Origin of the sequence: Rothia sp. HMSC061D12, assembly GCF_001836735.1 — a bacterium.
GTDB lineage: Bacteria > Actinomycetota > Actinomycetes > Actinomycetales > Micrococcaceae > Rothia.
This window is the reverse complement of sequence record NZ_KV830311.1, coordinates 138,004-195,674: the sequence shown is the minus strand read 5'-3', so window position 1 is coordinate 195,674 and position 57,671 is coordinate 138,004. Positions and strand designations below refer to the sequence as shown.

The following is a 57,671-nucleotide window of genomic DNA, read 5'->3' as shown; positions in this document are numbered from 1 at the left end:
GCTGCTGCACTTCGGTCTTTCTGAGAGCGCCGCGAAGCCTGTCTACTACGCCCTGGCGCTGGTCACGATCGTGCTGACCGCCGCACTGCTGTACCAGCTGGAACGCCGCGGTGCCGCGCTGGCGCAGGTGGCGGTGACCGCCTCCTTGATGGTGGCGCTGTCGCCGATTAGCTGGTCGCACCACAACGTGCTGCTGCCCCTGCTGGCTGCCGTGTTCATCATGGACGCGTTCCCGACCTATTTTGCGGTTCAGCCGGCGTGGCTGCGGGTGACAGCGACCGTGTTCGCGGTGGTTGCGGTGTTGGGCCTGTATATTTCGCCGATTAGGATTGCGTCCTGGTTCCACGGTAGCGCTGATGGTTTGGAACAGCTGGACCCGGGCGCGTTGGCGGTTTCGGCTATTCCCGCGTTCTGCCTGTGGGTGACGATGACGCTCTGGTCGGTTGCCGCCCTGAGCGCGCCGGTGCGTGGCGCGAAGGTTGAGCCCGTGCAGTACGGTTCCGTGCGTAGCGATGCGCCTCTGGGCTGGTGGGGCGCTCGCGCCCTGGTGACCGAGAGCGCCGAGTCTGTGCGCGCTGAGTCTGTGCGTGCCGCCGCTTCCCGTGAGGCAACCGCGTGAGCCGCGATAAGGAACTAGAAAAGACCCCCGTGAAGAATACTGACACGAACTCCGCTACGACCGCGGAGAATACCGAGGCGGCTGCACCGAGGATTCCCTGGGCTTCGGCTAGCTCTACTACTGCACCGGTTGCGGAACCGGCTGCTGAAAGCACTGTAGAAAGCGCGGAGCCTGCCGCATCCTCTGCAGCCACCGCGGAAAAAGCGGCAAAGGAAGAAGTCGCCGAAGAAACCGCCAAGGAGCTTGCCAAGCCTGCGCGTCGCAGCTTCTTTGACCGCATCCCCGGCATGCGTAGCGGCGCTCTCTGGGCGCACCTGCTGTTCATCCTGGTTGCCCTCTACGCCTTCGACTACGTGACGCACGCGGCGGCTGACGATATTTACGTGTACCGCCTGGGCGCTGTCTCCCTGGCGGACGGCCCGGACGGCTACCAGCTGTACACCTTCCGCACGCGCGGCCTGCCGTTCACCTACCCACCGTTTGCGGCGTTGCTCTTCTACCCGCTCGCGTTCCTCACCGAGCCGCAGAGCATGCTGCTGATTACCGCCATTATTTGCGCGCTCTGCTACTGGTGCGCGTACCTGTTGTACTCCTACGCGCGTAGCCGCTCGTGGCGTCTGCCGTTGCAGAAGCACCTGGGTCATTGGGGTATGGTGTCGCTGATTGCGGCGCTGATTTGGATGTGCGGCCCGTGGCGTTTGACCACGCATTTCGGGCAGATTAACGCCATTATTCTGATGCTGATTCTTGCCGATTTTATGCGCCCGGCAACCCGCGTTCCGCGCGGTGTGCTGCTGGGTATTGCGGCGGGTATTAAGCTGACCCCGCTCGCGTTCGGTCTGCTGCTACTCATGCGTAAGGACTGGAAGGGCATTGCGACCCTGGGTGCGAGCTTCGCCGCGACCGTGGCTATCGGCTTCCTGGTGATTCGCGAGGAGTCGTTCACGTTCTGGTTCCACGCGGTGCGTGACACCTCGCGTGTGGGCTGGTTCAGCTACTTCGATAACGTGTCGATTATGGGCACGCTGACCCACGCGGGCCTGCAGCATCACCTGACGGCGACCGCGCTGTCGGTGGTGCAGGTGGCGTTGACCCTGCTGATTGTGCTGGTCACGGCGGTTCTGCTGGTTCCGCTGATTCGTGCCCGCGCGCTCATGGCGCAGCTGGCGCTGACCGCGTTCATGATGCTGCAGATTTCGCCGATTAGCTGGTCGCACCACAACACCTGGTACCCGCTGATGCTCGCCGCCGTGGTCATGGAAATCTTCCCGCTCATGTACCAGCGGGTCAGTTCCTTCGTGTTCACGCTGGCTGTTATTTTGGCGACTGCGGCGCTGGTGGGCATGTACATTTCGCCGTTCTGGATTGTGCTGGCGTTCTCCCCGCACTTCAACTCGGATCAGATTCTGATGGTGCCGGAAGGCTCCCTGGGCCTGATGGCGGGCACCATGCCGTACCAGCTGATGTACCTGTTTATCCTGGTGACGTTCTTCGTGTACCTGGCGAATCGTCAGCTGGTGGAGCGTGCGGCACGCGCCGCAGGTGACGAGCTGGCGGAGGCGAAGTACTCCCGTTAAGGCGGCGGGCGCCTCCAGCAGGGTATAAAACCTCACCGGGCATAAAAGTATCCCCCGCACCCATCACGGATGCGGGGGATAACTTTATGCACAACCTGCTGACCTAGTCAGCCAAGCTACTAGTTAGTGCCGATGCTCCAGGTAATAGCGGAGTCGGTACGAACCTGCAGGTAGCTCTTGTTGCTCTGAACCCACTGTATGTTGCTCTTCACGGTCGGGATGGTCGAGGAGAAGAACGGGTCGTTCTTGGTCGCGTTCAGAACGGTGAAGCCGCGGGTGGTCGGGCCGCTGGTCTGGAACTCCATGGTTGCCTCGGTGCCTTCGTAGGTGAAAGCGTAGTAGTTCATGGTGCTCTGGAACTTCTCACCCTTCTTGTAGTGGGGTGCGGAGTCTGCATCGTAGACGCGGATGGTCCACTCGCCCTTACCGGTCAGATCCAGCTTGCGGGTGGGGGTGGAGTGGCTGCTCGCGTCAATCCACGCGGTGCCCTTGATCTCCTTGCCGTCGCGGCTGGAGTCGAGAACGCTCACACCCGAGGTGAGGTTGCCCTTGTCGTCACGGCTGGTGATGAAGGCGTTGACCACGCCCTCTGCGGGCTTGAACTCGTAGTAGATCAGGCCTGCGGACACATCGCCCTTGATCTTCTCAATGTCGATGGTGTCCTTGTTGTCGGCGACGGTCTTCTTGTATTCCTTGAACTCGCCCTCGGGCATCTTCGCTTCAGCAGCAGCAACGGGTGCTGCGGAAGAAGCGGAAGTACCTGCCGCCGCGCTCTCAGATGCGGGAGCGGAAGAAGCCTCAGAGGATGCTGCCGCGGAGGACGCCTCAGCGGAAGTAGCCGCCGCGCTCGATGCCGCCGCAGAATTGGAGGCGGGGTTCGAGTTACCGCGCGGAATCAGCATGACAATCGCCAGGATGATGACAATCAGCAGAGCCAACGCACCACCGATAACACCCCACAGCTTGGTGCCGGAGAGCAGGCCCTTCTTCTCGGAGCCGTCCTCGCCATTGCCCTGGTTGCCGGGCTCGGTCATGTAGGGGTTGCTGAGCGCCACGGTTGCCTGGTCCTGATCAGACACCTGACCCTGGTAGGGCTGCTGAGCGTTGTACGGCTGACCCTGGTAGGGGTTGCCCTGGTACTGACCGCCCTGCGCGTTCTGACCCTGGAAACCCTGACCCTGGTACTGGCCACCCTGGAAGTTCTGGCCCTGGAAGCCCTCACCCTGGAAGCCTTCAGCCTGGTTCGGCTGGAAGCCGTTCGGTGCCTGACCCGCCGGGATGAACTGTGCGTTCTGGTCACCCTGCACGTTCTGGCCGGGCTGTTCCGAGAGGTTCACGGTGCGCTCGGACAGGTTGACGGTGCGCTCAGTCTCGGGGGTGTGGAACTCAACGAGCGGGGAGTTCTCGATGGTGTGGGGAGCCTCTTCGGTGGAGGCGGGAGCCTCAGCGACCGGCTCGACTGCCGGCTCAGCGGCAGCGGGTGCCTCGGGGGCAACCTCGGCGACCGGCTCAACAACGGGCTCTGCAACAGGCTCGGAAACGACCGGCTCGGATGCAACGGGCTCAGAGAGCACGGGCTCAGCAACCGGTGCCTCAACAACGTGCGCCTCAACGGGCTGCTCGGAAGCAGCCTGCTCAGCAACGGGAGCCTCAACAGCGGGCTCTTCAGCCACAGCCTCTTCAGCAGAAGCCTGCGGGGTCAGAACCTGCTCGGGCAGAGCGGTACCGGTCAGCGGAACCTGAGTCAGGTGACGCATCGGCTTGGGCTCAGACTCCTCAGCGGACTCAGCCGCGGGTGCCTCTACCTGCTGTGCCTCAACGTGGGGTGCCTCAGTCTGGGCCGCCTCAGCCTGGGGTGCTGCCACCTCCGGAACCTCGACAATCTGCTCACCTTCGAGCTCAGCGGCGAGCTGCTCCAGGTCAACGTCCTCAACGGTCAGCGGTGCCGCAACCTCGGCGGGCTGCTCAGCCTCAACAGCGGGCTCAGCAACCTGCTCAGCGGGAGCCGCCTCAGCAGCGGGCTCCTCGGGAATCAGCGGCTCAATAGTAGCCTCTTCAACCTGAATGGGTTCGGGCTCGGGCTCTTCGACCCACAGCTGCCAGCCTTCAGGAACGGGACCCCACGCGGGGTCGGGGCGCCACGTAGGAGTGGGGGCCCATCCGGCAGGAGGAGCGGGCCAGTTGGGCGGCGGATTGAAGACGAGTGCCATAAGAAAGCAGCCTTTCTGGTGCTGAAAAAACACCCCGGAAGAGCGGTCATCAGCGACTATGTATATGAGCGTATTATCGCTACAAATTATGGCATAGGTTCAGAAAATGAACCCCGTGAATGGTGGGTTTTTAGCCTTATTCACGGCTTTTTCAATGGTTTTGGAACATTCCGTATCAATCAGTACTTGAAGGTTGCCGCATGCCCGGTCACCATCGACCCCGCGGAGGCTAGGATTAAAGAATGAACACGACACCGCCTCCCGCACCCCCGCAGGTAGCCACCGGAACCCCCGCTGCTCCTGCGCCTGTTGCAGGTCTTGCCTACCACCGCCTCTCCCACGCCGACCCGAAATCCCGCTGGTTCTCACCCCTGCTGGAAGGTCTGCTCGGCGTCACCGTATTTATTGGCCTCAACCTGATCATTTCAGTTGCCCTGGCTGCGACGATTATGGGTTCGGGACTTTCCCTCCATGATGTAGCTACGAACCGCTCCGTCATTATGGAGCACCCGGCGCTGTTCGCGCTGACCTTCCTCTCCCTGATCGCGATTGTGCCTTCGCTCTTTCTGGCGCGCCTGGTCGTGGGCCCGAAGCCCTGGGGTCTGATTCATTCGGTGGCGGGCCGTCTGCGCCGCTCGCTACTGCTTCCGTACCTGGGTTTGAGCTTCGCTGTCTATGGCATCTACTACGCCGTGATGCTGGCGTTGAGCGGTGAGAGCCTGCCCGAATACCGCTATTTTCAACCTCCACAGGTTGAATTTTGGGTTTATGTGGCGATGATGCTGCTCCTGGTGCCCGTGCAGTGCTACGCCGAAGAGCTCGCCTACCGTGGCTTCATGATGCAGATGCTGGGCCGCTGGCTCCGCACCCCCTGGCTGCCGATTGTGCTGCCCGCAGTGCTGTTCATGCTCTCCCACGCCTACGACCCCTGGGGTCAGAGCACGATTCTCGCGATGGGTATTTACGCGGGTTTCCTCTGCTGGTACACCGGCGGCCTGGAAGCCTCCATCAGCCTGCACGTGGCAAATAACGTGATCCTGATGCTGCTGTCCATGGTGGCTGGTCTGGATCCGTTCGCCTCCGAAGGCGTGACCCCCGTGGATGCACTGCAGGGCATCGCGCTGGAAGGCGTGTACGTGGTGCTCGCCTGCCTGATCTTCAACGCACGTGCTCGCCGCGGCGAGGTTTCACGTGAAACACAACCGCTTAAGGTTGATAAATAGGCTATTTGGCGGGTTGCTCTAGCTCAGCTACCCCAACCCGCCCGCCCCGCTCCATTCGAGCCTCACCAGGGCTATTACTCCACACCGAGTGGACTATCAGCCCCGGTCACCCCGTCAACACCCAAGAAAAGGTAGGGTTAAACCATGACTGTTGATGCTGTAAAAAATATTGAAGACCTCGCCGCATTCGTGGCGGAGTCGCCGGTCTCTTACCTCGCCGCGCGCACGGTAGCGCGCCGCCTGCAAGCAGCAGGCTTCACCGAGCTCGTAGAGACCGAAGCATGGGACCCGCAGGTCGCAACCGGCCGCCACTTCGTCGTCCGTGACGGCGCGATTATCGCCTGGGCTGGCGGCGCGAAGGCGCAGAAGGCAAGCGGCTACCGCGTGCTGGGTGCGCACACCGACTCGCCCTCCCTGAAGGTCAAGCCTTCCTCCTCCATCACCACGAAGGGCTGGCACCAGATTGCCGTCGAGAATTACGGCGGCGCACTGCTGAACTCCTTCCTCGACCGTGAGCTGTGCGTGGCGGGTCGCCTCACCGTCTTGGAGGACGGCGAGCTGAAGGACCGCCTGGTGCGTACCGGCCCGATTGCACGCATCCCGCAGCTGGCACCGCACCTGGACCATAAGCGCAACGAACTGGTGCTGGACAAGCAGTTCAACATGTACCCCGTGTGGGGTGTGGACCCGGCGGAGAACGACGTGCTCGGCTACATGGCAAAGCATGTGATTGACGGCGAGCCGGTCGACCCGCAGAGCATTGTGGGTTACGACCTGCTGTTCGCTGATTCGCAGCCGCCGCGCCGCTTCGGTGCGGATCAGGAGCTGTTCGCCTCGGGTCGCCTGGATAACCTGTCTTCGGTGCACGCGGGTCTGACCGCCCTGGAGCGTTACGTTGCCGATAACGCGGACGAGCACGCCACCGAGACCGTGATGCTCGCGGCGTTCGACCACGAGGAGCTCGGTTCGGAGTCGCGTAGTGGTGCGGCTGGCCCGTTCCTGGAGGATATTCTGGTGCGCCTCTCGGCTGCGCGCGGTGAGAGCACGGAGGAGTACCGCCGTTCGGTGGCGGCGTCGTTCTGCCTGTCGGCTGATGCCGGTCACCTGGTGCACCCGAACTATCAGGGTCACCACGACCCGACCGTGCAGCCGTTGCCCGGTGGTGGCCCGCTGCTGAAGATTAACGCAAACCAGCGTTACGCGACGGATTCGGTGGGTGCCGGCGTGTTTGCCGCGGCGTGTGCGAAGGCCGGTGTGCCGTATCAGGAGTTCGTGTCGAATAACAATATGCCGTGCGGCTCGACGATTGGCCCGATTACGGCAACCCGCCTGGGTATGCGCACCGTGGATGTGGGTATTGGTTTGCTGTCGATGCATTCGATGCGCGAGATGTGCCATGTGGACGACATGGCGTACATGACGCGCGCGGTGGAAGGCTTCTTCCGCCTCTAAAATGAACCCCGCTGAGGTATGAACAGCTGGGGAGCGGGCGCCGGGAACGTATGGTTCCCGGCGCCCATATTTTTAAGAATCTTTTCGGAGGTGTTTACCTCTTGAACAGGGTCTAGTTGTGCTGTAAAGTAACCCACAATACGTTATACATATGTTGTAAACTACTTGTTTTTGAGAAGTTTTCACCAATGATGGTGCACCATCAGCTCGTCACCGGCGTAGCGAGCGAACCCCAACGTGAAAGGCGGTTCCCATGTTCTTCGATATTTCTCTGATCCCGCTGGCGGTTTTGATTATTGTGGGTCAGCTGAAAAAAGCACCACCAAGGTTGCTAAACAACCCCAGCTATCAGAAGGAGAGGGGGCAGGTGCGAAAGCACCTGCGCATCCTGGATGTGCTCGGCGTGGGTTTTGCTCTTGCCCTGATGATTATTCAGTGGGGTAACCCCGCGTTATCGCTTGCCTTTCAGGCGTTCGTTATTTGGGTGGTTCCCCGGCAGTTGTACGAGCTCTGGCAGAAGTTCAACGTGTCGCGTGGGCTACTCTTCGCGTGTGCTGTCGCGCTAATCGTTATTGAGTTTGGGTTGGCGCTCCTACCCTAACCTGCACCCTATAACAGTTGTGGCGGTGACCGAACAACGGTCACCGCCACAACTCTTTTTGGGATTAGGTAGGGGTTCGATTAGACAGGGTTGTCGGGGCTGGGCAGGGTTACCACCTCAGACCAGCGAGTATCTTTAGCGGCCGCACGGTTCGCGTCGCTCTTCTGCTTCACATCGGCGGGTGCCTGCTGCGCAACAGCGTAGGCGTGATCAGCCTAAGCCTTCTCGTATAGCGCCAGGCACTCGGCTTCTGCTGATTCAGCCTCGGTATGCGTGTGGGGTGTTTTGCAAATACCCACACGGAATGGCAAAAATTTCAGCGAATTATCTGGAGTATTTAATCACTGTTAGTAGATTACGGCTTGTCAGAAGTATTTAAAGGGGGAGGAAAAGGCAATATTGGTTTTACTGAAAAAGACACATATTTTCATTGACCATATATCAAATCTGCAGGTATAGTGGGGCGCAATACATTACTGCACCCACGTTATGAGGTGGCCCCATGGCTCTCACCCCGAAGACCTTCTCCGACCGTCGCAGCATTGTACGATGCGGTACCATCGCGGCTGTCCTGCCCCTGTTCCTCGCCGCCTGCGGTGGTGCGAACACCGCGGCAAGCAGCACCTCCTCACCCTCCACGGCGAGCGCCTCAGCAACGGCAAGTACCACGCCCACCGTCAGCTGCTCCTCATACTCCGCCGAAGCTATCGCCTCAGCAGAAGCCACCAAGCCCGTCCCGCGCACCGATGAACAATACCCCGCGTACATCCAGTACCGGCACATCCTCGCAGACGGCGCCCACATCATTGAGCCCAGCGAAATCGACAGCAAGTGCCACGCCGCACTCAAAGCAGGGCGGAGCGCCCTCCCCGAATACGTTCAAAACATCGATGCCTACAACGCCCACCCCAGCGTCGGACTCACCGACCCCTTCGCCGGTAGCGAGTACCGAGACATCAAGAACCGCAACGAATTCATCCCCCACCGCGCAGACCTGGAAGAAGCCGCATACCCCGAGATGATTATTCGTCTCTACGAAAAGTGGTACGAGGCAGCCCCCGCAGACATCAAGACGCTCAGCGACGCGAACCGTGCACGATTCCTCGCCACGAGCACCTACCAGCAGTGGAAGGCCCAGCCCCAAACCCCCAGCAGCTCCCGCGCATAAATCCACTCACGCATAAACCCGCGCAAAAACAGCTGTGGCGGTGACCGAACAACGGTCACCGCCACAACTCTTTAAGCGGTCATTACCGGGCTTATTTTTTTTGGGGGGGGGGAGGGGCTAGTTGCCCTTCACCTCGCGTGCCAGAGCCAGCAGCTCCTCATGCACCGTCGTATCGCCCGTAACCTCCGGGTGGAAAGAAATACCAATCAGGTTGCCCGAACGCACACCCACAATCTTCCCCTCATGACGAGCCGTCACCTGCACACCCTCACCAGTGCCAGTCACAATCGGCGCACGAATAAACGCCGTATCAATAACCACCTCATCACCGGCAGGGGTCAGCCACGGCAGGCGCACCTCCGCAGAATCAACCTGCGAACCAAACGCGTTACGACCCACCGAAACATCCAAAACACCCAGCGACTGCTGACCCGGCGCCGGATCATCAATACGCTCCGACAACATAATCAGGCCAGCACAGGTACCCAGAGTCGGCAGACCCGAAGAAATCGCCTCAATCAGCGGCTCACGCACACCAAAAATACGGGTCAAACGGTCAATCGTCGACGACTCACCACCCGGCAAAACCAGCGCATCCAGACCCTCAAGCTGCTCACCAGTACGCACCCAACGCACCTGCGCACCCAGAGACTCCAGCATCTCCGCATGCTCACTCACGCCGCCCTGCAACGCCAAAACACCAACCGTAAAACCCTCACCCGGCAAAACACCGGTAGGCTGAACCTTCTCAACCATCACCGCTCCCTTCACAAAACAACAAACACAACAAACACAAGGAGGGTGGGACCCGCCTCAGCGAACCCCACCCCCTCATCAAACACTCACCCCGAATACGGGGTGCGCGCACGAATTACCAGCCGCGCTCCGCCAGGCGGTGCGGTGCCGGGATGTCAGCAACGTTAATGCCGACCATAGCCTCACCCAGGCCGCGAGAAGCCTCAGCAACCTTCTCCGGGTCGTTGTAGAAAGCAGTAGCCTTCACGATAGCCTTCGCGCGAGCAACCGGGTCGCCCGACTTGAAAATACCGGAACCAACGAACACGCCGTCAGCACCCAGCTGCATCATCATTGCAGCGTCAGCGGGGGTAGCCACGCCACCAGCGGTGAACATCACCACGGGCAGCTTACCGGTCTGAGCAACCTCACGAACCAGCTCGTACGGTGCAGCCAGTTCCTTAGCCTTCACGTACAGCTCGTCGGGCATGGTGTTGTACAGGCCCTGCAGCTCAGCAATCTGACGCTTAATGGTGCGGATGTGCTTAGTCGCCTCAGAGACGTCACCGGTGCCAGCCTCGCCCTTCGAACGAATCATAGCGGCACCCTCGGTGATACGGCGCAGAGCCTCACCCAGGTTGGTAGCACCGCACACGAAAGGCACCTTGAACTGGTGCTTATCAATGTGGTTCACGTAGTCAGCGGGAGAAAGAACCTCAGACTCGTCAATGTAGTCGACCTTCAGGGTCTCCAGAATCTGAGCCTCAACGAAGTGGCCGATGCGTGCCTTCGCCATGACCGGAATCGAAACAGCATCAATGATGCCCTCAATCATGTCCGGGTCAGACATACGAGCCACGCCGCCCTGCGCACGAATATCCGCGGGAACGCGCTCGAGAGCCATGACGGCAACAGCGCCAGCATCTTCAGCGATCTTAGCCTGTTCGGGGGTGACGACGTCCATGATGACGCCGCCCTTGAGCATGTCGGCCAGGCCGCGCTTAACAAGCGGGCTGCCGGTTACGGTGTTGTTATCAGTCATGACCTTATCTTCTCACGTTCTGAGTGTTCGCGCGCACTCACAGGGGCGGATTTTCTGTTCTCTGACACAGTACGACCCCAAGTTCACGTCAGAACGACACAAAACGTCATGAAAAGCGGTTAGAGTAGGGCGGTTCATGGGCTGAGCAGGCCCGGCTGAGCAGACCCGCCGGATGCACGCAGGTCGCCTCCCATAAACTCACATCCCGAGCGGCCATAAGGCAAGGTTTTGCTCAGGGTAAACATCCACCCACCCGCACTGAACAACGGTAAAATACAGAAGCTACGCCCGCACTCGTCCCCACGCGGAAGCCTCACGGCCCAGGGAACGAGCAAAACATTTTGGGCACCCTGGCACCCGCACACTCGCGGACATCAGCCGTCTATCAGACGCACACCATGAACCAGCCGCCACATCCAAAAGGAACACACCAAATTGCTTGAAGTCATCATTGCCCTATCGCTGGCAATTCTTCTGGGTAATATCCTCGCCCATAAAATACGGATAACCCCCGCCATTCTGCTCATTTTCCTGGGGCTTGTGCTGGCGCTCATCCCCGTTCACGCCATGCACGAGGTGCGCGAGGTCGGGCTGCCACCGCACGTGATTCTCGAAATCTTCCTGCCCGTGATGCTGTTCTGGGAGACCCGAAACACCTCCTGGCGTGAGGCGCGCGCTCGTCTGCGCGGCATTCTGCTCTCGGGCACGGTGCTCGTAATTTTCACGGCGTTCGTTATCGCCTGGGTGCTTCACACATTTATGGGCGTCTTCATCTGGCCTGTGGCGCTGATTATCGGTGTGGCGCTCGCCCCCACCGATGCTGTGGCCGTGGCAACGCTCAACGGCAAACTCCCCAAATCTTCCATCACCACCCTTAAAGCGGAAGCACTCATTAACGACGGCACCACCCTAGTTCTTTTCGCACTCGCCCTGCAGCTTGCGGGTGGTCATGAACTTACCCTGGGGACTGCATCCGGAATGTTCTTCTTCTCGTTCCTGATTGGAACTCTCGTTGGCCTGGCCGTCGGATGGGGTGTAGATAAGCTGCGTGCGCACATCGGCAACCCCATGAACTTCAGCGTGTTCATGTTTACCGTGCCGTTTATTGCTTTCTTCCTGGCTGAAGAGATCGAGCCTTTTGAGGGCATGAAAGGTTCCGGAGTGGTGGCTGTGGTGGTCGCCGCTTTCTACCTGACCTATCGCGGACCGGATACCATCAAACCCCAAAACCGTTTCTACGGTCTGCCCATCTGGTCGTTTGTCTCCTATGTCATGAACGGTGCGCTCTTCGTGCTCGTGGGTGTTCAGCTGCCCAGCGCCACAGCGCCTGTGGATGATGTTCTTCGTGAATACAACTATGCGTGGGCTTTGACGTTCGCCGTGATTGTGGTGGCATGGCTTGTTTCCATTGCGGCGCGTTTTATTTTCCTGCACGTCTCGATCGGTATTATTCGTGCCCTTGACCGTTCAGAAAAGCAGAAGCAGCTGCGCACAACTTTCCGTGGCCGTGTAGTGAGTACCTTTGCGGGACTGCGCGGCGGTGTTTCCCTCGCGGTGGCTCTCTCCGTGCCGACTGATGTTCCCGCGCGTGACTTTATTATCTTTGTTGTTGCGGGCGTGGTTCTGCTGTCGATGGTGGTTCAGGGGATGCTCCTGCCGCTCGTTATTAGGTGGGCGAAAATTCCGGTTGATACCACCGAAGAAGATGAGATTAATGAAGCAATCCGCACGATCATTGCCGAGTCCTTCGACTCTGTGGCTGAGATCGGCCAGGAAATTGGTGCACCACAGTGGATTATCGACCGCATTGCCGACGAACAGATGTACAACGCGAGTATACACCGCAACCTGCACGCCGTTCGTAAAGACGGTGCGAATGCGCCGGAAGAAGCCCGCCGCATTATTGAAGCGGGCGACCTTGAGAAAGAGCTGCGCCTGCGGCATTTGGAGAAGCAACGCAGCGTGCTCAAGCGCCTGCGTAATGAGCGCATAATCGACACGAATGTGCTCCACGCGATTCAGGAAATCCTGGATATTGAGGAGGTTCGCGTGCTTGGTCCGGTTGAGCTCGAATAGCTCACACTCCTACATGCGATACGTATGAGGCGAGGCGCCCCACCCCTAAACGGGGAGGGGCGCCTCGTTGCTTTTTATGGCTAAACCTCTAGACCCACCACTACGTGGAGACGGTACAATACACTAGCCCGTTTTTTCGCGCGGACCACGCTTCTTGCCGCGCACCGGACACAACACAGACTAGAACCACAGGAACCTATGACGTCCCACCAGACTGAAAATAACGCGCCCAAAAACGGCGCACCCAACAACACCGCACCCGCCGCAGGACACGGCCCGCACGGCGCAAGCGAAGACCCGCAGAACATCTACCTGCTCAAAGAAGCACCCATCCTCAAGGCGCTCCTCTCCCTCGGCGTGCCCATGGCACTCGGCCTCGCCATCACCAGCATCTACAACGTGGTGAACTCCTACTTCGTCGGCCACTACGGCGGCACCGAAGACCTCGCCGCCACCAGCTACGGCGTGCCCGTCTTCGGCGTCATCATGGCGATCGCAGGACTGTTCGGCCTGGGCTCCTCAACCCTCGCCTCCCGCAAGCTCGGTGAAGGCCAGCCCGCCCACGAAATTCACCGCGTCACCTCCTTCGCCCTCTACTCGGCGCTCGGTGCCGGTATCGTCGCGGCGGCTATCGGCTTCATCCTCGCCGACCCGATCACCAGCATCATGGGTGCATCCGGCGGCTCCTACGAACCGACCCGCATCTACGTGCACCTCATGTTCCTCGGCGCGCCCCTCGCTATCGGCATGTTCACCCTCGAACAGCTCGTCCGATCCGAAGGCTACGCCAAGCAGTCCATGTACGGCATCATCGTCGGCACCGTCGTCACCTGCATCTTCGACGTGCTGTTCATCGCCATCATGGGCATGGGCGTCGCCGGTGCCGGTTGGGCGATGCTGCTGGCGAACGGCGCATCCATGCTGTACTACCTGCTGTTCCTGATGCGTCAGAGCGAGAACTTCTCCGCGAACATCCGCGACTTCTCCCTCGACCCCGCTATCATCAAGCCCGTGGTCGCGGTCGGTGCTGCTGAGCTCATTCAGAGCCTCAACCTGATCTTCGCCGCCCTGCTGCTGAACAACCTCGCCGCCTCCTACGGTGACGACACCGTCGCGGCGTTCGGCCTGGCAATGCGCCTGAACATGGTGCCCGAAATGCTGTGCATGGGCCTGTGTATGGGCGGTATCCCGCTGTACGCCTACGCTTACGGTGCCCGCAACGGCGCCCGCGTGAAGGAGGCGCTGCGCACCGCAACGATCCTGTCCGTGGCGACCTCCGCGATCATCACCATTCCGGTGCTGATTTTCCGCCGTGAACTGCTCGCCGTGGTTGGCGATGCAAGCCTCATCGACACCGGCGAGGAGATTATGGTTGCGCTGATGCTCGCCGCCGTGTTCAACGCGGTCAGCATCGTGTTTGTGTCTTGGTTCCAGGCGGCCGGTAAGGGCGGCCCGGCAATGCTGATGACCCTCGGTATTGCTCTGCTGTTCTTCCCCGCCGTGTACTTCGGCAACATGTGGTTCGGCTTTAAGGGTCTGACCTGGGCGTTCCCCTTCACCCAGGTGCTCGCCTGCGCGTTGGGCCTGGTGCTGTTCCTCGCCACGGGTGGCGCGAAGGTACCGCCCGCTGAAGCTGAGGTTGAGGCTGAAGGTTCTGAGGATTCGGACGTTCAGGCTGCCCAGGTTTCTGGCGCACAGCCCGAACAGAAGGCATAGTCCTCGGTCTGCAAAAGCATAGTAAAAGCCCCGAACTCCCACCAAGGGAGTTTGGGGCTTTTACGTTAGGTCATTTGCCGGTTGAGGCGCTAGTTCTTCCACCAGGAATCAAAAATCGTCACCGGAGTAGTGCGCTTATGGCGGCTACGCAGGTAAATCTGCTCCAGCTTCGCAGCTGCCGCCTCATCGATTTCCTTACCCTCCAGGTAGTCATCAATCTGCGGGTAGGTCAGACCCAGCTCATCCTCATCGGTACGGCCGGGCACGCCGTCCAGCAGGTCAGCCGTCGGCGGCTTAGCCCACAGACGCTCAGACGCACCCAGCACCCGCAGCAGCAGCTGGTTCTGGCGCTTGTTCAGGCCGTACAGCGGTAGCAGGTCCGCGCCGCCGTCACCGAACTTCGTGAAGAAACCCGTAATGGACTCCGCCGCATGGTCGGTACCCACCACCAGGTAGCCGGGGCCGCCAGCCACCGCGTACTGGGCAATCATGCGGGCGCGCGCCTTCACATTACCCTTGTTGAAGTCGCTGATCTGCTCGCCGGTCGCGGCAGTGTAGGCGGTGTCGAAGCCGTCGACAGCCTCCGCAATGTTGAAGGTCAGGGAGCGGGTGGGCTGGATGAAACGCAGCGCCTCCTGCGCGTCCTCTTCGTCGTGCTGCACACGGTAGGGCAGGCGCACCGCCACGAACTCGGTGGTGCGGCCACGCTCGTTGAGGCGGTCCACCGCCAGCTGGCAGAGGCGACCCGCCAGGGTGGAGTCGATACCGCCGCTGATGCCCAGTACCAGGCCGCGGCTTCCGGTGGCTTCCAGGTAGTCGCAGATGAACTGGATGCGGCGCTCCACTTCTTCGCGTGCCTGCTCTTCGGTCATGTTGGGCTTGACGCCCATTTCACGGATGATCTGTGCCTGTAATTCACGCATGACTTAAGTGTACGCTCCACCTTATAGCCCGTGCGGTGAACCGCCGAGGGAGGCGAGGTAGTGTTCCACACGGTGCGTTCAGACCCGCCCGCGCTAACTAGCCCACCTCGGGCAGGGTGAGGCAAGCAAATACCCCCGGCAGACGCGTACAGCATCCGCCGGGGGTATTTAGCTAGAATGAGAATGGCGTCAAAAAATAAATTACATCCCTAATAGTATTAAATCATTTTAGGTGTATTAATTTTTTCGACGATCTTCCTTGCGGGAGATTTTTTCGATTGACGCCTCTATATTATTTTTTTTATAGTTAAGCCACCAAAGGCTAAACATCCCGCTAATAGTATTTTTGCCAATATCGACAATACTTGGAAGTCCTTGGTCTTTGAGGGATTTTTCAATCTCTTCATGTGAATAACCCTGTTCTTTCATGATTTCAACAAGGCTACTAGCTTCGGCGTGAGGCCCAGAAATCATTGGGTGGTGATCAATCTTGTTCTGTATGTCAACAAGCTCGTCGTAGAGGGCTTCTTTATTTTTTGCCATGAGTATCAACGCCCCAACGAAGATTGGAAAAAATATTAGACATAATTTCCTCCTAATAATAAATCGAAAAATTAACGGTGTGTTGTGTTTCATATATTAGCAGATTTGGAGTGGATTAATCCAGGAAAAATACTGTTGAAAATATCACATATTGCACTACATTGAAATATGTTTGATTTTGTGCTTTTCTATGGTTTTCATAAAATATTTTCATAAAAATTTCTTGGGTTTATGTGGGTTTAAGGGCTTGTGGTGTTTACCGGGGGTATTTCTTTCGAAGGAATAATCAGTGGCTTAGATTTTCAAAGGCGCTCTCATAGCGGTCAATGAAGTCAGCCGCCGCGTTCAGAAGCTCCTCCTGGTCAAGGGAATCCTGGGTAGCTGACAGCGTCTCATCCTCGCCGTTCTGAACCTGTAACTCACTCATAACTTAAGTCTACGCGGCAGACATAACAGCCCACAGAAAAGGCCGTGCCGGGGCAGAAAACTCCACCCCGACACGGCCCTCACATCCGCATCCGACTAGCGGTTATTCAGCACCCGCACGTTATAGCGGTGCAAGAACGCCGCCATCGCGCCACGCTCAATCGGCTGAACCGGACGGAACGAACCATCCGCCCAACCCGTCGTAATACGCTGATTAGCCAACCATGCAATCTCACGATAGAACTGGCTACCAGTCGATACATCACTAAACGGCGACACCGCAGGAGCCGAATACGCCGGCGAACCCGCAAAACGGTAGAAGAACGCCGCCATCGCGTCACGGTTCACCGCAGCATTCGGGCGGAACGTACCATCCGACCAGCCGGTTGTAATACCGCGGGCACGCATCCACTCAATCTCCTTGTAGAACGGGTGGTCACGCGGAACATCCTTAAAGCTCGGAGTGGACGGCGCAGTGAACTGCGGCGAACCCGCCATACGGTAGAAGAACGCCGCCATCGCGCCGCGCTCCACCGAACCATTCGGGCGGAACGTGCCGTCCGGGTAGCCGGTCGTGATACGACGCTGGGCAAGCCAGTTAATGTCATTCACGAACGGGTAATCCGCCGGAACATCCTTAAAGTGCGCACTCTCGGCGGTAGCCTCAGAGTTCGAAGAAACACGCAGAACCTGCGCACGCTCACCCGCAGCACCGTTCACGCCGGACAGGTCACCGGTCGCATTGTGCATGTGCAAGAACAGTGCCGAAACGTTCTTCGTATCGCCGTTACGGTGCGCCACCAGCTGCGCCGAGGGTGCATCCATGAACAGGTTCGGCACGCCCGCCGAATCGCCGCTGAACCACAGCTTCGGAGCCGCATAGTTGAACACCACCGAATCAGTCGTATCAACCACGGTTGTAGCAGAGAACGCGCTAGAAGTGGTCACCGAGTACGAAATCTCGGTGGACTCAGCGTTCGGGTCCAGACCCAGAACGCTCAGCGGAACAGTCATCACCAGGGTGTTCGAATCCATGATGTTGGTGTCCGTGTCACCCCAGGTGCCGTTCAGCGGGTACAGGGCATTCTCGATAGCGTGCCATTTGCCGTCCTTACCGCGCTGCGAAACCTTCACCAGCGGGTAGTCCAGACCCTTCTCACGCACCGTCTGCAGGCGGTAGTCGCTCGTGCCGTCCTTGTTGGTATCAACGAACACGTAGTAGGTGCCGCGCGGGGTCACCTCCTGCCAGTTACCCCAGGTCGAAATACCGAAGGACAGCTGCGCCGTGGAGGTGTCCTGACCGGCAGCCTTCAACGCCGCCACGTTCGAGGCGGCACCCACATACTGCAGGTCCATGCGGGAATCCGAACCCACACCCAGCTTCGCGGTCGGGATGCGCGGGCTCGAAGCACCCAGCTCAAAAGCACCCAGCAGGGAGCGGTAACCGCCCTGATCCACCGCGGTACCCTGCAGGGTCAGGGTCTGCTCGGTCGCACCGGAACCATTCGAATCAAAAGCAATATCGGCACCAGCCACACGCATCGCGGAGACAGGCTTCGGTGCCACGTGCAGCGGCATGCGCAGGGTCTTCACCGCAGCCGACGAATCAGCATCGGTCAGAATCAGGCGGCCCGAAGCGCTCGCAATGTACTGGCGGGCACCCGAAATAGTCACCGCACCGGTCGAGTAGTTCACCGAATCCTGGTTCGGGTACATGGACGGGTCACGGGTCTTTTCCAGCTTCGACGGGTCAATGCGCACCGTCACGGTGAACGTTGCCTTCTGGCCGGCACCCACAGACACGGACTGCGGGTAGGAGAACTCCACACCCGGGATGCTCGTGCTGCCCTCATAGTTCAGGGTGTAGGTGTGTGCCACCGAGTCGGTGTTCTCAACGCTCACGCGGTGCTGCAGGGTCTGCACGCCGGCGTTCGGGGTGTACTCGAGCACGCCGAAAGTGTCCGAAACCTGTTCGGGTCGTGCCGCGTTGAACAGCATCACGCGGTCAGCCACCGCCGCACGCGTGTTGATGCGGCCGGTACCCACACGATCCACCGCGTACGGGTTGCCCCAGGCATCCTGCATGCGGTGGTCGGCGGTGTTCATGATGACGGTCTTAAGCATGCGCGGACCGTACTCCGGGTGCGCCTGCATAATCAGCGCCGCAACACCGGCAACAAAGGGCGTGGACATGGACGTACCGGTCTTCACGGTCGCCTCAGTACCGCCACCGACCAGGATGGAGGAAATGTTCGTACCCGGTGCCGCAACGTCCGGCTTGGTGATGCCGTGCGAACCGTGCAGGCCACGCGCGGTGGAGGTGTTCGCCTGATCCAGCTTGCCGTTGGGAACGCGGATCGAGTCGCGCAGGTTCTCGCCGAGCTGCAGGGTCAGCTCACCTGAATCAATCTGCGCGGAAAGGCGCTCCACCTGGCTCTTTGCCAGGCGCACGCCCGGAATGGAGGAGTTACCGCCGATAGCGGTGTCACCGACCTCAGTGTTCGAGGTGAGCACCACGCCGGTCGCGCCAGCCGCCTGCAGGTTGTCGAAGCGTACCTTCGAACCGCAGGGTGCGGTGCCGTCAGCGTCCGCCCAGTCAATGAGGGCCCACTTGCCCTTCAGTACTACGGCTTCCTCTTCGGTGAATGCCTCGCAGGCGTAGCGGTTGCGGGAGGCGGCACGCACCACGGTGCCGCGCAGCTGCTCCTCGGTCGCCTTCGAATAGTCGAAGCTTACCGAGTAGTCACCGTAGGTGTCTGCCTCGTTCGCGGGGGCGAGAATCTTCACGCGGTCCACCAGCTGGGTCGAGCCGATTGAGTTCGCCACGGTCAGGCCGTAGGCGCTGGTGCCGGGGCCACCCGAGTTGGAGTAGGTGTCGCCCACGGCGTTGTAGTTGTTGGCGTTACCCGCCGCAACCACGGAGAGGATGCCCTCGCGGTAGAGGGAGCCGACCGCGTAGTTCACGGTCTCATCGAACACGCCGAACTCGTTGCCGAGCGACAGGTTCGCGATGTCGGCGCGGTCGGAGAAGTCACCGTCGTCATTGGGGTCGAGCACACGGTCCAGGCCCTTGGGGACGAACGCGGTGGTGCCCTTACAACCGAAAATGCGCAGGCCAATCAGCTGGGCGTCCGGCGCGGAGCCGGGGCCAATCTTCATGTTGTTGAGCTGCTCTTCGGTGAGCTTGGAGTAGTCGCCGTGGAAGGTGCTGCCGTCCGCGTTCACGCCGTAACCTGCCGCGGTGCCCGCCACGTGACTACCGTGGCCGCCGCAGTCGAGCGGGTTGTTATCCGGGTGGGGAGTGGAGGTTTCCTTCTTACCGGAGTTGTAGTCGTCACCGACCAGGTCGTAGCCGCCAAGGAACTTCTTCGGATCGTAGGAGCCCTCGGGGATCGTGTCGGATGCCTTCGCCTTCTCGTAGGCTTCCTGGGTGCCGGGGCCACCCAAATCGGCGTGAGTGTAGTCGATACCGGTATCGAGCACGACAATCTTCACGCCCTTACCGGTGTAGCCGGTGGAGGCGGGATTCTGCGGGCTCTTCGCCCACACGGAGAGCGTGTCGGTGTCGATGAGGGTGCCGCTGTTCTGCGGTGCCATGTCCTCAATGATGCTGATGCGTTCCACATCGTCACGGTTCGCGAGCGCACGAATCTGCTCGACGTTACCGTAGAGCGCCACGCCGCGCATCGTGTTGTGGGTGGTGTACAGGACCTGCGCGCCGGATTCCTTCGCCGCGGAGGCGCCCTGCTGCTGCACGCTGGCGCGGATTGCCTGCACCTGTGCTTGCGCGTTGACGGGTGCCTGCGCGCGGGAGCGGACCGCATCCGGCTGGGTCTGGGCGTACGCGCCCTGACCCTTGAATCGGACGAACACGGCGCGTTCGCCGGTGGCGCCGTCCAGGCTGGGGGAGAGAACTTCGTTGTTGTTCTCGCCGGTGCCGGTGTTCTGGTGGGGTGCATCCCGGTCTGCGCCGCGTACTACGCCCGGTGCCGCGTAGGCGGCGGTGCCGAACGGCAGGGCGGTCAGCCCGAGGGTGAGCCCCAGGGTGAGTGCGCCGCAGCTGCGTGCCAGCTGCTTGAGGCGACCCGGCTGTGTGTGCCGGGCTGCTCGCGCGGGGGTAGCTTCAGGGAAGGTTGCCACTGAATGCTCCTTTTTAGTGATGGTGTGTTTCTTAGCGGTTTCTGCACCGAGGTTCTGCGCGGAGAGTTCTACGCCGAGGGGGTTCTGCATCGAGAGTGCTTCGGTGCGTCTGCACTGTGTTTCCAGTGCGCCTCCAGTGCGTCTGTGCGGCGTAAACGTCAAGGTTCATGCCGATGGTGAAGAAACCTTCACTTATTGTCTCAACGATTCTTTATATAACCTAGTCAGACTCGTATTACGGAACATTACGCGTAAATAACAAAGCACCCGACCACAGAAAAAGGGAGCCGCACCACCGCAGATAAACTGCAGCGGTACGGCTCCCTCGGTAGAACCTATAGGTTCTTAGCTCCCGGAACCCTAGATTTCAGGGCTTTCCTTCAGCACACCCGTGCTGTAGCGGTACACGAACGCCGCCATAGCGTCGCGGTGCACCGGCTCCACGGGGCGGAACGAACCATCGGGCCAGCCGGTGGTCACGCCCTGCTCAGCCAGCCACGAAATCTCGCGGTAGAACTGCTTGTCGGTCGGAACGTCCGTGAAACGAGCCTGCGCGGGGGCAGTGTACTCGGGCGAACCCGCGTAACGGTAGAAGAACGCAGCCATCGCGTCACGGTTCACCGAACCCTCCGGACGGTAGGTGCCATCGGGCCAGCCGGTCGTGATGCCCTGAGCCTTCATCCACTCAATCTCCTTGTAGTAGGGGTGGTTGAGCGGAACATCCGAGAAGCTCGGGGTGGACGGCGCGGTGTACTGCGGCGAACCGCTCATGCGGTAGAAGTACGCCGCCATGGTTGCGCGGTCCATGTTGTTCAGCGGGCGGAACGTGCCGTCCTGGTAGCCGCGGTCAATCTGACGGGCAGCAATCCACGTGATTTCACGGTAGAACTGGTTATCCGCCGGAACGTCGGTGAAGCGTGCATCGTGGAGGGTGCGAGCCACCTTCACGACCTGCGCACGGTCGCCAGCGGCAACACCGTTAGCGGTCTTACGGCCGCTCAGGTCACCGGTCGCGTTGTGCATGTGCAGGAACAGAGCCTGACGCTCCTTGTTGTTGTTCTTGCGGTGAACGGTCAGCTGGCCGCCGTCACGGTCCACGAACAGGCCGGGTACGCCCGACTCCTCACCGGTGAACCAAACACCGGGGTTGAAGGGGGAGTACTCGATAGCGGAGGTGGTGTCCACGTAGGAGTTGCCCTCGTTGTACCAGGTGTCGGTCTGCACCGTGTACTTGATGCTCTGAGCCTTCTCAGCGGTCAGGCCCAGGTCCTTCAGCGGCACACCCAGAATCATGGTGTTGGTGTCCATGATGTTGGTGTCGGTGTCACCCCAGGCGCTGTTCAGCGGGTAGCGAGCCACCACGTAGGACGCGTTACCGGAGATGGACCAGACCTTCACCAGCGGGTAGTCCAGACCCTTCTCGCGGGTCACCTCCAGAACGTAATCTGCGGTGGAGTCGTTGTTGGTATCGATCTGCACCTGTACCTGACGGCCCCAGTGCATGCTATCCCAGGTGCCCCAGGTCGAAATGCCGAAGAACAGAGAACCATCGTTCGGGTTCTTGCCGGCAGCCTTCAACGCCGGAGCATCCGAGGCGGCACCCACATACTGAAGGTCAACAGACTGGTTCGACGGCAGCTTCAGCTGACCGGTCGGAATACGGTCGCTGACCGCACCCAGCTCAAACGCACCCAGCAGCGAACGGTAACCACCCTGGTTCAGGGTCGTACCGCGCAGAGTCACCGTGGACTCCTTATCGGCAATGCCCTTGTAATCAATACGGGAGGCATCAACACGCATCTTCGAGACGGGCTTCGGTGCCACGTGAATCGACTGGCGGATCGCCTCGCGACCATTCTCAGAGAAAATCAGGCGACCAGAAGCGCTCGCAATGTACTGGCGCTTACCGGCAGCCAGAGTCTTACCGTTCGTCCAGTCCTGAGCGACCTGGTCGGCGCTCATTGCCGGGTCCATGGTCTTCTCCAGCTTGGACGGGTCAATACGCACGGTCACGGTCACGTTCTTACGCTCACCGGCACCCACGCTCACCTGCTGCGGGTAGGAGTACTCCACACCCGGGATGGTCGTGCTTGCCTCGTAGCTCAGAGTGTAGGTGTGAGCCTGCGAATCGGTGTTGTCCAGCACGATTTCACGCTGAACAGTCTGAATACCCGAATCGGGGGTATACTCCAGCACACCAAACGCGGTCGAAACACGCTCGGGGGTCTTCGCATCGTATGCGATAACCTTCGCGTCCACGGCGGCGCGAGCATTCACCATGCCCGTACCCACACGATCCACCGCGTACTGCGCACCCTGCTCATTCTTGATCGGGGTGGACGCGCCGTTCATCAGCGCAGCCTTAATCATCTGCGGGTTGTAATCCTGATGCGCCTGCATCACCAGAGCGGCAACACCGGCAACATGCGGGGTCGCCATGGAGGTACCGGTGAAGGAAACACCCTTATTACCCATACCCACAGCGGCAGACACAATCTCAGTACCCGGTGCCGCAAGGTCAGGCTTAATGAAGCCGTCAGAACCGTGCTGACCGCGAGCACTCGAGGAATTCAAATCAAAAGCGTGCGAGTGAGGACCGCGGCCCGAAGCCTTGTAGTCCAGGTTCATCTCAACGGTCACCGGACCGGCAGCCAGAGCCTTCTCCAGGTCCTTCGTCGAAGAAGCAGTCAGACGCAGACCCGGAATGGTCGCATTACCACCAATGCCGATCGTGTAGCGCTCAGCCTTACCGGCCATCACCACGCCAACACCGCCGGCAGCCTGAACGTTATCGAAACGCACCTTCGAACCGCACGGGAACGTCAAATCGTCCTGATCCCACTCGAAGTAAACCCACTTACCCTTCAAAGCCTTCGCCTCTTCAGCGGTGAAAGCCTCGCAAGCGTAACGGTTACGCTTCGGTGCGGCAACAACCTCGCCGCGCAGCTGATCAGCGGATGCCTTCGAATAATCGAAGTTCACCGAATAATCACCCTGCAACCACTCCAAACCAGTCTTTGTGGTCGCGCGGACACGGTCAATCGGCTGAGTGGAGCCGTAGGCGTTCGCCACCGACAGCGCCGCAGCCGCATTCGCCGGGCTACCCGAATCGGAGTAGGTGTCACCCACACCGTTGTAGTTATTGGCGTTACCGGCAGCAGCCACAGTGAACACACCCTGGCGCGCCATCGTATTAATCATGTACGACTCAGGATCGTCAGCCGGGGCGAACTCGCCACCGAGCGACAGGTTCACAATATCGGCGCGGTCAGAGAAATCACCGTCACCATTCGGGTCCATCACGGTATCAAGCGCCTTCATCACAACACTCGAATTGCCGTAGCAGCCGAACACACGAATCGCCAAAATCTGAGCATCAGGAGCAGTACCGGGGCCAATGGACATGCCCTTCAGCTGCTCCTCCGTCAGGTTCTTGTAATCGCCACGGTAAGTCGTACCGTTCGCCGTCACACCATAACCGGCGGCAGTACCCGCCACGTGCGTGCCGTGACCGCCAGAACCGAAACCATCCGGGCGGCAATCCAGCGGGTTATTATCCGGCTGCGGAGTCGACTTCTCAGCCACCGACGCATTGTAGTCATCACCGACCAAGTCAATGCCGCCAATGAACTTATTACGATCAATCAGACCCGAATCAGCGGACGGAAGCTCCGTCATCGCCTTAGCCTTCAGGTACGAATCCACCGTACCGGGGCCACCAAAATCAGCGTGCGTATAGTCAACACCAGAGTCAACAACCGCAATCTTCACGCCCTTACCCGTGTACCCCGTATTCTCACGAGTCCACGTGGCAAGAGTCTTCGTATCAATCTCGCTACCGGAGTTCATACGCTCCTTCGCGATAATCGGCGAAATACGCTCCACATCCGGGCGCTCCGCCAACGCACGAATCTGCGCAGCATCACCAGTAATCGCCGCACCACGCATCGCATTATGCGTGGTGTACATCAGCTTCGCGCCAGAAGCAGCCGCCACAGACTGAGCCTGCGACTGCACCTGAGCTGCAATAGCCTGCACCTGCGCCTGACGGTTCGCCGGCGCCTCCTTACGTGCCAGAACAGCCGCGGACTGGGTCTGCTCATACGCGCCCTTGCCCTTGAACTGCACATACACGGTGATTTGGCCTTCAGCCTTCTGCAGGCCCGGGCTGATACGCGAGGCAGCGTCACCGGATGCGCTCGCAGTGCTTCCTTCGACCTGCTGGGGGCTCTGAGCGTGAGCTGCAGAGAAAGTGGCGGGAACGCCGAGAGTAAGGGCAAGAGCTGCACTCAAACCGGTCGCACCGACAGCCTTCATTCTGCGGCGTGGCGCATGAGGCGTTGTCATGGAATCCTCCTTCGGATTATCTGTTTTCGATAGTGCTGTGTGCTCTGTGGTTGTGTATCGGTGATGTGCGGAGGCGGCCCCACCAGCAGACGACGAGTGAGTGCGTCCGCCGGTGAAACCGCCACCAAAACTTAGAAAGGTTCCGGGGCTTCAATCCCCGGAGCCAGCCGGTTCCGGGTGTCCCTCCCACCCCATGCAGGGGGCGGGAGGGGACCCGAACCGTTCGCTACCAGTTAGCTACCGTCTAGCGGCCGGCCTGGTTAGCAACCTTCTCGGTGTAGCGGTAGATGAACGCCGCCATTGCGTCGCGGGCAATGGGGGTCACCGGGCGGTAGGTGCCGTCCGGCCAGCCGGTGCTGATGCCCTTCGAAGCCAGCCACGTGATTTCACGGTAGAACTGGTTATCGGTGGAAACATCGCTGAAGTGGCTGGTCGCGGGCAGATCCACGTGCGGGGAACCCGCTGCACGGTAGAAGAACGCAGCCATGGCGTCACGGTTCACCGGTGCGGAGGGGCGGAACGTGCCGTCCGAGTAGCCGGTGGTGATGCCCTGTGCCTTCATCCACTCAATCTCCTTGTAGAAGGGGTGCGTGGTGGGCACGTCCTTGAAGCTCGGAGTGGAGGGGGCAGTGAACTGCGGGGAACCCTGCATGCGGTAGAAGAACGCCGCCATTGCGCCACGTTCCACGGACTCCAGCGGGCGGTAGGTGCCGTCCGGGTAGCCGGTGGTGATGCCGCGCTGAGCCAACCAAGAAATCTCGGTGTAGAACTGGTCGGTGTTCTTCACATCGGTGAAGCGGGACGGAGTGATGTACTCGGTCTGCTGCTCCTTGATGTTCAGCACCTCGGCGCGGTTGCCCTTGGCGCCGTTGGTGCCGGAGAGATCACCGGTGCCGTTGTGCAGGTGCAGCAGCAGTGCCTTGGCGGGGGTACCGGATTCGCCGAGCGCGGGGATTGCGTCAGCGGAGCGGTGCGCCGTCAGGGTGGTGGTGGAGGCATCCGGGTGGAGGCCAGCCACGGCGGAGGAGTCGCCGCTGAACCACAGCTTGGGGCTGAAGGGGCGGTACTTGATCCAGCCGGTTTCGCTGACGTTACCCCACTCGTACTGGGTGGTTGCGCTGACTCGGTATTGGATGTCCGGGTTGTTTGCGCTGGTCAGGCCCAGGTCCTTGAGGGGTGCACTCATGATGAGGGTGTTGGTGTCCATCATGTTGGTGTCCACATCACCCCAGGCGCCGTTGAGCGGGTAGTAGCCGAGCTCGACGAGGTTGCCATTCTTGTAGCCGTAGAGGCGAACCAGCGGGTAGTCCAGGCCCTTAGCGCGGTCGGTGACCAGCTTGTAGTCGGCGCGGTTGTTGCCGTCAGTGTCGATTTCTACGGTAAAGGTGTTCTCGTAGGAGACAACATCCCAGTTCGCCCAGGTGGAGATACCGAAGCGCAGGGTGCCGTCATCGGCGTTGCCGCCGGCTGCCTTCAGTGCGGGCGCATCCGAGGAAGCACCGACGTACTGCAGGTTCGCCTTAACGTTGCTGTTCAGCGACAGGGAGGTGGGAGCCACACGGTCCACGCTCGCACCGTACTCGAACGCGCCGAGCAGGGAGCGGTAGCCGCCCTGGTTGACCTCGGTGCCGCGCAGCGAAATCTGGGACTTGGTCCAGCCGGTGTCTGCCTTCTGAGCCTCGTCGCTGGAGGGCTTCTGGGTGAAGGTGACGGTGTCTTCGGCAGCGTGCATGGTGCTCACGGGCTTGGGTGCCACGTGAACGGGCAGACGCAGCGCCTTGGTGCCGTCTTCGGTGAGGACGAGTCGGCCGGATGCGCTGGCAATGTACTGACGGTACTGTTCGGGAACGGTTTCGTTGCCGGTGTAGTAGTCAGTTGCGTTCTGGGTGGTGTCCATTGCTGCGTCGCGGGTCTTCTCCAGCTTGGACGGGTCGATGCGCACGGTGACTTCGAACTTCTTAGTTTCACCGGGTGCGAGGGTGACCGCGGAGGGGAAGGAGTATTCCACGCCGGGAATATTAGTGCTTTCAGCGTAGGACAGGGCGTAGGCGTGCGCCACGGAGTCGGTGTTCTCGACCGTCACCTCGCGGGTGAGGGTCTGAACGCCAGCATCCGGTGCGTACTCGAGCACGCCGAAGCTCAGAGACACGGTACCGCTCTTGTCAGTGTTGTAGACGAGGGACTTCGACTGCACGGCAGCGAGGGTGTCGACTCGTCCGGCGCCCACGCGGTCCACCGCGTATGCGGCACCGGATTCGGTGCGCACATCGTGGGTTGCGGTGTTCATGAGGGCGGACTTGACCTGTGCGGGGGTGTAGGTCGGGTGGCTCTGCATGACCAGGGCGGCGGAGCCGGTCACGTAGGGTGCCGCCATGGAGGTGCCGCTGAAGGTCACGGAGTTGTTACCGGTCGCCACCGCCGCGGAGGTGATGTACGAGCCGGGTGCCGCAATGTCGGGCTTGGTGTAGCCGTAGCTGCCGTGGAAGCCGCGAGCACTCATGGGGTTCAGCTGATCCAGCTTATCGGTGTCCACGCGCAGGGAGGACTTCAGCTCGTTGCCGAGGCGCACGGTCAGGGGCTTACCTGCCGCTTCTGCTGCGGTGATCTGTGCACGCAGGTCCTTAGCGGCGGATGCTGCCAGGCGGAAGCCGGGCAGGGTATCGTTACCGGCAATACCCAGGCCGGGTTCTTCGTCATTGCCTGCAAGCAGTACGCCCTTGGCGCCTGCCGCCTCCAGGTTGTCGAAGCGCACCTTGGAGCCGCAGGCGAGTTCACCGTCATCTTTAGCCCAGTCGATGAGCACCCACTTGCCCTTTACAGCTGCCGCTTCGTCGGCGCTGAGGGCGTTGCAGGCGTAGCGGTTGTTCTCGGAGATTGCGGTGAGTTCACCGGTGAACTCCTTGGTGCCCGCCTGTGCCCAGGGGTAGGAGACGCTGTAGTCGCCGCGTACCTTGCGGGTGGTGCCGGTGGCGGGGTCGGTCAGCTCTGCCGCATCGACGGCGCGGGTGGAGCCGTAGGCGTTAGCTACGGTGATTGCGCTGGCTGCGGTGGCGGGGTGACCGGAGTTGGAGTAGGTGTCGCCGCGCAGGCTGTAGTCGTTGGCGTTACCTGTGGAGATCACGGAGAGCACGCCGGCGCGGGTGAGCGCGTCAACGGCGTAGGCTTCGGGGTCGTCCTGCGGGGAGAATTCGCCACCGAGGGACATGTTGACCACGTTCACACGGTCGGAGAAGTCGCCGTCACCGTTGGGGTCGAGGGCACGGTCGAGCGCCTCAATCACGACGTTGGTGCTGCCGCTGCAACCGAAGACGCGGAAGGCGTAGATTTCAGCGTCGGGGGCGACGCCGGGGCCGATCTTCATGGTCTTGAGCTGCTCTGCGGTGAGCTTGCTGTAGTCGCCGGTGAAGGTGCTTCCGTCGGAGTTCACGCCGTAGCCTGCCGCGGTGCCCGCCACGTGGGTACCGTGGCCGCCGGTGGTGCAGTCGAGCGGGTTGCCGTCGGGGGTTGCGGTGTTGCTACCGTCGTAGGCGTCACCGACGAGGTCGTAGCCGCCAGCAACCTTGGTGCGGTTGATGAGTCCGGAGTCTGCGGAGGGCAGCTCGGTGAGCTTGGATGCCTTCTCGTAGTCTTCGAGCTTGCCGCTACCGCCGAAGTCGGTGTGGGTGTAGTCGATGCCGGAGTCGATGACGGCGATCTTCACGCCCTTGCCAGTGTATCCGCCCGCGCCGGCGGGGTTGGTGGTGCCGGTCCAGGTGGCGAGGGAGCCTGCGTCAATGGCGGCGCCCGCGTTCTGGCGGTACTTGGGCAGGATGGGCGAGATCTTCTCTACGTCGGGGCGGTTGGCGAGTGCCTTGATGGACTCTGCGTCACCGCGCACTGCCACGCCGCGTACTGCGTTGTGGGTGGTGTAGAGGACCTGCGCGCCGGACTGGCTGCTGACCTGCTGTGCCTGGCTCTGCACCTGGGAGGCGATTGCCTGCACCTGTGAGCTGGTGTTGACGGGTGCCTGCACGCCGGCGCGTACGCCTGCGGGCTGGGTCTGTTCAAAGGCGCCCTTACCCTTGAAGCGGACGAAGGCGGTGACGGTGCCGCTGGCGTTCTTCATGCTTTCGCTGAGTACCTGCTTGACGGCGTCGGGGTCTTCCGCGGCGTGGGCGGTGGTGCCCAGGGCTGCGAGGGGGCTCAGTGCCATGCTGAGGGTGAGTAGCCCGCTGCCGATTCGGCGTCGATGCGACCGGCCGCGGGGGTTTGGGGAGGCGGTGTGTGTCACGGTGCTCCTTTGCTTGGCTCCCGGGGTGTTTCTGGGAGGCTTGTGGTGTTGTTCTGGTGGGTTCCAGCTGAACTTGAACACACTAGATGTGAACTAGGATACACCTCAAAATGGCTTGTGAAGCGTTTATTACCCCTAAATGAATCAAATTATGGACATGTTCGACCCTTTTCTTTTTCATGCTTTTTATTTGCACTCGGGTTCAGGTTCTTTTCAGGTTCGGTTGTTACTGTAAAACCATCTATTGAACATCTATCAAAAATGATGGGATAGGGAGGGTCGAACCATGGTCAAGCGACGCGTTTCCACTGAGGATTCTGTTCTGCTGATGTCACCCCAGGTTATGCACGGCCGCCCCGGTCCACGGTTGGAACGTATCCATAGGGGAGAGGTGCAGGGTACCCTCACCGAGTACAGCTCATCCGCCTGGCAGATTGGCGATGTGGTCGGCTACGCCCCCATGGAGAAGCCACCCGAAACCTTGGACGTGAAGAGCCTCTTCACCGACTGGAGCGGCTTCACCTGGTACGTGCTGGGTCCACTGCTGCGGATGGTGTTCTGGTCATCTTTCTTTATCGTGCTGATGAGCCCGATACTTTTCAGCCTGGGTTTCAGGGGAGTGGGCGAGGAAATGGCGATGATACTTGTCATTTTTTTGATTCCGCTCTTTTATTTCCCTCCGCTGATTTTGCTTGTGGGCTTTGTCGGCCTCGTCGCAGAAATCTGGTTGCTGCTCCTCTGCGTAGGAAAGTTTCTGAATGCTGTTGGGGATGCCGTCGAATCGACGCGCCTGCTCGTTAGGCAGCACAAGATTCAGCAGGATTTTCAATTCCGGCTGGTGTACGAGTGCACCCCGCTTGACGGTGGTTCAGCTGAGGCATTGCTGCACCGCATCCTTGAATCGCACCAGGAGGAGGAATCATGACCGACGATAACAACCAGCCCATCGACGACCAACCCGTTTCCCCTCATCAGCGTGTTTTAAAGGTGGCACCGCAGGTGCATTACGGTCGCCCCAACCCGCAGCTGATGCGCATCCACGCCGATGATGTTCAGGGAACTCTCCCTCAGGGAGAATCGCCGGAGGAGCACGGCGGCGAGCTGGTCGGATACAGCCCCGTTCCGGTTCCTAAACGCAAGCCGCACACTGGTAGACGCGTGGTGGAGGCGCTGGCGTACCTGGCGTTGGCTATCGTGGCGGATCCTTTCGTATATTTCTTGTTGCCTTCTTATAGCCTGAGCGAAGAAACTCTAGGTTCTCTATATCTGGCGGGCATAGGGTTTTCGGTGCTGAGCATCGGTATTCTTCCGCTGGTACTGCTCGTCTTCTCCCTGGGCGCTGTTATCAATTTTCTCGCTGTGATGGTGAATTCCATCTGGAGGCGTGGAGCTGAGGAGAGGTTCACGTTCCGGTTGGTGTATGACTGCACCCCGTCCGTAATCCACGCTTCACCTCGTCGTATTGGCATTACTCAGCCGGTGACGAGTTTTGGCGGTTCGTCTGATTCATCTCAGAAGGGGGAGGCGAAGCTTCTGTTCTTTGCCGTTTCCGTCCTGAATCCGTATATTGCGGCGGCGATTCTCTCCATTGCGGGCCTGTTCGGGGCTGGGTCACTCGTCGCAGCTCTCTTTGTGACGGTGAATCAGGTGAGCGCAGGGCTCATGGGGATTCCCGGCATCATCTGGTTTGTGGCGTGGATTCTGAGCATTGTGCGGCTTATCGAAGCGGCCGAGGCGTAAGCAGATGAGCCACTGGCTCAAAGAACAGCTGCGGGATTGAGCCCCCGCGCATCGAACACACAATGTAGACAACACAACAGACACATAACAGCAGACAAGCATTGGAGGAGGTCACCGTGGCGGAGCATCGCGAAGCACCGAAAAACCCTCAGAACCCAACCGAGAAGAGCGATAGCGAGTATCAGCCCCTCTGGGATATGGAGCAGCCCGCCCCCGAATACTCGGCTTTGCTTCTTCATGGAACGCCCGTTCCCCCGCCGACCGGGGAGATCCCCGAGCCAGTGAGGGAGGTTCTGGAAATACAGAAGGCTCGTTCTGCATCCGCCCCTGCTGACTCCGCGGTTCCTGCAGCACCTGATTCTGCGGTGCCAGCTCTGGCGGTTTCTGCTCCTGCGCCGTCTGTGCCGGCGGCGAATTTTTTCCCTTCGGCGGAGGGGTACCCGGTGCTGAATCGACCGCTGTATGGCCGCCCGGGCCCCACGATGCGCCGAATGTCCCCCATGGGCACGGATACTGGCGCATCTGCAAACCAGCAGGTGCCAAGTGTGTTTCCTACCTGGCAGGAGGGGAAAGTAGTGGGTACACCGCGACCCATCGGGTATATCTCAGCGACCCCACTTGCGGGCAAGGTGCGTGTATCAGACTTATGGTGGAAAGCCTGGCCTGAGTTCATAGTGCTCTTCTTCGTGGGTGTGGTGTTTAATCCCCTGACTTATCTTCTGCTGGCTACCGTTACAGAGGACCCTCGCTTCGGCGGGTTTGTTTACTATTTCTTCCTGATATTTTCTCTGGCAACGTTTGGTCTTCCCCTGTTCTTGTGGGCTGGTGCGCTGATTTTTGCGCTGATCCGAGTGAGCCGAAAGTACCGAGCGCTGAAATGGAAGGCCATGCCTCTCGGGTCGTTCTGGTTCTACCTGGTGTATGACCGCCTGCCTAGGGATGCCGAGGAGATGCAGGGAATCCTGGGCGCGGCGTCTTCGATGTCTTCCGTGGCGCCAGCCCCTCAGCCGCTGAGTGCCCAGAGCCCTACCTCAAGCCCTGTTCCAAACTCAGCGGATGCATCGTAGTCGACTTCCCGTGAGCCCCTGGACTCCGGTAGCGCTGAACCCCCGGCAGTGTTAACACGTGCGTGTTGGCGCTTGTCGGGGGATTTTTCTCAGCTTTTATCGGGCAGGTTTCAAGGGACTGCCCAGCGCACGCTGGTACGGTGGTGCCGCTAGGAGTATGTCTGGTAAGCGAAGGAGACGACCATGGCAGACCGACTCACTGAAAAGAAGGAAGCTGCAAAGAAGGACGAGGCGTACCAGCCCCTCTGGGACACCGACCAGTCCATCCCGGAATACATGGCGCTACTCATGGGCGAGCAGACGCAGAAAAATGAAGACGTTGAGCTGCACGAAGCCTCCGACAGCGAAGACTCCGACGGTAGCAACGAACCGGAAGACACCTCAGAAGACACCCCGGAAGATACTCACGAATCTCGCAAGGACGACGAGGCGAACCACCCGGTAGCGCTCGCCTCCACTGAACAGGCTCAGCAAGAGCAGGCTCAGGCAACGCACGCCTACGGCGAGTACGTTCGGCTGGAACACCTCGGTCTGCAACCGGGCGCTATTCTGCCGGTTATTCCTGAGCCGTTCTTCGGCATCCCCGACTCGGAACTTATCGAAATGCGCCTGCTGGACCGCTCGCTTGAATCCTCCGCACCCATGCAGGCGTGCGCCGCCCACCTGAACCCGGTCAAGGCTGAGGAGAACCCCATATCGCGGGCGGCCGAGCTGCAACCGGTGGGCTACGTTCCCATCAATAATCCGTTGGCTGGCTCCAACATTGAAGAGATCGAGGGTCAGCGCACCTTCTGGAAAGCCGTGCTTATTGTCCTACTGATACTGAACCCGTTTGTGCTGGTTCCTTTGGTGAGCATGTTCGATAATAATGCCGGTATGTCGATGCTGTTCTTCTTCATCATTATCGGTCTGGGATCATTTTTTGTGGTGCCGATCCTGTGGATTGTGGGTATTGTTCAGGCTGTGAAGCATAAGAACCGGCTGAGGGAACTCATCCAGAAAACAAAGACGGTACATGCCGAGTTCTGGTACTACCTGGTGTACAACCGCCTGCCGGACGACTACACGGGCATCAACGGATACACGAAGAAACATGGTTTTTTCGATGAGTATGAGGCGCTGAAAAGGCGGGAACGTGTAAAGCTACGCGAGTCTGCGGCACCGCGCGAGGCCGCCGCACAGCGCGAGCCTGCCGCACTACATAAGCCCGCCGCGCATCCTGGCTCACCCGATGTAGAGATACAAGACTAACCTCAAGCCAATCCACACCGTAAAACGACCTGCCCCTCCACACACGTAACACCGCGTGGAGGGGCAGAGGCGTCTTTTTTGTGTCATATTCGGGTTTCTTTGTCTGTTGTCCGGCGAGGGTTAATATTCCATTTACTTTGCCTTGATAGGGTGAAACCATCACGAGCGTTGCGACTAAGCAGAGCGAGGCGGGCACCCGCCGAAAACGGCGAGTTAGCCTGCCGCCGCGCCTCAATGATTAGCCGCACCTCAACGATTAGCTGTATCCACTCATCGATAGATTAGGAAAAGAACGATGTCCCAGAACCCGAACCCTGAACAGTACAACCAGTACTCCCAGCAGGCACCCTCCTACTCGCAGGCGCCGGGTCAGCAGCCCAACGGTTACGTAGTCTCCTCCAAGGACGACCAGAACATGGCGATGCTCGCGCACCTGGCTTCTGCAATTCTGTCTCTGCTGTCCTTCGCATCCGCAAGTATTCTCGCGCCGCTGGTCATGTGGTTCATCTACAAGGACAAGCCCGGTTACTCCTTCACTAAGGAAGCATCCCGCCGCGCGTTCAACTTCAACTTCTCCCTGTGGGTCATCAGCATGGCTTCCTGGCTGCTGATTATTCTGACCTTCGGCATCCTGGGCATCATCCTGTGGGTCGTCCCGATGGTTGTGGCTATCCTGATGGTTATCTTCCACAGCCTGGCTGCTCTGGCCGCAAACCGCGGTGAGCAGTACACCTACCCGATGACCTTCATCGAGATCATCAAGTAGTCTTCATAAGCTCATACCGGTAGCGCCCCCGTCCAAATATCGGATGGGGGCGTTGCCGTGCCCGGTGAGGCTCACCGGCACCGGATCTGGCACGCCTACCGCCCCGTAACACGGGACTTAAAGGGACGGGCACGGTATCATTAGAAGAGCTGTGCCTACCCGAAACATGAGGCGGTAGGTCGCCGCCGCGCCGTGAAATCCGGTGCGTATCTTCAAGGCTTTCAAGGAGCACAAAAATGTCAGCTGTCGTGATTGTGGGCGCCCAGTGGGGCGATGAGGGTAAGGGTAAGGCAACCGACCTGCTCGGCCCCCGCGTAGACTACGTGGTCAAGCCCAACGGCGGTAACAACGCCGGTCACACCGTGGTGGTGAACGGCCAGAAGTTTGAGCTGAAGCTGCTGCCCGCGGGTATTCTGAGCGATAACGCCGTCCCCGTGATTGGTAACGGCGTGGTTGTTAACCCCGAAGCTCTGTTCGCTGAGATTGACGGCCTTGAGGCACGCGGTGCAGACACCTCCCGCCTAAAGATTTCCGCTAACGCACACCTGGTCGCACCCTACCACCAGACCATGGACAAGGTGACCGAGCGTTTCCTCGGCAAGCGCGCTATCGGCACCACCGGCCGCGGTATCGGCCCCGCCTACATGGATAAGGTTGGTCGCCTCGGCGTGCGTGTTCAGGACATCCTGGACGAGTCGATTCTGCGTCAGAAGGTTGAGGGCGCACTGCGTCAGAAGAACGAACTGCTGGTGAAGGTCTACAACCGCCGCCACGTTGAGGTCGACGAAATCGTCGAGTACTTCATGTCTTACGCTGAGCGTCTGAAGCCGATGATTGTGGACACCACCCAGCTGCTGAACAAGGCGCTGGATGAGGGTAAGACCCTGCTGATGGAGGGCGGCCAGGCAACCTTCCTGGACGTTGACCACGGCACCTACCCGTTCGTGACCTCCTCCAACCCGACCTCCGGCGGCGCATGCGTCGGTTCGGGTGTGGGCCCGACCCGCATCTCCCGCGTGATCGGTATTCAGAAGGCGTACACCACCCGCGTGGGTGCTGGCCCCTTCCCGACTGAGCTGTTTGATGAGATGGGCGAGTTCCTGCGCACCACCGGTGGCGAGTTCGGTGTGAACACCGGCCGTCCGCGTCGTTGCGGCTGGTACGACGCCGTGCTGGCGCGTCAGGCTGTGCGCATCAACGGCTTCACCGACCTGTTCATCACCAAGCTGGACGTTCTGACCGGCCTGGAGAAGATTCCGGTCTGCGTGGCTTACGACGTTGACGGTGTGCGCCACGACGAGATGCCGATGACTCAGACCGAGTTCCACCACGCTAAGCCGATTTTCGAGTACTACGACGGCTGGACCGAGAACATTTCGGATGCGAAGAGCCTGGATGAGCTGCCCGAGAACGCCCGCAAGTACGTGCTGAAGCTGGAAGAGATTTCTGGCTGCCGTATCTCCGCGATTGGTGTGGGCCCGGATCGTGACCAGACCATCGTGGTCCGCGACCTCATCAACGAAGACTAAGCTAATAAGCTCAATACGTGAAAGCCCCCGGAGGCTACCTTACAGGTGCCTTCCGGGGGCTTTCACGTAGTTGGTGGTGATGTCTATGATCAGCATCGTAAGAAGCATCCAGAGAATTACCCATGGAAAGTTCACTTTGGCCCGTGGCGTGCAGGGTATATGGATGTCACGATTAATAACTTTGTCATGCGGTATGGAATGCATGACATCGAAGAAGAAGTGAAAAAGACCCCAAAGAAGTACACCGATATGCCAAAGTATAAACAGGATGAATATCTGTGTACAAAAGTTGAATTTTAATATATAAAAGATAGGCTCTGAAATTATTAATATTCAGAGCCTATCTTTATTTCTTTATAATTTATAAAATTCCGCGCTCGTCAAGATCTCGCAAAACAGATAGAAATGTCATGAATTTAACATCACTGTCATATCCACATTGAGGTGTCCAACCCAGCCAGCTATATGCTTTATGCATATCTCCGCCCTCTTTCACACAACGCTTGAAATCCTCGGGGACGGGGGTAAGACCCACCTGAGGTTTGCCGTACATCCGGTAAAGGAAGAGAGCCTCAGTCGCCTCATAAGCTACCTCGTTGTAGTGGAACTTTCCATCCCCCCACCCGGCAGTGATACCTTCACGAGTAGCCCAGATAGCAATAGGGTAGTGCGGGTCATTGACCGAAATATCGCTATATGGCGAAGTAGCAGGAAGATCCTTAACCACGGGCCTACCCTTCACATGGTACAGAAACTCAAGAAGCTGCCCACGAGTCATCGCAGGCTGGGGAGCATTCTTATTCTTCTGAAGATAAAGACGGCGGCCGTGAGTAATAAGCCCAGTGCACTCCGCCCAAGCAATCACCTTATCCTGGTAATCACCCGGGGTATTGTATTCAGACTCATTAATGCAGGTAACTTCCAGTTCATCACCCGGAAAAGGAGAAAAAGTCTTAGGGCGCAATTGCGCTGCAGAAGCAGGCGCCACCGCAGACAACAAGAGAGAAGCAGCGGCAAAAGTACACGCCGCACCCTTCACAAACGGTTTCAACAGCATCGTTGACTCCTCAAAAGAAAATAGTGGTTGGTTCTAAGACAATCCCAGTCTCATTAACTAGAAGTTTAGACTTTCTTGGCTTTCAAGGGAAGGTTGAAACTCTACAACTCCCAGATATCTTAAAAAGAAAATCCAAGACTCACCACAACACCCCAGCCCCCAGCGCCTCCGAACCTGCACATGTGACCAGGCGGGGCGTGTGCCGTATGCTGGAAAGAGCGCCCACACACGTGGCGCCAAAGCGTTCAGAGGAGGAGAACGATGACCTACATTACCGGAGCCATCTACCCCAGCGGCGACCGCATCCGCATAGGCGCACCCGAAGAAGAAACCCTCAACGCCTACCAGCAGCCCAACACCGCCGTAGCCCTCGGATACGCCAACCCCGACATCCACGAACTACACGCCCTGCAAAAAACCTTCAACCTGCACGAACTCGCCATCGAAGACGCCGGACGAGGCCACCAGCGCGCCAAACTAGAACGATACGGCGACTCCCTCTTCACCGTCATCCGCCCCGCCATCTACCTCGACAAAGAAGAAGAAGTGCGCCTCAGCGAACTGCACCTCTTCACCGGCCCCCGCTACACCCTCGCACTCGTTCGCGACGAACAACGCAGCAACCAGCGCATCAACGACCAGTTCAACCTGCTCTACGCCACCCCCGATGCATCCCCCGCCCGACTGCTGCACCGCATCCTCGACAGCACCGTCGACGGGTACGCACCCGTGCTCGATGGCCTCGAAAACGACAGCGACGAAATCGAAGACATCCTCTTCTCCCACAGCGAGCGGCGCGACGCCAACTCCCTCGCACGGCGCATCTACGAACTGCTCAACCAGGTCATCGACTTCCAGCGTGCCTGCCGACCCCTCGAATCCATGATCGGCCGCATCATCGAAGGGATGCGCACCGGCGCGCTCGACCCCTCACCCTACCCGGGCGTATCCGACGAAGAAAAGAACGAAGAAGCGGTCGAGCTCGCCCGGCAGTTCCGCAACGTGCTCGACCACGTAACCCAAACAAAAGAACGCCTCGAAGACCTTCGCAGCTCCCTCGAAAACGCACTGCGCGTGCACGACACCCTGCTCGGTCAGCAGCAGAACGACGACACCAAGAGAATCTCCGCCTACGCGGCGCTACTCATGGTGCCCACCATCGTTGGCTCCGTGTACGGCATGAACTTTGAGGTCATGCCTGAACTCAAATGGGAGTTCGGCTACCCCGCCGCGCTGCTACTCATGGTGGGTTCCTGCCTGCTTCTCTACTGGTTCTTCAAGAAGAATAAATGGCTCTGATATGCGCGTATGCCGCATAAGGCATACACGATATACCTTATGCGGCGCGGTCGTACTGGGCACGCATTGCGCGGCGGCAATCACGACGCTCACGCTTGAACTTCTTACACACAGCCTCCGAATCGGCAAACATGTAGAAGTCCTCCGGCTCAGCCGACAGACCCAAAGTCGACAGCTCAACCAGCGACAGCATCGCGTAGAACATCTCGCGGCGCAGCTCAAAATTGCAGGCACCCGGAGCGGACTCCACCGCAAACACGCCGCCGGTGCACTCCAGCGCGCGCATCGCCCAGTGCTGAGTCCACAGGTCACCATTGACCGGGCTCACGCCCAGACGAGTCAACGCCAAGCCGGTACCCTGCACACGCTCAAAGCGCAGGCACATCTCCAGGTCCTTCTCCAGGGGGAACACGAACAGCAGAGCGTTCTGTGCCGCCGCACGCAGCTCAGTCAAGTTCGCCTCGTAACCGGAAGCACCCTGAGTCAGGTGACGCATCACGCGGCCCATCGTCGAAGACGCCGGCGCGGTGCGGAAGCACGAACCGTCAGCTACCAGCTGCTCCAGAACGCCGCGGAGCTCCTCCACGTTGAAACGCTCCATACGGACGATGGTGCCCGCCTGCATCAGCAGGTTGAACTCTGCATCACGGCACAGCTGCTCATCGGCGGTGCAGGAAATCTCTGCGTTTGCGTACTGGCTCTCGTGAGTGGTGTTGTCCATGACCGTTCCTTCCGTAGATGCTGAATCAACCTAGCGGCAACACCGCAGGAGACGGTGTGCCCGGTCGGAAGGATCGTCCCTTCCAACACCTACACTCTATGAGCGACCCCTGACACGATAAGCAGTTTTTAATCTACCCCGGGGTAAAACTGGGAAAATTCTGAAAAATTCTGAAACCACCCGTGAAACCCAGCGAAGCCGCCCGTGAAACCTAGCGAAACCCCGTGAAACAGAGAAAACCGGGTGCCCCCAGTTGGGAACACCCGGTCACTTACACGAAATAAGACGGCGCAACTAGCGCTGACGGTACAGCAACCACAGCATATACACGCCACCCAGCGCGCCCGTCACCAGGCCCACCGGAATCTGGAACGGCGCCAACGCACGAGCCGACACAAAATCAGCCAGCACCAAAATTACCGAACCCAACAGCGCCGAATGCCACATCGCCATACCCGGAGTGTTCCACAGGCGGCGCGCAATCTGCGGGGCAACCAGCGCCAAGAAACCAATCGGACCCGCAACAGAAATCGCCACAGCCACCAGAAGCACGGCAGCCGCCACCAGCAGGTTCACGGTCCTCTTCACCGGCAGACCCAAACCCGCCGCCAAGTCATCGCCGAGCTCTAAGACGCGCAGGCGATGCGTCAGCATCAGCACCAGCGGAATCGCCACCAGCAGCAGCACCGCCTGCACCGACACCTGATTCCACGACAGCGCATTTAGCGAACCGTGTTGCCAGGTCTTCGCCGCCTCCGCCTTCTCCAAATCACCGCGTGTGATTAGGTAATCGTTCACTGAACTGAGCATCGCACTCACCGCAATACCGATTAGCACCATCTTCTGACCCATCGTCGCGCCACCGCGCGCACCCGCCAGAAGCATCACCACAGCCGCCGTCGCAAAACCGCCAATAATAGCGCCCATGCCCATACCCACGCCGGTAGAACTCAACGACCCAATCAGCACCACAGACAGGGCACCGGTCGCCGAACCCACCGTGAAGCCGATAATATCCGGCGAACCCAGAGCATTACGCGAAACTGACTGAAAAATAGCGCCCGACAAGCCCAAAGCCGCACCAACCACCACGGCTGCAAGCATACGCGGCAGACGCTGATTCAACACCAGCTGACGCTCAATCTCCGTGCCCTCACCCTGAAAAATCAGGCGAAACACCTGATCAGGGCTCATCTGATAACTACCAAACACCAGGGAGGCGACCGCCGCCACCACAAGCACCGCCACCACCAGCAGGGTACGCGGAATAGGGGTGCGGTAACGCCCCGGAATACGCACGGACCCGGCTACAGAACGAGACACAACGCTCACAATAAAACCTCTCAGAAACCGGGACCTACGAACCAGATACGCCAGTCGAACCAGACGAACCACCCACAACAGGGCGGTGAGCACGATGCGCCCCGTGCTCCGACACATGAGCCGGGCCCGCCTCGTCGTGCGCCTGCGCCTTCGAACCCAAGCGGCTCTTCTTCGCACCGCGCGCACCGGTACTCAAATGCAGCACCAGAGCCATCAGCACCGGGGCACCAATAAAGGCGGTCACAATACCCACCTCAAGCTCGCTCGGCATGACCAGGATGCGGCCCAGAATATCGGCGGCAAGCACCAGCACCGGGCCGTACACCAGCGACAGCGGCAGCACGCGCGCAATATCGGAACCCACCAGCAGACGCACCACATGCGGTACCACCAGACCCACAAAACCAATCGGGCCCGCAATCGCAGTCGCCGCACCACACAGCGCCATAATCGCAATGATCGTCGTGCCACGAACCATTGTCACCGGCACGCCCAGGCCGGCTGCCGCATCCTCACCGAGCGCCAGGGCGCGCAGGGGGCCAATCAGCATGAAGGACAGCACCAGCCCCACCGCCACAAAGGGCAGCGCCGAGAGCACCTGCTCGAAGGTGCGGTTCTCCAGCGAACCCACCACCCAGAAACGGTGCGAATCAAAAGCCTTGGAATTAAACATCGTGATAATGCCGGTGATAGTGCCCAGGCAGGCGTTCACCGCCACACCCGTAAGCACCAGACGTGCCGTCGAATCCAGGTTCGGCTTAGAATCCACCAGGCCCATGACAAACACCAGCGCCGCCGCCAGACCCGAACCGGCCAGCGCCAACCACAGCTGTACGAACGGGGAGGACACCCCAAAAACGCCCACGCCCACCACCACGGAGGCGGCAGCACCCGAGTTCACACCCAGCAGGCCCGGCTCAGCCAGCGGGTTGCGGCTCAGCGCCTGCATGAGCACACCCGACACCGCCAACGCGGCACCAACCAGCAGCGCCGCGGCGGTACGCGGGGCACGCTTCGCCCAAATCAGTTTCGATTCGATGGTGTTCGCCTCCGGGTGGAGGAAACCGTCAATCGAGCGGTCCAGGGCGAACATGCGCGAACCCACCGCAAACGACAGCGCGCACAGCAGCACCAGCAGAACGCCGCCAATGATGAGCGCAACCGCCAAGCGGGAGATGGACTTGCCGCCCTTACCATCCGAGGAGGCGCCAGAGACGGCGTCCGAAGAAGCGGAGAGGGCACGAATTTTCGCCAGGGAAGCAGCGCTGACAGTAGGTCCTTCGCTGACGGCGGGTCCGGAAGAGGTGGTGGTCTGTGGGGTCATATGCCTTGGAGGTGGTGGAGGAGCGGCTTGCTCCCGTGCGGACGGAGGGTGCTTAACGTATCAATAGATGAGTATTAAGTATTGCATATGCAAATATGAGGTTATCCTAATAAAATGGCAAATATGACGAACAAGATCACCCGCCGCTCCTTCGGCGCACTCGCACTCGGTTCCTTCGGCGCCCTCGCCCTGGCGGCTTGCGGCTCCTCCAACACTTCCGGCTCTTCCTCCTCCGCGTCCGCTTCTGCGACCGGTAAGAAGGTGGCACCCTCCGCCCTGCCTTCCGGCATGGGCACCACCACCGTTGACGGCGAATTCCCCCGCACCGTCAAGCACTTCCGCGGTGAAACCACCATCAGATCCGCACCCTCCAAGGTCGTTATTCTCTCCACCGGACAGCTCGACGGCGTGCTCTCCCTGGGCATTGTGCCCGTCGGCGCCGCAACCGCAGGCGACGCCGACCTGGTCCCCACCTACCTGAAGACCAAGTTCTCCGATAAGTCCGCAGAGCTCGACAAGATCGCCAAGGTCGGCAAGCGCACCGACCCCGACCTGGAAGCCATCGCAAACCTCAAGCCCGACCTGATCCTCATCAACAACACCAACAAGAAGGATGAGGTGTACGAGTCCCTCGCCAAGATCGCCCCGACCGTGGTCACCGAGGGCACCGGCATCAACTGGAAGCAGGACTTCCTGCTGATTGCCGCCGCGCTGGGCACCACCGAGAAGGCTGAGAAGCTCATGGAGGAGTACAACACCAAGGCAAAGTCGGTCGGCCAGAAGGCCGGCACCGAGAAGACCTTCTCCTTCCTGTACGCTTCCGCTGACCGCACCCGCATCTTCGCGAAGTCCTCGTTCGTGGGCTCCATCTGCGTGGATGCATCCCTGGCACGACCCGCGGCTGCGCAGGTTGAGAAGACCTCCGTGGACCTGAGCGCCGAGCAGCTTGACCAGGCTGACGCCGACTACCTGTTCTACGGTGTGCAGGGCGGCGATGACTCTAAGCTGACCAAGGAGGCCCTGTGGAGCACCCTCAAGGCTGTCACCGAGAAGCACGCACACAGCGTGGATGCTGACATGTTCTTCCTGAACGCTGGCCCGGCTGCCGCGCTTGGCGTTCTGGAGACCATTGAGAAGGCGCTCTAAAGGCTCTAGCCTCTCGTAGAGATTTGTAGAGAATCACTGAGTTCCACCAAGAATCACTGAAGCCCCGCATTCTTGCCTCTCATGCCCGTGCATGAGGGTGAGGAAGCGGGGCTTTCTGCACGCTGTGCACCTGTTTTTTGCCCGCCGGATGCACTTGTGACCGGATTCGGTGCGCGTCCGCCCGAAATAGGGTCTAATGGGGGTAGAAGGCGTAGCGGTACCGTTGCCCGCGCCTGACACACCGAACCTTCCACACCGATTAATTCACCGACGAAATGAGCACGTAATGCCGAAGAATAAGCCCTCCGAAGAGACCCTGGCGCAGGTACGCCGCGTCATCGACGCACTCAACGAGCGTGGCGCCCGCAAGCAGGCAATCCGCCTGAAGGTGACCCGCCCCGATGCACCGCTGCCGCAGACTGCTTCCAAGTTTGGTGGCCGCCCCTACCTGCCCGCCGGGGAGTCTGCGCCGACCAATGAGAAAGGTGAGCCGCTGGGCATGATCGCGCAGATTAACTGTGCCGACCTGCCCGAAAATGATATCTACCCAGCAACCGGTCTGCTGCAGTTCTGGATTAACCCCAACGACGAAAAGTGCTTGTGGGGTTACGACTACAAGAACCCGCTTTCGCAGAAAAACCACCGCGTGGTCTACTACGAGACGTTGGATGAGCCGAACCCGGATGCCCCCTTCCCGACCGTGAATTGGGATAAATACGATTGGCCTCTGGGCCCCGAGGGCGAGGACGTTTCTGAGGCGACCACCGAGTACGCACTTGCCTTCGAGACCTGGGAACAGAGCTTCCTGGACGGTGGCCTCGAAATCTACGACCAGTTCGCTGACGCCTGGGATGAAATGTACCCGGACCAGAAGCTTCCCGAGAACCCGAACGCACGCGATAACGCCTCCTACAACCTGCTGGAGCCCTTCGAATCGGATGAGAGGGATTACTCGTATATTGGCGGCTACCCTTCGTTCGCGCAGGGTGACCCGCGCGATGAGTTTGAGGAGCTGCGCGGCCACTCGGTGAACCTGCTGACTATCGAGTCGGAGTGGGGCGAGGATGCTGAGGAGGACGTGTACGTGATATGGAGTGATGCCGGTGCAGCGAACTGGCTGATTACCCCGGAGGCACTTGCCGCCCGCGACTTCTCGCAGGTCGTCTTTGAGTGGGCTTGCAGCTAGACACCGTACTACTTTCACACCGCCACATCATCAATGAGGAGACTCTAAAATGCTCGACAACAAGCCGTTCAAGGACATCGAGAAGCAGGCGAAGCACGTTATCGACCTGCTCAACCAGGAGGGTGCCCGCAAGAAGGCTATCGCGCTGAAGCCCTTCGTTCCCGCCGATCCCTTGCCGCAGACTGCATCCAAGTTTGGTGGCCGCCCGTACCTGCCCGCCGGGGAGTCTGCGCCGACCAATGAGAAGGGTGAGCCGCTGGGTATGATTGCGCAGATTAACTGCGCTGACCTGCCCGAAAACGACCTGTACCCCGCCACCGGTCTGCTGCAGTTCTGGATGGACCCGAACGACGAAGAATGCCTGTGGGGTTACGACTACGAGAACCCGCTCTCTCAGAAGAATCACCGCGTCGTCTACTACGAGACGTTGGGCGAACCGAACCCGGACGCCCCGTTCCCGAACGTGGACTGGGACGAAGGCGGTTGGCCCATCGGCGGTTTCGACTGTGAGAGCGGCCCGCTCGAAATTGAGTACGGCATGACCTTTGAGGTGCGTGAGCAGGGTGTGACCGCATCCGGCTACGACTACTATGACCTCTTTGGCAAGAAATGGGATGAAACCTACCCGGATGAGTTGCTGCCCGAGGCGCACAAAAACCCGTATAAGAACCAGCCTCGCCGCGAAGCTCTCTACGAGCTGACGGAGCCTTTCGAATCGGAGGAAGAGTACTCCCACGTGGGCGGATACCCGTTCTTCGTGCAGAATGACCCGCGTGACGAGTTCAAGGAGCTGCGCGGCCACACGGTGAACCTGCTGACTATCGTCTCCGAATCGGAGAACGAGGAGAACGAAGACGAGGAGATTGAGATCATGTGGGGTGATGCCGGTGCGGCGAACTGGCTGATTACTCCGGAGGCGCTTGCCGCCCGCGACTTCTCGCAGGTCGTCTTTGAATGGGCTTGCGGCTAAACGTGGTTTTGGCTGAATAGTCGAAGGGGGAGGGAAATAGAGAATAACCGCTCTATTTCCCTCCCCTTTTTTGTGTACCTTTTATCGGGCACGTCTAAGCAGCGCGATACTTACGGTTCTTACTACGCGGCGGAGCCGTAGGAACAATCAGCTTCGCCTCCACAAGATGGCGCAAATCATTCGTAATGGAGGTACGTGAAGCGCCCCGACCCCAATGCTCTTGGATATATGTCGTGGAAACAGCCTCGCCCTGTGCACGCAGGCCACGCACAATACCAGCCTGGCGTTCGCTGAGGCCGTCAAGCGACGCATCGGCGCCTGCCGGTTCGACGGTGTCGGCTGAATGTTTGCCCGTGGAATGGGTTGCTTGCTGAGTCTTATCCTCAGGCGCGGTCTTCTGTTCCGTAGAAGACGCACCCTGCGGGGGCTGCATCAGAGTGACCTGCACATAGAGTAGACGGTCAGCAAACTGGGGAGCGGGCAGACCCGCCTCCTTCAGTGCGCGTAGAACCGTGGGAATACCGGAAGCCCTATTCTCTGCAATCAAACGCCCCGTACCCGGGTCGGGCAGATCAGTCAGAATGCTTGCCAAGTAGCTGTTGCGGGTTGAAGAAACACCGGGCTGACCGAAATCTCGGATAGTCACAGCACCGTAGATACCGCCCGGGCTACGCACCACCAGGCGGTTGGTGTAGAGCTCAACCTGCACCTGCGAGCCGCGCGCACCCGGCGAGTAGTCGCGGTGCATGAGGGCGTTAACCAAGAGCTCGCGGATAGCCTCCAGCGGATACTCGTAGCGCTCAACCCGCCCGATACCGCTACTGTTGAGGCCCTCCATCGTGGACGTTTTGCGCATATTGCGAACCAAAACGCCCATAGCTTCATCCAACATGGAGGGGATAGGCCCGGTACAGCTGTGATTGTCCAGAAAACGTCGACCGTCCTCAGTGACCTCACCAAGCTCTTCACCGGGAAGAACAACAACGCTCATCATCAGCTGCGGGAAGAACGCCTGCGGGTAGGATCCCATGGCGAGAAGCGCCCCAAGAGTGGGCACTTCTCGGCCCTCAGAATCGATGCGTAGAATGCGTGCCTGCAGAAGAACCTCACGGTCAGAAAGCGCCGCAAAAACGCGAGGTTGCTCCTCGCGCAGGCGAGCGACATAGGCACTCACAAGGGTGGGAGAGAGGTCCTTGAAGCTTGCCTCGCTGACCAGCTCCTCGTCGTAGCGGGGCTGACTGCGGTTCTCTAGGAAGCGGTCAATCTCGTACTTGGTGAGGCGAATATCGGCCTCGCCGACGCGCTGGTAGGAGCCGTTGTACATGCCGTGTGTTTCGATGTAGTAGGGCTTCTGCGTCGGGTCGCCGGGGAGTACGTCGATGCGCACGATACGGTGCTGCTCATCTGCCGCCTCAATTTGAATATCTACCGGGGGTCGAGGCGTGATCTTGGAACGGATTGCCTCAACGGATGCGTCGTGGACTGCCTGTGCATTGAAACCTTCAACCGGTTGCAGACCCTCTGCCGGGTCGGTCAGGCCAAGAAGGATGGTGCCACCGTCGCCGTTAGCGAAGGCGCTAACGGTTTCAAGAACGGACTTAGGGAACCCGCCAGCGGCAGCTTTGACTTCTACCCGCCCGTTTTCAGCCCGGTTATGGCGTAGGTTTTTGATGAGTTCGGCGGTGTTTGTTTCCATGCATGCTCCCGATGGCTACTTCTTGGTGAACGTCATAGCAACGTCATAACAGCATCATAACAATTTCTGTTATGAAGTTGTTATGATCCTGCGATAATGTTGTTATGATGCGATATTTTCCTCGCGCCTTGAACCTTGAAAACCCCGGATTTGCAAGCTAAAACCGGGTATTTTGCCGGCGCTGATTGAGCGCGCATCATAACAGCCGTCATAACAACTTCTGTTATGACAGCTGATATGATGCCCCGTCATAATCCGCAATAAACGACACATAGGTACCCGCACTTGGTGCGCCCCCGTGACGGTGGCACAGTATAAAGTCGAGCCACTATCGACTCCCCGCCCATCCCCGGCGGGCAGATACACCAGGAGCAAACCAATGGCTGAACACACTTTCGGCTTCCGAACCCGCGCACTACACGCGGGCGGCACCCCCGACGCCGAGCACGGATCCCGCGCGGTCCCCATCTACCAGACCACCTCCTTCGTCTTCAAGGACGCTGACGACGCGGCGAACCTCTTCTCCCTGCAGAAGTACGGCAACATCTACTCGCGTCTGTCCAACCCCACCGTCGCCGCGCTGGAGGAGCGCATCGCCTCCCTCGAAGGCGGTATCGGTGCGGTAGCGACCGCCTCCGGCATGGCTGCCGAGTTCATCACCTTCGCGGCGCTCTGCCAGCAGGGCGACCACATTGTCGCCTCCTCGCAGCTGTACGGCGGCACCGTCACCCAGCTGGACGTGTCCCTGCGCCGCTTCGGCATTGAGACCACCTTCGTGCCCGGCACCGACCCCGCCGACTACAAGGCGGCACTGACCGAGAACACCAAGGCAATCTACACCGAGATCGTGGCGAACCCCTCCGGTGAGGTTGCCGACCTGGAAGGCCTCGCAGAGGTCGCACACGAGGCGGGCATCCCCCTGGTCGTGGACGCAACCCTGTCCACCCCCTACCTGATCCGCCCCATCGAGCACGGCGCGGACATCGTCATTCACTCGGTCACCAAGTTCCTGGGCGGTCACGGCACCACCCTCGGCGGTATCGTCGTCGAGTCCGGTCGTTTCAACTGGGGTAACGGCAACTTCCCGTCCATGACCGAGCCGGTTCCCTCCTACAACGGCGTGTCCTGGTGGGGTAACTTCGGTGAGTTCGGTTTCCTGACCAAGCTGCGTTCTGAGCAGCTGCGTGACTTCGGTCCGTCGCTGAGCCCGCAGTCCGCGTTCAACCTGCTGCAGGGCGTTGAGACCCTGCCGCAGCGCATGGACGCGCACCTGGCGAACGCTAAGCAGGTTGTCGCATGGCTGGTTGAGGATCAGCGTATCGCCTACGTGAACTACGCCGGTCTGGAAGATCACCCGCACCACGAGCGTGCGAAGAAGCTGCTGCCGCTGGGTGTCGGTTCCGTGTTCTCCTTCGGTGTGAAGGGCACTGAGAAGGCTTCCGGCCGCCTGGTTGGTGGCGAGTTCATCGGTGCCCTGCAGTTGGCAAGCCACCTGGCGAACATTGGTGACGCCCGCACCCTGGTGCTGCACCCGGGTTCGACCACGCACCAGCAGCTGACCGCTGAGCAGCTGGCTGCTGGCGGTGTCGGTGAGGACCTGATCCGCATTTCTGTGGGTCTGGAAGACGTTGAAGACATCATTTGGGACCTGGATCAGGCGCTGACCTACGCGACCGGCCTGAACCACGCCGGTGAGCGTGTGGGCGAGTCCAGCGCAGACAAGGTTGTGGAGGCTGAGGAGGCGGTTGCCGCCGCTAAGGCCGCCGAGGACGCTGCCGCCGCTGAGGCTGCTGCTGGCGCATCCTGCTCCCTGCCTACTACCACTCAGGAGGAGAAGTAATGACTGAGAAGCGTACCTGGGTGGGTCCTTCCGCCCCTGAGCGTCTGAACATTCTGCGTAATACCCGCACGATCGCGATTGTGGGTATGAGCGATAAGATTTCGCGTGCCTCGTACTTTGTGGCAACGTATCTGCAGTCGGCGTCGCCGTACAAGCTGTATTTTGTGAACCCGATTCTGGCGGCGAAGGGCAAGCTTGTGCTGGGTCAGCCGGTGTACCCGTCGCTGCAGGACCTGCCGGAGGTCCCGGATCTGGTGGAGATTTTCCGCCGTAATGAGGACCTGCCGGGCGTGGTTCAGGAGGCTGTGGATCTGGGCGCGAAGACCGTGTGGATGCAGCTGGGCTCCTGGAGTGAGGAGGCTGCCGCGATTGGTGAGGCTGCCGGCCTGAACGTGGTGATGGATAAGTGCGTGAAGATTGAGCATGCGCGTTTCCACGGTGGCCTGCACCTGGCTGGTTTCAACACGGGCGTGATTTCTTCGAAGCGTCAGGTGCTGTCGAAGTAGCCTGCGGCTGTGTAAGCCGCGGCTTGTAATTACAAAAATCAGGCGCTTGCAAGCGTTTGAACGGAGGGGGGCGTACCCGGGGTGATTCCCGGGCGCGCCCCTCTTTTTGTGCGCGGTATCGCCCCTTGTGGAGGGCGGTTCAGCTTTAAGGTAAACCTACCCTTACGCTTTCGCACCGTAAGCCGGTATCCTAGTGTGGAGCCCGGCGGCCGGTACTCAGCACACACGCGTACCGACCGCCGGGTCTTTTCACGCGCGAAATATGACGAAATATATGTCTAAAATGTCGAAATATAACGCTATTTTTCGGTCATAAAAAGTCACTCGGTCACAGAAAAGAAAAAACTAGTCAGCCACTAAAAAGAGCCATAAGCTAGCAATATATTTATCCCCCGCATTTTATGCCCAACCTTAGCCGAGGACAGCATGACCGGATTCACCACGAAGGCAATTCACACCACGGACCGCGACAACCCGTACGGCTCCATCCTGCCTCCGATCTACACGACCACCACCTACGCCCAGCCCTGTGACGGCACCGAAGGCCCCTACGACTACCAGCGCGGCGGCAACCCCACCCGCGGAGCCCTCGAAACCACGCTCGCAACCCTCGAAGGCGCCAAGCACGCCTTCGCCTACCCCTCCGGAATGGGCGCCACCGCTGCCGCCCTCGGCATCCTCAAGGAAGGCGAAACCCTGCTGCTGGGCATGCCCTCCTACGGCGGCACCTACCGCTTCGCAACCATCGAACTGCCCGCCCGCGGCGTCAAGACCCGCTTCATCGGCGACTTCACGGCCCTCACCGACGAGGACTTCGCCGACAACGTGACCATGGTGTTCCTGGAGAGCCCCTCCAACCCGCTGCTTCGCGTGAGTGACATCGCCGCCATCGCAGAAATCGCCCACCGCAACGGTGCAATCGTGGTCGTCGATAACACCTTCATGACCCCGCTGCTGCAGAAGCCTCTCGACCTGGGCGCGGACATCAGCGTGCAGTCCGCCACCAAGTACCTGGGTGGCCACGCCGACCTGCTCGGAGGCGTCGCCGCAACCAACGATGACGCGCTCGCCGAGCGCCTCTGGCACCTGCAGATGATTACCGGCGCAATGCTTTCGCCCACCGACTCCTACCGCCTGCTGCAGGAAGTCAAGACCCTCAAGCTGCGCCTGACTCAGCAGCAGAAGAACACCATCGAGGTCATCAACTATCTGGAGGCGCACCCCGCCGTGAAGCGCGTGCTCTACGCGGGTTCGCACAGCGAGTACGAGGCGCAGGTGCACGCCCGCCAGGCGAACGGCCTGGGCGCGCTCATCTCCATGGAACTGGTGGACGGCGCCGACCTGCCCGCCTTCCTTGAAGCCCTGAAGATTTTCACCCACGCGGTGAGCCTGGGCGGTATCGAGTCGCTGGTGGTTCGCCCCGCGCTCATGGTGCAGGCTGCCTACACGCAGGCGCACCGCGACGAGTACGGCGTGAGCGACAACCTCATCCGCCTGGCGATCGGTATTGAGGAGATTGAGGACATCATCGAGGACCTGGAGCGCGGCCTGACCGCAGCCCTGGCTCATCAGGCGTAGTCCCCGAGCATCAGATACCGCGCGCCCGTATGGCGCGATTCTAGGTGCTTTGAATATATGTCGTATATAGCGCTCAAAATACCGGATTAATGTATTTCTTTCAATGTAAAAGAATGTTTTTAATGCGGGTATTTTGTGTGCCCTCACCGCATTTTTATATGACGTTGCGTGAACATATTAACCCCCGTGAAGTTTATCTAGAACGGCATAAAAAATGCGGGTAGGGTAAATCTCAGATACACGACGACACCCAGCAGCTACACCCGCGTTTGGGGTAGCCCGGACGAAAGAGAACCACCATGAGCCAGCAGAATCAGCTCGAACCGACCGGCTTCACGACCCGCACTATCCATGCCGTGCACGATACCCGCTACGATGCGTCCGTACCACCGGTCTACCTGGCGAGCACTTTCGGTACCGCAGGTGAGGACACCACCTACATGTATCAGCGCGGCGCGAACCCCACCCGCGATAACCTGCAGGCGACCCTCGCTGCCCTCGAGGGTGCCGAGCACGCTTATGCGTACCCCTCCGGCATGGCGGCAACCGCGGCGGCTCTTGGTGTTCTGGAGGCGGGCGACACCCTGCTGCTGGGCATGCCGACCTACGGCGGCACCTACCGCTTTGCGACCACCGAGCTGACTAAGCGCGCCGTGAAGACCCGCTTCATCAGTGACTTCACGACTCTGAGCGATGAGGACTTTACCCCGGACGTGAAGGTCGTCTTCCTTGAGACCCCCACGAACCCGACCCTGCAGGTCACTGACATTGCCGCGGTTGCGGAGCTGGCGCACCGCCACGGCGCCCTGCTGATCGTAGACAACACCTTCATGACCCCCTACCTGCAGCGTCCCCTGGAGCTCGGCGCGGACATCACCGTGCAGTCCGCCACCAAGTTCCTGGCCGGTCACGCAGACCTGCTTGCCGGCGTTGCGGCGACGAACGACCCCGACCTGGCGGTTCTGCTGCACCGCGGTCAGCTCGTTAGCGGTGCGCTGCTGCCCCCGATTGACTCCTACCGCCTGCTGCAGGACGTGAAGACCCTGGCCCTGCGCCTGGATCGTCAGCAGCAGAACACCCGCAAGATTATCGAGTTCCTCTCCGAACGTCCCGAGGTTGAGAAGATTTTCTACGCCGGTAGCTCCTCCGAGGAACAGGCGGAGGTGCAGTCCCGCCAGGCAAGCGGCATCGGCTCCGTCTTCTCACTGCTGCTCAAGGACGGCGGCGACGCGCAGGCCTTCGCCCGCGCCCTGCCCATCTTCGTGAACGCCGTGAGCCTGGGCGGCATCGAATCGCTCGTGAGCCTGCCCGCGCACACCACGCACGGCGCCTACGCCCAGGAGCACCGCGACGAGTTCGGCGTGGACGACCGCCTCGTGCGCCTGGCGATCGGCATCGAGGATGTTCAGGACCTCATCGCGGCACTGGAGATTGGCCTGAAGGCCGCCTTCGCCGGCTAGGTTCGTGCCGCCGGTTCATACCGCTGGCGAACGTCGCCGGTTCATACCGCAGATTTCAACTTTCACACCACACATCAACGTAGATTAAGGAACCAAGAATGACCGTTCTCAACACCTCCGCCGTGCTGAACCGACGCTCCCTGCTACTGGGCGCGGCCCTCGCCGGAACCACCGGCCTGCTCGCCGCCTGCTCCGGCGGTAACGGCTCCAGCGCAGGCTCCGCACAGAGCTCCTCCAACCTGCTGGAGTCCATCAAGTCCGCGGGCAAAATCCGCATCGGCGTGGAGGGTACCTACCGCCCCTACACCTACCACGACGCCTCCGGTAAGCTCGCCGGCTTCGAGTACGACATCGCCGAGACCCTCGCCAAGGACCTGGGCGTGACCGCCGAGTACATCGAAACCCCCTGGGACTCGCTTATCGCCGGCGTGGACGCGGGCCGCTACGACATCGTGCTCAATAACGTGGCGCCCACCGAGGAGCGCAAGAAGAAGTACGATTTCTCCGTGCCCTACGCGCACTCCCGTGCCCGCGTGGGCGTGAAGAAGGACTCGAGCCTGAAGAACGCCTCCGAAATCTCCGGCCACACCGCCGCCCAGAGCGCCACCAGCAACTACCGCAAGCTCGTAGAGGAACGCGGCGCCACCATTATCGAGGTCACAGGCTTCGATGAGGCCATCGAGCAGGTGCTCACCGGCCGCGCTGAGCTGACCGCCAACGACTCCGTGTCCTTCGCCGAGTACTTCAAGGAGCACCCGGACGCCAACCTGCGCCTGCTGGATGGTGAGGTCGGCCCCGGCACCAACGTCGCCGTTCTGCTGCCTAAGAACCAGACCGCGCTGAAGGATGCGATTGACGCCTCCATCAAGAAGCACCTGGGCAACGGTGACTTCAAAGCAATTTTCGAGAAGCATGTGAACGAGGACTTGAGCCCCGCCTCCTAGGCTTTCGTGAAAGGCTCGGAAGGGGCTCGGAAAGGGCTCACCCTCCAGGACTTCTGAAATTGCGTCGTGGTTGATGTCTCCGTGGCTTATCCTGCACCGATGAGAGAATATGACGGAATGTTACGTTGAATTCTTTCCCACCGGGAATAGCTGTACGATAGCCAGCGTTGCACCCGCAGAGAGGGGCACACCGCACGATGCCCCGGGTTACCGCAGGGTGACAACCCGCAACTACAAGAGCATCAACCACCACACGAAAGAAGAACACTATGTCCGCAATGATTAACCGCCGCACCGTCCTCGCAGGCTCCGCATTCACCGGCCTGGCTGCACTGCTCGCAGCGTGCGGTTCGTCCAGCAGCACCGCATCCAGCACCAACAAGCTGGAGGCTATCAAGTCTGCCGGCAAGATCCGTGTGGGCTTGGAGGGCACCTACCGCCCCTTCTCCTTCCACGACTCGAACGGCGCCCTGGTCGGTTTCGAGAAGGAAATCATCGACCTGGTCGCTAAGGACCTGGGCGTGACCGCAGAGTTCACCGAAACCCCCTGGGATTCGCTGATCGCCGGCGTGGACGCTGACCGCTACGACATCGTCATCAACAACGTTTCTGCAACCGACGAGCGCAAGCAGAAGTACGACTTCTCCGTACCCTACCTGTACTCCGAGCCGAAGGTTGCCGTGAAGAAGGATTCTTCCCTGCAGAACGTGAGCGAGATTTCCGGTCACTCCTCGGCGCAGTCTGAGACCTCGAACTTCCGCAAGATGGTGGAGGCGAAGGGTGCCTCGATCGTGGTCGTTTCCGGTTTCGATGAGGCTATCGAGCAGGTCCTCTCGGGCCGTGCAGAGATGACCGCGAACGACTCCGTGTCCTTCGCTGAGTACTTCAAGGAGCACCCGGACGCTAACCTGCGCCTGCTCGCCGGCGACCTGGGCACCGGCAGCAACTCCTCCATCCTGTTGCCTAAGGGCCAGGACGCCCTGCGTAACGCTATCGACGAGTCGCTGAAGAAGCACCTGCAGAACGGTGACATCAAGGCGATTTACGAGAAGTACGTGGGCGAAGACCTCTCCCCGAAGAACTAACACTCTCATAAGGAGCTGAGTTCCGCGCATGGAACGCTACCTCAACCTCTGGGCAGAATCACTGCCGCAGCTGCTGGCCTCAACGGTGGCAGTGACCATTCCGCTATCGCTCATCTCCTTCGTGCTGGCGCTGCTGGTGGGCATCGTGTCCGCCGGCGCGCGCACGAGCCGTTTTGCGCCGGTGAACTGGCTGGCGTGGGTGTACATTTGGGTTTTCCGTGGCACCCCGCTGCTGGTGCAGCTGTTCATCGTCTTTTACGGCTTGCCGAAGGTTGGTATTGCCCTGGACGTGTGGAGCGCCGCGATCATCACGATGAGCCTGCACACCGGCGCGTACGTGGCGGAGACCTTCCGTTCCGCGGTGGCGGCTATTCCGCGCGGCCAGTTTGAGGCGGCGGCAACCCTGAACTTCACCCGCATGCAGACCCTGCGCCACGTGGTCATTCCGCAGGCGGTGCGTATTGCTCTGCCGAACCTGGGCAACAACTTTATCGACCTGATTAAGGGCACCTCGCTGGTGTCGGTCATTTCGATGGTTGACCTGTTCCAGACCGGTAAGCAGATCGCGTCGCGTACTTTCGAGCCGCTGGCAATGTACTCCGAGGTCGCCATCATTTACCTGGTGATTTTCACTCTGCTGACCGCCGCACAGTCGGCCCTGGAGAAGTACAGCAACCGTTACGTAAGGAGCAACAATGCTTAGCGTTGATTCCCTGTCGAAGAGCTTCGGCGATACGCAGGTGCTCAAGAACATCAGCCTGGACATCCCCGACGGTGAGACCACGGTGATTCTGGGACCCTCCGGTAGCGGTAAGTCCACTCTGCTGCGCTGCCTGAACCTGCTGGAAACCCCGCAGTCAGGCACGCTCACCATTGACGATGCGCAGGTGGACTACAGCCAGAAGCTCACCGACGCGCAGGTGCGTGATATTCGTTCCCGTTCGGCAATGGTGTTTCAGCAGTTCAACCTGTTCCCGAACTACACGGCGTTGAAGAACGTGGCGCTCGCCCCGACCCTCAACGGCACCCTGAATGCTCAGCAGGCGCAGGAGCGTGCCCGCGAGCTGCTGGCGAAGGTGGGTCTTGCCGACAAGGTAGATTCCTATCCGGACGCTCTCTCTGGCGGCCAGCAGCAGCGTGTGGCGATTGCCCGCGCCCTGGCGCTGGAACCCTCCTACCTGCTCTTTGATGAGCCGACGAGTGCGCTGGATCCCGAGCTGGAGGCGGAGGTGATCCGCGTGCTGATGCAGCTGGCGAAGGAGGGTCGCTCCCTGGTCATCGTGACGCACAATATGGCGTTTGCGAAGAAGGTCGCGGATCGTATCGTGTTCCTGGAGAACGGCACCCTGCGCTATAACGGTGAGCCGACCGGTTTCTTTGCTTCGGATGATGAGCGTATCCGTAAGTTCTTGACCGTGTACGACAGCACCGAGTACACGATTTAGTCATACTGCACATAGTAAATATGGGCTGGTTTCTGCCGGTCAGATAATCATCTGACGAGCGGAAACCAGCCCATATTCTATATTCAGCATATATTCGTTCTACTCTGAAGGCCTCTTAGAACGACGATACTCATCCAGCTGCTCAGGACTGATCACCTGTAGCTGGTCGGTGAGCGGGTCACCTGGTGACCAGCCCTCATCCTGAACCGAGTTCTCTTCACGGTTGAAGAAGGTGAGCAGGCGGGGGCGGTGCACCTGAATGCCGCCCGGGGTGGTCGGCAGCTGCCAATTCTTCATATGGGAGAGCACACCAAACACCAGGCACAAGAGAATAGACAGTGCCATCGCCAGGTTAGGGCGGTGGAACAAGCCGGTTACCAGAGCAGTTTCAGAAGCACCCATAAACGCGACCGTTGCGTACAGGGAGTTACCGCCAAAGATCGCCGGAATGCGGTTGACCATAATGTCACGGATAACGCCGCCACCAACCGCGGTGGTGATGCCCAGGGCGATGGCGGGCAGCCAGTGCAGACCCAAGTTCAGGGACTTAATGGTGCCGGTTGCCGCCCACGCACCCATACCGATGAAGTCAATAATGAGCATGGTTCGGGTCGCCCACCGGGCACTCAAATCGATGCTGTACGCCAGAATCGAGGAGCCGATAGCACCAACCCAGTAGCCGCCGTCGGTGAGTGCCACCGGCAGGCCCGAGTTGAGCAGAATGTCACGGATCATACCGCCACCCATGCCGCAGGCGACCGCGAGCAGCAAGAAGCCCACAATATCGAACCGGAAGGCGCGCGCCACGGCACCGCCGAGCAGGCCGTTAGCGACAACGGCGGCAATGTCGACGATGCGGAATACCTGGTCCGGGTCAAAGAGCTCGTGCATGGGCGTTCTCCTGCGTACGTGATGCATGTCTGGGTGGGTGCCGATAGGGAAGGCGCGCACGGTGGGCGGGTCGGGTGACGACGTTATCACCGCATCCGGCTCTGTCTGCCTGTGCGCGTACCTGAAATGGCACCGATTTATTGTAGACCCGCCGCCGCTCCTGCTCCTATTTGAAAGGTGCTCATGACGAGCTCTGAGACGGAACCAAGAAGCCTGTGGACGCGCTAAAAGATGGGCGTAGAATGGGAAATCTCCACCCCCAATGCTCTGTCATGATTGTTTTTGCGCTTGGCGCCACATGGTGTGCCATTGCCGGCGCGGCGCTGTCGGCGCTCATGGTGTGGTTGCCATCGCGCAGCCGGAACGCTCGCTAAGCTGGGACTAGACGAAATCTGCGTAAGGTGAAAGGAGCCGCCGTGGCGGTATCACGCGACGACGTTTTCGGGGTCCTGCAGGGGATCGTACCCCACCTGGAGGAGGCGCTTCCTGGCTGGTCGGTGCGCCCCAACACTACGGGGACCGGTGCGGTGGGACTCTACCTGGACGGTCCCGATCTGCCCCTGGCCGGCGTGAACGTCGATGGTGAGCCGGTCGCCCGGCACCTGTGCGGTACGATTCAGACCGCCGACCGCGGCCTGCCGCAGGAGCTCGGGCAGGTGCGTTACCAGTACATCCTGGGTGTGAGCGTGGCGGAGCACGAGAGCGAGTACCCCGAGCTGGCCGACCTGGCGAGCGTGGGGGAGCCGAGCTGGGTTCCCGCGTTGAGGGCACTGGAGGCTCTGGTTGAGTGCGAGGGGCGCGAGGCGCTGTTCATCAGCCGCGGCGGGTACGTGCCCGGTCGCCGCGCCCTGGGTAAGCGCCGCGTGGCGCTACGCCGCGAGTTCTTTCCGGGTAAGCCCTGGCTGGGGTTGGGCACGATTGACTGGTGCGCGGGCGTGCGCTCGACCCCGGTGTACGCCGAGGACTTGGCGGCTCTGGTTGCCGCGGCGACGCGCCTGGCGAGTAGCTGGGATGCCGCCCTGCGCATTGTCTCTGCGGACAGCCAAAAGTAGTTAAAACAGAGCGGCGCATCCGCCCCCGTGTGGGGGAGCGGATGCGCCGCTTCTGTGTAAGCTCTAACGCTTAGTGGGTTTAGCCCAGTGCCTCAGCCAGATCGAACGAGTCAAGCCGTATGAGATATTGCCTTATCGATAGCATGCAAGGGTGATGCATCCTGCCGCCTCTACGGGGGCGTAACCGTAGCGTTTGTAGAGCGCAATGGCGTGTTCACTAGCAACGTCGGTAGTAATGAGCCGCTGTCGAATGTCTTCTCGGTCAAAGTCATCAATGACACGCTTTAGAAGCGCAGAACCAATGCCCTGTCGTTGGGCGTGCGGATGCACTAGGAGATCCTGAATGTAGGCGATAGAGTGTCCGTCCCCGACGGCGCGGACTAGCCCGACGAGCCGTCCCGTTCCGTCCGTGGTTGCCTCTCGTGCGGTGTAGAGATACCGTGAGCCTTCCAACATCGGGATGAGACGTTCGGGTGTTTTGGTATAGGCACTCCAGCCCACAGAATCGTAAAGCTCAGTAAGTTCTTCCACGCTGGGAAGGGGGCTGGTGGAGTCCAAAATACAGTACCGCATACAGGCATTGTATAGCGCCAAATCGAGGGAATTTAGAAACTGCCGCCCAACACGTTGCTGGGCTTGAGGACATAAAGGAAGCGGCGCATCCGACCCGTAAAGGGGTGGATGCGCCGCTTGTTTCAAGCTCTAACGCTTAGTGGGTTTAGCCCAG

General features: G+C 60.0%; 43 protein-coding genes (1 of these 43 running past the window's edge). 27 read left to right on the top strand and 16 right to left on the bottom strand.

Going from position 1 to position 57,671, the window contains the following annotated elements; all coding sequences use genetic code 11:
* Both HMPREF2682_RS09170 and HMPREF2682_RS09165 read left to right on the top strand, forming a co-directional pair.
* Nucleotides 1–619: part of a glycosyltransferase 87 family protein coding region (locus HMPREF2682_RS09170; protein WP_141762631.1), annotated on the top strand (this coding region is incomplete at its 5' end). Its footprint begins 163 nt before the window's first position; the window shows 619 of its 782 annotated nt.
* On the top strand, nucleotides 616–2,196 hold the full coding sequence (locus HMPREF2682_RS09165) for a glycosyltransferase 87 family protein (protein WP_246827304.1): 1,581 nt from the start codon (nucleotides 616–618) through the stop codon (nucleotides 2,194–2,196). The genes HMPREF2682_RS09170 and HMPREF2682_RS09165, both read left to right, overlap by 4 nt.
* A gap of 119 nt (nucleotides 2,197–2,315) precedes the next feature.
* On the opposite strand, the gene HMPREF2682_RS09160 is transcribed toward HMPREF2682_RS09165, so the two are convergent.
* On the bottom strand, nucleotides 2,316–4,406 hold the full coding sequence (locus HMPREF2682_RS09160; protein WP_070833466.1) for a hypothetical protein: 2,091 nt from the start codon (nucleotides 4,404–4,406) through the stop codon (nucleotides 2,316–2,318).
* Nucleotides 4,407–4,648: 242 nt separating this feature from the next.
* Here HMPREF2682_RS09160 and HMPREF2682_RS09150 point away from each other — a divergent pair, with 242 nt between their 5' ends.
* The 4 genes from HMPREF2682_RS09150 (at nucleotide 4,649) to HMPREF2682_RS09135 (ending at nucleotide 8,850) form a co-directional block, all read left to right on the top strand.
* Nucleotides 4,649–5,629, top strand: a complete 981-nt coding sequence (locus HMPREF2682_RS09150) for a CPBP family intramembrane glutamic endopeptidase (protein ID WP_070833464.1) — start codon at nucleotides 4,649–4,651, stop codon at nucleotides 5,627–5,629.
* A gap of 144 nt (nucleotides 5,630–5,773) precedes the next feature.
* Nucleotides 5,774–7,081 carry a M18 family aminopeptidase gene (locus HMPREF2682_RS09145; protein ID WP_070833463.1) on the top strand — a complete coding sequence of 436 codons (1,308 nt, stop codon included), beginning with the start codon at nucleotides 5,774–5,776 and terminating at the stop codon, nucleotides 7,079–7,081.
* Between the two features lie 253 nt (nucleotides 7,082–7,334).
* Complete coding sequence (locus tag HMPREF2682_RS09140; RefSeq protein WP_070833461.1) at nucleotides 7,335–7,682, top strand: hypothetical protein; 348 nt, start codon at nucleotides 7,335–7,337, stop codon at nucleotides 7,680–7,682.
* A gap of 502 nt (nucleotides 7,683–8,184) precedes the next feature.
* Nucleotides 8,185–8,850: a hypothetical protein gene (locus HMPREF2682_RS09135; RefSeq protein ID WP_070833459.1), complete on the top strand. Its 666-nt coding sequence runs from the start codon at nucleotides 8,185–8,187 to the stop codon at nucleotides 8,848–8,850.
* A 117-nt stretch (nucleotides 8,851–8,967) separates the two neighbouring features.
* Here HMPREF2682_RS09135 and pdxT read toward each other — a convergent pair whose 3' ends face one another.
* Both pdxT and pdxS read right to left on the bottom strand, forming a co-directional pair.
* Complete coding sequence (gene pdxT, locus HMPREF2682_RS09130) at nucleotides 8,968–9,606, bottom strand: pyridoxal 5'-phosphate synthase glutaminase subunit PdxT (RefSeq protein ID WP_070833457.1); 639 nt, start codon at nucleotides 9,604–9,606, stop codon at nucleotides 8,968–8,970.
* A gap of 115 nt (nucleotides 9,607–9,721) precedes the next feature.
* Nucleotides 9,722–10,627: a pyridoxal 5'-phosphate synthase lyase subunit PdxS gene (pdxS, locus tag HMPREF2682_RS09125; protein ID WP_005507298.1), complete on the bottom strand. Its 906-nt coding sequence runs from the start codon at nucleotides 10,625–10,627 to the stop codon at nucleotides 9,722–9,724.
* A gap of 435 nt (nucleotides 10,628–11,062) precedes the next feature.
* Here pdxS and HMPREF2682_RS09120 point away from each other — a divergent pair, with 435 nt between their 5' ends.
* Both HMPREF2682_RS09120 and HMPREF2682_RS09115 read left to right on the top strand, forming a co-directional pair.
* Nucleotides 11,063–12,703, top strand: a complete 1,641-nt coding sequence (locus HMPREF2682_RS09120; RefSeq protein WP_005507297.1) for a Na+/H+ antiporter — start codon at nucleotides 11,063–11,065, stop codon at nucleotides 12,701–12,703.
* Nucleotides 12,704–12,901: 198 nt separating this feature from the next.
* On the top strand, nucleotides 12,902–14,419 hold the full coding sequence (locus HMPREF2682_RS09115; protein ID WP_070833455.1) for an MATE family efflux transporter: 1,518 nt from the start codon (nucleotides 12,902–12,904) through the stop codon (nucleotides 14,417–14,419).
* A gap of 89 nt (nucleotides 14,420–14,508) precedes the next feature.
* Here the strand turns inward: HMPREF2682_RS09115 and nadE are convergent, their stop codons facing one another.
* The 6 genes from nadE to HMPREF2682_RS09090 all read right to left on the bottom strand — a co-directional run bounded on the left by nadE (nucleotide 14,509) and on the right by HMPREF2682_RS09090 (nucleotide 28,990).
* Nucleotides 14,509–15,342, bottom strand: a complete 834-nt coding sequence (gene nadE / locus HMPREF2682_RS09110; protein WP_049338303.1) for an ammonia-dependent NAD(+) synthetase — start codon at nucleotides 15,340–15,342, stop codon at nucleotides 14,509–14,511.
* A 237-nt stretch (nucleotides 15,343–15,579) separates the two neighbouring features.
* Nucleotides 15,580–15,885 carry a hypothetical protein gene (locus HMPREF2682_RS09105; protein ID WP_005507293.1) on the bottom strand — a complete coding sequence of 102 codons (306 nt, stop codon included), beginning with the start codon at nucleotides 15,883–15,885 and terminating at the stop codon, nucleotides 15,580–15,582.
* Nucleotides 15,886–16,171: 286 nt separating this feature from the next.
* The gene (locus tag HMPREF2682_RS09500) at nucleotides 16,172–16,312 is read right to left on the bottom strand and encodes a hypothetical protein (RefSeq protein WP_168167739.1); all 141 of its coding nucleotides are present in this window, start codon (nucleotides 16,310–16,312) and stop codon (nucleotides 16,172–16,174) included.
* 95 nt (nucleotides 16,313–16,407) lie between these two features.
* A complete protein-coding gene (locus HMPREF2682_RS09100; RefSeq protein WP_070833481.1) occupies nucleotides 16,408–20,451 on the bottom strand; it encodes a S8 family serine peptidase in 4,044 nt (1,347 codons plus the stop codon).
* 360 nt (nucleotides 20,452–20,811) lie between these two features.
* Nucleotides 20,812–24,798, bottom strand: a complete 3,987-nt coding sequence (locus HMPREF2682_RS09095; protein WP_070833453.1) for a S8 family serine peptidase — start codon at nucleotides 24,796–24,798, stop codon at nucleotides 20,812–20,814.
* 244 nt (nucleotides 24,799–25,042) lie between these two features.
* Complete coding sequence (locus HMPREF2682_RS09090; protein ID WP_371440905.1) at nucleotides 25,043–28,990, bottom strand: S8 family serine peptidase; 3,948 nt, start codon at nucleotides 28,988–28,990, stop codon at nucleotides 25,043–25,045.
* 364 nt (nucleotides 28,991–29,354) lie between these two features.
* Between HMPREF2682_RS09090 and HMPREF2682_RS09085 the strand changes: the two genes are divergently transcribed.
* From HMPREF2682_RS09085 to HMPREF2682_RS09060, 6 genes are all read left to right on the top strand, one after another.
* Nucleotides 29,355–29,993: a hypothetical protein gene (locus HMPREF2682_RS09085; RefSeq protein WP_070833449.1), complete on the top strand. Its 639-nt coding sequence runs from the start codon at nucleotides 29,355–29,357 to the stop codon at nucleotides 29,991–29,993.
* Entirely contained in the window at nucleotides 29,990–30,808 is an 819-nt protein-coding gene (locus HMPREF2682_RS09080; protein ID WP_070833447.1) for a type VI secretion protein, read from the top strand. The genes HMPREF2682_RS09085 and HMPREF2682_RS09080 overlap by 4 nt, the downstream gene beginning before the upstream one ends.
* Before the next feature lie 116 nt (nucleotides 30,809–30,924).
* On the top strand, nucleotides 30,925–31,875 hold the full coding sequence (locus tag HMPREF2682_RS09075) for a hypothetical protein (protein WP_070833446.1): 951 nt from the start codon (nucleotides 30,925–30,927) through the stop codon (nucleotides 31,873–31,875).
* Nucleotides 31,876–32,058: 183 nt separating this feature from the next.
* The gene (locus HMPREF2682_RS09070) at nucleotides 32,059–33,126 is read left to right on the top strand and encodes a pyruvate ferredoxin oxidoreductase (protein WP_049353466.1); all 1,068 of its coding nucleotides are present in this window, start codon (nucleotides 32,059–32,061) and stop codon (nucleotides 33,124–33,126) included.
* Nucleotides 33,127–33,421: 295 nt separating this feature from the next.
* On the top strand, nucleotides 33,422–33,892 hold the full coding sequence (locus tag HMPREF2682_RS09065; protein ID WP_012904287.1) for a DUF4870 domain-containing protein: 471 nt from the start codon (nucleotides 33,422–33,424) through the stop codon (nucleotides 33,890–33,892).
* 236 nt (nucleotides 33,893–34,128) lie between these two features.
* Entirely contained in the window at nucleotides 34,129–35,421 is a 1,293-nt protein-coding gene (locus tag HMPREF2682_RS09060) for an adenylosuccinate synthase (RefSeq protein ID WP_049327414.1), read from the top strand.
* A 361-nt stretch (nucleotides 35,422–35,782) separates the two neighbouring features.
* Here HMPREF2682_RS09060 and HMPREF2682_RS09055 read toward each other — a convergent pair whose 3' ends face one another.
* On the bottom strand, nucleotides 35,783–36,478 hold the full coding sequence (locus tag HMPREF2682_RS09055; RefSeq protein WP_070833445.1) for an S-layer homology domain-containing protein: 696 nt from the start codon (nucleotides 36,476–36,478) through the stop codon (nucleotides 35,783–35,785).
* Between the two features lie 261 nt (nucleotides 36,479–36,739).
* Here HMPREF2682_RS09055 and HMPREF2682_RS09050 point away from each other — a divergent pair, with 261 nt between their 5' ends.
* Nucleotides 36,740–37,777 (top strand): magnesium and cobalt transport protein CorA, encoded by a 1,038-nt coding sequence (locus HMPREF2682_RS09050; RefSeq protein WP_005507281.1) that lies wholly within the window; start codon nucleotides 36,740–36,742, stop codon nucleotides 37,775–37,777.
* Between the two features lie 37 nt (nucleotides 37,778–37,814).
* Here the strand turns inward: HMPREF2682_RS09050 and HMPREF2682_RS09045 are convergent, their stop codons facing one another.
* From HMPREF2682_RS09045 to HMPREF2682_RS09035, 3 genes are all read right to left on the bottom strand, one after another.
* On the bottom strand, nucleotides 37,815–38,498 hold the full coding sequence (locus tag HMPREF2682_RS09045; RefSeq protein ID WP_049350446.1) for a hypothetical protein: 684 nt from the start codon (nucleotides 38,496–38,498) through the stop codon (nucleotides 37,815–37,817).
* 294 nt (nucleotides 38,499–38,792) lie between these two features.
* The gene (locus tag HMPREF2682_RS09040) at nucleotides 38,793–39,830 is read right to left on the bottom strand and encodes a FecCD family ABC transporter permease (protein ID WP_083321787.1); all 1,038 of its coding nucleotides are present in this window, start codon (nucleotides 39,828–39,830) and stop codon (nucleotides 38,793–38,795) included.
* 25 nt (nucleotides 39,831–39,855) lie between these two features.
* On the bottom strand, nucleotides 39,856–41,145 hold the full coding sequence (locus tag HMPREF2682_RS09035) for a FecCD family ABC transporter permease (protein ID WP_070833443.1): 1,290 nt from the start codon (nucleotides 41,143–41,145) through the stop codon (nucleotides 39,856–39,858).
* Nucleotides 41,146–41,268: 123 nt separating this feature from the next.
* Between HMPREF2682_RS09035 and HMPREF2682_RS09030 the strand changes: the two genes are divergently transcribed.
* From HMPREF2682_RS09030 to HMPREF2682_RS09020, 3 genes are all read left to right on the top strand, one after another.
* A complete protein-coding gene (locus tag HMPREF2682_RS09030) occupies nucleotides 41,269–42,291 on the top strand; it encodes an ABC transporter substrate-binding protein (RefSeq protein WP_246827303.1) in 1,023 nt (340 codons plus the stop codon).
* Nucleotides 42,292–42,577: 286 nt separating this feature from the next.
* Nucleotides 42,578–43,477, top strand: a complete 900-nt coding sequence (locus HMPREF2682_RS09025; RefSeq protein WP_049357894.1) for a YwqG family protein — start codon at nucleotides 42,578–42,580, stop codon at nucleotides 43,475–43,477.
* 49 nt (nucleotides 43,478–43,526) lie between these two features.
* Nucleotides 43,527–44,447, top strand: coding sequence for a YwqG family protein (locus HMPREF2682_RS09020; RefSeq protein ID WP_070833439.1), 921 nt, complete (start codon nucleotides 43,527–43,529; stop codon nucleotides 44,445–44,447).
* 94 nt (nucleotides 44,448–44,541) lie between these two features.
* Here HMPREF2682_RS09020 and HMPREF2682_RS09015 read toward each other — a convergent pair whose 3' ends face one another.
* Nucleotides 44,542–46,143, bottom strand: coding sequence for an ATP-binding protein (locus tag HMPREF2682_RS09015; protein WP_070833437.1), 1,602 nt, complete (start codon nucleotides 46,141–46,143; stop codon nucleotides 44,542–44,544).
* Between the two features lie 379 nt (nucleotides 46,144–46,522).
* Here HMPREF2682_RS09015 and HMPREF2682_RS09010 point away from each other — a divergent pair, with 379 nt between their 5' ends.
* The 8 genes from HMPREF2682_RS09010 to HMPREF2682_RS08975 all read left to right on the top strand — a co-directional run bounded on the left by HMPREF2682_RS09010 (nucleotide 46,523) and on the right by HMPREF2682_RS08975 (nucleotide 55,001).
* Nucleotides 46,523–47,983, top strand: coding sequence for an O-acetylhomoserine aminocarboxypropyltransferase/cysteine synthase family protein (locus HMPREF2682_RS09010; protein ID WP_070833435.1), 1,461 nt, complete (start codon nucleotides 46,523–46,525; stop codon nucleotides 47,981–47,983).
* Nucleotides 47,983–48,489, top strand: a complete 507-nt coding sequence (locus tag HMPREF2682_RS09005) for a CoA-binding protein (RefSeq protein WP_005509183.1) — start codon at nucleotides 47,983–47,985, stop codon at nucleotides 48,487–48,489. The genes HMPREF2682_RS09010 and HMPREF2682_RS09005 overlap by 1 nt, the downstream gene beginning before the upstream one ends.
* 426 nt (nucleotides 48,490–48,915) lie before the next feature.
* The gene (locus tag HMPREF2682_RS09000; RefSeq protein ID WP_012904272.1) at nucleotides 48,916–50,067 is read left to right on the top strand and encodes a trans-sulfuration enzyme family protein; all 1,152 of its coding nucleotides are present in this window, start codon (nucleotides 48,916–48,918) and stop codon (nucleotides 50,065–50,067) included.
* Nucleotides 50,068–50,366: 299 nt separating this feature from the next.
* Nucleotides 50,367–51,527 (top strand): trans-sulfuration enzyme family protein, encoded by a 1,161-nt coding sequence (locus tag HMPREF2682_RS08995; RefSeq protein ID WP_070833433.1) that lies wholly within the window; start codon nucleotides 50,367–50,369, stop codon nucleotides 51,525–51,527.
* 98 nt (nucleotides 51,528–51,625) lie between these two features.
* Nucleotides 51,626–52,471, top strand: a complete 846-nt coding sequence (locus HMPREF2682_RS08990; RefSeq protein ID WP_070833431.1) for a transporter substrate-binding domain-containing protein — start codon at nucleotides 51,626–51,628, stop codon at nucleotides 52,469–52,471.
* Between the two features lie 269 nt (nucleotides 52,472–52,740).
* Entirely contained in the window at nucleotides 52,741–53,556 is an 816-nt protein-coding gene (locus tag HMPREF2682_RS08985; protein ID WP_070833429.1) for a transporter substrate-binding domain-containing protein, read from the top strand.
* Nucleotides 53,557–53,584: 28 nt separating this feature from the next.
* Nucleotides 53,585–54,259, top strand: coding sequence for an amino acid ABC transporter permease (locus HMPREF2682_RS08980; RefSeq protein WP_070833423.1), 675 nt, complete (start codon nucleotides 53,585–53,587; stop codon nucleotides 54,257–54,259).
* Nucleotides 54,252–55,001: an amino acid ABC transporter ATP-binding protein gene (locus HMPREF2682_RS08975; RefSeq protein WP_005507268.1), complete on the top strand. Its 750-nt coding sequence runs from the start codon at nucleotides 54,252–54,254 to the stop codon at nucleotides 54,999–55,001. The genes HMPREF2682_RS08980 and HMPREF2682_RS08975 overlap by 8 nt, the downstream gene beginning before the upstream one ends.
* Before the next feature lie 99 nt (nucleotides 55,002–55,100).
* On the opposite strand, the gene HMPREF2682_RS08970 is transcribed toward HMPREF2682_RS08975, so the two are convergent.
* Entirely contained in the window at nucleotides 55,101–55,892 is a 792-nt protein-coding gene (locus tag HMPREF2682_RS08970; RefSeq protein ID WP_070833421.1) for a trimeric intracellular cation channel family protein, read from the bottom strand.
* 416 nt (nucleotides 55,893–56,308) lie between these two features.
* Between HMPREF2682_RS08970 and HMPREF2682_RS08965 the strand changes: the two genes are divergently transcribed.
* Nucleotides 56,309–56,944, top strand: coding sequence for an L-alanine-DL-glutamate epimerase (locus HMPREF2682_RS08965; RefSeq protein ID WP_070833419.1), 636 nt, complete (start codon nucleotides 56,309–56,311; stop codon nucleotides 56,942–56,944).
* Nucleotides 56,945–57,076: 132 nt separating this feature from the next.
* Here the strand turns inward: HMPREF2682_RS08965 and HMPREF2682_RS08960 are convergent, their stop codons facing one another.
* Nucleotides 57,077–57,400 carry a GNAT family N-acetyltransferase gene (locus HMPREF2682_RS08960; protein ID WP_246827305.1) on the bottom strand — a complete coding sequence of 108 codons (324 nt, stop codon included), beginning with the start codon at nucleotides 57,398–57,400 and terminating at the stop codon, nucleotides 57,077–57,079.
* Nucleotides 57,401–57,671: the final 271 nt, after the last annotated feature.

Excerpts from the sequence above, each read along its gene's own strand:
- HMPREF2682_RS09160 (WP_070833466.1), bottom strand. The coding sequence starts at position 4,406 with ATGGCACTCGTCTTCAATCCGCCGCCCAACTGGCCCGCTCCTCCTGCC.
- HMPREF2682_RS09150 (WP_070833464.1), top strand. The coding sequence starts at position 4,649 with ATGAACACGACACCGCCTCCCGCACCCCCGCAGGTAGCCACCGGAACC.
- HMPREF2682_RS09145 (WP_070833463.1), top strand. The coding sequence starts at position 5,774 with ATGACTGTTGATGCTGTAAAAAATATTGAAGACCTCGCCGCATTCGTG.
- HMPREF2682_RS09140 (WP_070833461.1), top strand. The coding sequence starts at position 7,335 with ATGTTCTTCGATATTTCTCTGATCCCGCTGGCGGTTTTGATTATTGTG.
- HMPREF2682_RS09135 (WP_070833459.1), top strand. The coding sequence starts at position 8,185 with ATGGCTCTCACCCCGAAGACCTTCTCCGACCGTCGCAGCATTGTACGA.
- pdxT (WP_070833457.1), bottom strand. The coding sequence starts at position 9,606 with ATGGTTGAGAAGGTTCAGCCTACCGGTGTTTTGCCGGGTGAGGGTTTT.
- pdxS (WP_005507298.1), bottom strand. The coding sequence starts at position 10,627 with ATGACTGATAACAACACCGTAACCGGCAGCCCGCTTGTTAAGCGCGGC.
- HMPREF2682_RS09115 (WP_070833455.1), top strand. The coding sequence starts at position 12,902 with ATGACGTCCCACCAGACTGAAAATAACGCGCCCAAAAACGGCGCACCC.
- nadE (WP_049338303.1), bottom strand. The coding sequence starts at position 15,342 with ATGCGTGAATTACAGGCACAGATCATCCGTGAAATGGGCGTCAAGCCC.
- HMPREF2682_RS09105 (WP_005507293.1), bottom strand. The coding sequence starts at position 15,885 with ATGGCAAAAAATAAAGAAGCCCTCTACGACGAGCTTGTTGACATACAG.
- HMPREF2682_RS09500 (WP_168167739.1), bottom strand. The coding sequence starts at position 16,312 with ATGAGTGAGTTACAGGTTCAGAACGGCGAGGATGAGACGCTGTCAGCT.
- HMPREF2682_RS09095 (WP_070833453.1), bottom strand. The coding sequence starts at position 24,798 with ATGACAACGCCTCATGCGCCACGCCGCAGAATGAAGGCTGTCGGTGCG.
- HMPREF2682_RS09090 (WP_371440905.1), bottom strand. The coding sequence starts at position 28,990 with ATGGCACTGAGCCCCCTCGCAGCCCTGGGCACCACCGCCCACGCCGCG.
- HMPREF2682_RS09085 (WP_070833449.1), top strand. The coding sequence starts at position 29,355 with ATGGTCAAGCGACGCGTTTCCACTGAGGATTCTGTTCTGCTGATGTCA.
- HMPREF2682_RS09080 (WP_070833447.1), top strand. The coding sequence starts at position 29,990 with ATGACCGACGATAACAACCAGCCCATCGACGACCAACCCGTTTCCCCT.
- HMPREF2682_RS09070 (WP_049353466.1), top strand. The coding sequence starts at position 32,059 with ATGGCAGACCGACTCACTGAAAAGAAGGAAGCTGCAAAGAAGGACGAG.
- HMPREF2682_RS09065 (WP_012904287.1), top strand. The coding sequence starts at position 33,422 with ATGTCCCAGAACCCGAACCCTGAACAGTACAACCAGTACTCCCAGCAG.
- HMPREF2682_RS09060 (WP_049327414.1), top strand. The coding sequence starts at position 34,129 with ATGTCAGCTGTCGTGATTGTGGGCGCCCAGTGGGGCGATGAGGGTAAG.
- HMPREF2682_RS09055 (WP_070833445.1), bottom strand. The coding sequence starts at position 36,478 with ATGCTGTTGAAACCGTTTGTGAAGGGTGCGGCGTGTACTTTTGCCGCT.
- HMPREF2682_RS09050 (WP_005507281.1), top strand. The coding sequence starts at position 36,740 with ATGACCTACATTACCGGAGCCATCTACCCCAGCGGCGACCGCATCCGC.
- HMPREF2682_RS09045 (WP_049350446.1), bottom strand. The coding sequence starts at position 38,498 with ATGGACAACACCACTCACGAGAGCCAGTACGCAAACGCAGAGATTTCC.
- HMPREF2682_RS09035 (WP_070833443.1), bottom strand. The coding sequence starts at position 41,145 with ATGACCCCACAGACCACCACCTCTTCCGGACCCGCCGTCAGCGAAGGA.
- HMPREF2682_RS09030 (WP_246827303.1), top strand. The coding sequence starts at position 41,269 with ATGACGAACAAGATCACCCGCCGCTCCTTCGGCGCACTCGCACTCGGT.
- HMPREF2682_RS09025 (WP_049357894.1), top strand. The coding sequence starts at position 42,578 with ATGCCGAAGAATAAGCCCTCCGAAGAGACCCTGGCGCAGGTACGCCGC.
- HMPREF2682_RS09020 (WP_070833439.1), top strand. The coding sequence starts at position 43,527 with ATGCTCGACAACAAGCCGTTCAAGGACATCGAGAAGCAGGCGAAGCAC.
- HMPREF2682_RS09015 (WP_070833437.1), bottom strand. The coding sequence starts at position 46,143 with ATGGAAACAAACACCGCCGAACTCATCAAAAACCTACGCCATAACCGG.
- HMPREF2682_RS09010 (WP_070833435.1), top strand. The coding sequence starts at position 46,523 with ATGGCTGAACACACTTTCGGCTTCCGAACCCGCGCACTACACGCGGGC.
- HMPREF2682_RS09005 (WP_005509183.1), top strand. The coding sequence starts at position 47,983 with ATGACTGAGAAGCGTACCTGGGTGGGTCCTTCCGCCCCTGAGCGTCTG.
- HMPREF2682_RS09000 (WP_012904272.1), top strand. The coding sequence starts at position 48,916 with ATGACCGGATTCACCACGAAGGCAATTCACACCACGGACCGCGACAAC.
- HMPREF2682_RS08995 (WP_070833433.1), top strand. The coding sequence starts at position 50,367 with ATGAGCCAGCAGAATCAGCTCGAACCGACCGGCTTCACGACCCGCACT.
- HMPREF2682_RS08990 (WP_070833431.1), top strand. The coding sequence starts at position 51,626 with ATGACCGTTCTCAACACCTCCGCCGTGCTGAACCGACGCTCCCTGCTA.
- HMPREF2682_RS08985 (WP_070833429.1), top strand. The coding sequence starts at position 52,741 with ATGTCCGCAATGATTAACCGCCGCACCGTCCTCGCAGGCTCCGCATTC.
- HMPREF2682_RS08980 (WP_070833423.1), top strand. The coding sequence starts at position 53,585 with ATGGAACGCTACCTCAACCTCTGGGCAGAATCACTGCCGCAGCTGCTG.
- HMPREF2682_RS08975 (WP_005507268.1), top strand. The coding sequence starts at position 54,252 with ATGCTTAGCGTTGATTCCCTGTCGAAGAGCTTCGGCGATACGCAGGTG.
- HMPREF2682_RS08970 (WP_070833421.1), bottom strand. The coding sequence starts at position 55,892 with ATGCACGAGCTCTTTGACCCGGACCAGGTATTCCGCATCGTCGACATT.
- HMPREF2682_RS08960 (WP_246827305.1), bottom strand. The coding sequence starts at position 57,400 with ATGTTGGAAGGCTCACGGTATCTCTACACCGCACGAGAGGCAACCACG.